Origin of the sequence: Streptomyces sp. NPDC090798 (genome assembly GCF_044768965.1) — a bacterium.
Classification (GTDB): Bacteria; Actinomycetota; Actinomycetes; order Streptomycetales; family Streptomycetaceae; genus Streptomyces.
Map to the genome: position 1 here is coordinate 1 of NZ_JBIVXA010000034.1, position 55,050 is coordinate 55,050.

58 protein-coding genes and 7 pseudogenes (1 of these 65 only partly in view) are annotated in these 55,050 nt (G+C 68.0%); 35 read left to right on the forward strand and 30 right to left on the reverse strand.

All coding sequences use genetic code 11. The features are described from left to right. A partial coding sequence (locus ACIQTP_RS43275; RefSeq protein ID WP_403410790.1) for an integrase core domain-containing protein occupies positions 1–595 on the forward strand: 595 nt, incomplete at its 5' end. A gap of 309 nt (positions 596–904) precedes the next feature. Here the strand turns inward: ACIQTP_RS43275 and ACIQTP_RS43280 are convergent. Next, positions 905–1,411: a DUF6584 family protein gene (locus tag ACIQTP_RS43280; protein ID WP_099945540.1), complete on the reverse strand. Its 507-nt coding sequence runs from the start codon at positions 1,409–1,411 to the stop codon at positions 905–907. A 179-nt stretch (positions 1,412–1,590) separates the two neighbouring features. Next, positions 1,591–2,205, reverse strand: a complete 615-nt coding sequence (locus ACIQTP_RS43285) for a hypothetical protein (RefSeq protein WP_403410794.1) — start codon at positions 2,203–2,205, stop codon at positions 1,591–1,593. 932 nt (positions 2,206–3,137) lie between these two features. On the opposite strand from ACIQTP_RS43285, the gene ACIQTP_RS43290 reads away from it, so the two are divergent. Beyond that, on the forward strand, positions 3,138–3,635 hold the full coding sequence (locus ACIQTP_RS43290; RefSeq protein ID WP_403410797.1) for a GNAT family N-acetyltransferase: 498 nt from the start codon (positions 3,138–3,140) through the stop codon (positions 3,633–3,635). A gap of 36 nt (positions 3,636–3,671) precedes the next feature. Here ACIQTP_RS43290 and ACIQTP_RS43295 read toward each other — a convergent pair. Next, positions 3,672–3,815, reverse strand: a pseudogene (locus ACIQTP_RS43295) (IS630 family transposase); the annotation flags it as partial. A gap of 110 nt (positions 3,816–3,925) precedes the next feature. Then, positions 3,926–4,102: pseudogene (locus ACIQTP_RS43300) on the reverse strand (IS5/IS1182 family transposase); the annotation flags it as partial. Between ACIQTP_RS43300 and ACIQTP_RS43305 the strand changes: the two are divergent. The 5 genes and pseudogenes from ACIQTP_RS43305 (at position 4,017) to ACIQTP_RS43325 (ending at position 7,717) form a co-directional block, all read left to right on the forward strand. Then, entirely contained in the window at positions 4,017–4,391 is a 375-nt protein-coding gene (locus tag ACIQTP_RS43305; protein ID WP_403411010.1) for a hypothetical protein, read from the forward strand. The pseudogene ACIQTP_RS43300 and the gene ACIQTP_RS43305 sit on opposite strands and share 86 nt — an antisense overlap. A 620-nt stretch (positions 4,392–5,011) precedes the next feature. Continuing rightward, positions 5,012–5,347, forward strand: coding sequence for a hypothetical protein (locus ACIQTP_RS43310; RefSeq protein ID WP_403410800.1), 336 nt, complete (start codon positions 5,012–5,014; stop codon positions 5,345–5,347). Positions 5,348–5,395: 48 nt separating this feature from the next. Then, positions 5,396–6,115, forward strand: a complete 720-nt coding sequence (locus ACIQTP_RS43315; protein WP_403410803.1) for an IS6 family transposase — start codon at positions 5,396–5,398, stop codon at positions 6,113–6,115. Positions 6,116–6,156: 41 nt separating this feature from the next. Further along, positions 6,157–6,436 (forward strand): annotated as a pseudogene (locus ACIQTP_RS43320) (transposase); the annotation flags it as partial. Positions 6,437–6,643: 207 nt separating this feature from the next. Next, on the forward strand, positions 6,644–7,717 hold the full coding sequence (locus ACIQTP_RS43325) for a YncE family protein (RefSeq protein ID WP_403410806.1): 1,074 nt from the start codon (positions 6,644–6,646) through the stop codon (positions 7,715–7,717). A 192-nt stretch (positions 7,718–7,909) separates the two neighbouring features. Here the strand turns inward: ACIQTP_RS43325 and ACIQTP_RS43330 are convergent, their stop codons facing one another. From ACIQTP_RS43330 to ACIQTP_RS43340, 3 genes are all read right to left on the reverse strand, one after another. Beyond that, a complete protein-coding gene (locus tag ACIQTP_RS43330) occupies positions 7,910–8,980 on the reverse strand; it encodes a replication-relaxation family protein (RefSeq protein WP_403410809.1) in 1,071 nt (356 codons plus the stop codon). Positions 8,981–9,392: 412 nt separating this feature from the next. Continuing rightward, positions 9,393–9,656 carry a hypothetical protein gene (locus tag ACIQTP_RS43335; RefSeq protein ID WP_403410812.1) on the reverse strand — a complete coding sequence of 88 codons (264 nt, stop codon included), beginning with the start codon at positions 9,654–9,656 and terminating at the stop codon, positions 9,393–9,395. Between the two features lie 584 nt (positions 9,657–10,240). Next, positions 10,241–10,624, reverse strand: coding sequence for a hypothetical protein (locus ACIQTP_RS43340; RefSeq protein WP_403410815.1), 384 nt, complete (start codon positions 10,622–10,624; stop codon positions 10,241–10,243). A gap of 1,190 nt (positions 10,625–11,814) precedes the next feature. Between ACIQTP_RS43340 and ACIQTP_RS43345 the strand changes: the two genes are divergently transcribed. Then, entirely contained in the window at positions 11,815–12,228 is a 414-nt protein-coding gene (locus ACIQTP_RS43345; protein ID WP_403410818.1) for a recombinase family protein, read from the forward strand. A gap of 130 nt (positions 12,229–12,358) precedes the next feature. Here ACIQTP_RS43345 and ACIQTP_RS43350 read toward each other — a convergent pair. Both ACIQTP_RS43350 and ACIQTP_RS43355 read right to left on the reverse strand, forming a co-directional pair. Beyond that, a pseudogene (locus ACIQTP_RS43350) lies at positions 12,359–12,610 on the reverse strand (amidohydrolase); the annotation flags it as partial. A 109-nt stretch (positions 12,611–12,719) separates the two neighbouring features. Next, positions 12,720–13,994: a multicopper oxidase family protein gene (locus ACIQTP_RS43355; protein ID WP_403410821.1), complete on the reverse strand. Its 1,275-nt coding sequence runs from the start codon at positions 13,992–13,994 to the stop codon at positions 12,720–12,722. Positions 13,995–14,723: 729 nt separating this feature from the next. Between ACIQTP_RS43355 and ACIQTP_RS43360 the strand changes: the two genes are divergently transcribed. The 4 genes from ACIQTP_RS43360 (at position 14,724) to ACIQTP_RS43375 (ending at position 18,810) form a co-directional block, all read left to right on the forward strand. Then, on the forward strand, positions 14,724–15,632 hold the full coding sequence (locus ACIQTP_RS43360; protein ID WP_403410824.1) for a hypothetical protein: 909 nt from the start codon (positions 14,724–14,726) through the stop codon (positions 15,630–15,632). A gap of 317 nt (positions 15,633–15,949) precedes the next feature. Then, complete coding sequence (locus tag ACIQTP_RS43365; protein ID WP_403410827.1) at positions 15,950–16,495, forward strand: hypothetical protein; 546 nt, start codon at positions 15,950–15,952, stop codon at positions 16,493–16,495. A gap of 2 nt (positions 16,496–16,497) precedes the next feature. Next, positions 16,498–17,565 carry a Wadjet anti-phage system protein JetD domain-containing protein gene (locus tag ACIQTP_RS43370; RefSeq protein WP_403410829.1) on the forward strand — a complete coding sequence of 356 codons (1,068 nt, stop codon included), beginning with the start codon at positions 16,498–16,500 and terminating at the stop codon, positions 17,563–17,565. 567 nt (positions 17,566–18,132) lie between these two features. Next, a complete protein-coding gene (locus tag ACIQTP_RS43375; RefSeq protein WP_403410832.1) occupies positions 18,133–18,810 on the forward strand; it encodes a hypothetical protein in 678 nt (225 codons plus the stop codon). A gap of 401 nt (positions 18,811–19,211) precedes the next feature. Here the strand turns inward: ACIQTP_RS43375 and ACIQTP_RS43380 are convergent, their stop codons facing one another. Both ACIQTP_RS43380 and ACIQTP_RS43385 read right to left on the reverse strand, forming a co-directional pair. Further along, positions 19,212–19,439: a hypothetical protein gene (locus ACIQTP_RS43380; RefSeq protein WP_403410835.1), complete on the reverse strand. Its 228-nt coding sequence runs from the start codon at positions 19,437–19,439 to the stop codon at positions 19,212–19,214. A 132-nt stretch (positions 19,440–19,571) separates the two neighbouring features. Further along, a complete protein-coding gene (locus tag ACIQTP_RS43385; RefSeq protein ID WP_403410838.1) occupies positions 19,572–20,570 on the reverse strand; it encodes a YdcF family protein in 999 nt (332 codons plus the stop codon). A 793-nt stretch (positions 20,571–21,363) separates the two neighbouring features. Between ACIQTP_RS43385 and ACIQTP_RS43390 the strand changes: the two genes are divergently transcribed. Further along, on the forward strand, positions 21,364–21,795 hold the full coding sequence (locus tag ACIQTP_RS43390; RefSeq protein WP_403410840.1) for an FAD-linked oxidase C-terminal domain-containing protein: 432 nt from the start codon (positions 21,364–21,366) through the stop codon (positions 21,793–21,795). A 36-nt stretch (positions 21,796–21,831) separates the two neighbouring features. Here ACIQTP_RS43390 and ACIQTP_RS43395 read toward each other — a convergent pair whose 3' ends face one another. Next, the gene (locus tag ACIQTP_RS43395) at positions 21,832–22,227 is read right to left on the reverse strand and encodes a hypothetical protein (protein WP_403410842.1); all 396 of its coding nucleotides are present in this window, start codon (positions 22,225–22,227) and stop codon (positions 21,832–21,834) included. Positions 22,228–22,417: 190 nt separating this feature from the next. Here ACIQTP_RS43395 and ACIQTP_RS43400 point away from each other — a divergent pair, with 190 nt between their 5' ends. Together ACIQTP_RS43400 and ACIQTP_RS43405 are read left to right on the forward strand one after the other, a co-directional pair. Next, on the forward strand, positions 22,418–22,780 hold the full coding sequence (locus ACIQTP_RS43400) for a helicase associated domain-containing protein (RefSeq protein WP_403410845.1): 363 nt from the start codon (positions 22,418–22,420) through the stop codon (positions 22,778–22,780). A gap of 142 nt (positions 22,781–22,922) precedes the next feature. Next, a complete protein-coding gene (locus ACIQTP_RS43405) occupies positions 22,923–23,198 on the forward strand; it encodes a hypothetical protein (protein ID WP_403410848.1) in 276 nt (91 codons plus the stop codon). Between the two features lie 134 nt (positions 23,199–23,332). On the opposite strand, the gene ACIQTP_RS43410 is transcribed toward ACIQTP_RS43405, so the two are convergent. Beyond that, positions 23,333–23,770 carry a TIGR03618 family F420-dependent PPOX class oxidoreductase gene (locus ACIQTP_RS43410; RefSeq protein WP_403410850.1) on the reverse strand — a complete coding sequence of 146 codons (438 nt, stop codon included), beginning with the start codon at positions 23,768–23,770 and terminating at the stop codon, positions 23,333–23,335. 431 nt (positions 23,771–24,201) lie between these two features. Further along, positions 24,202–25,341, reverse strand: a complete 1,140-nt coding sequence (locus ACIQTP_RS43415) for a PucR family transcriptional regulator (RefSeq protein ID WP_403410853.1) — start codon at positions 25,339–25,341, stop codon at positions 24,202–24,204. 87 nt (positions 25,342–25,428) lie between these two features. Here ACIQTP_RS43415 and ACIQTP_RS43420 point away from each other — a divergent pair, with 87 nt between their 5' ends. The 4 genes and pseudogenes from ACIQTP_RS43420 to ACIQTP_RS43435 form a co-directional block, all read left to right on the forward strand. Further along, positions 25,429–26,484 (forward strand): ferredoxin reductase, encoded by a 1,056-nt coding sequence (locus tag ACIQTP_RS43420; RefSeq protein WP_403410856.1) that lies wholly within the window; start codon positions 25,429–25,431, stop codon positions 26,482–26,484. A gap of 7 nt (positions 26,485–26,491) precedes the next feature. Next, complete coding sequence (locus ACIQTP_RS43425; protein ID WP_403410859.1) at positions 26,492–27,610, forward strand: fatty acid desaturase family protein; 1,119 nt, start codon at positions 26,492–26,494, stop codon at positions 27,608–27,610. Between the two features lie 392 nt (positions 27,611–28,002). Then, positions 28,003–28,338, forward strand: a complete 336-nt coding sequence (locus tag ACIQTP_RS43430) for a hypothetical protein (RefSeq protein WP_403410862.1) — start codon at positions 28,003–28,005, stop codon at positions 28,336–28,338. A gap of 481 nt (positions 28,339–28,819) precedes the next feature. Further along, positions 28,820–28,864: pseudogene (locus tag ACIQTP_RS43435) on the forward strand (hypothetical protein); the annotation flags it as partial. Between the two features lie 132 nt (positions 28,865–28,996). Here ACIQTP_RS43435 and ACIQTP_RS43440 read toward each other — a convergent pair. After that, positions 28,997–29,326, reverse strand: coding sequence for a deoxyxylulose-5-phosphate synthase (locus tag ACIQTP_RS43440; RefSeq protein WP_403410865.1), 330 nt, complete (start codon positions 29,324–29,326; stop codon positions 28,997–28,999). Between the two features lie 309 nt (positions 29,327–29,635). Between ACIQTP_RS43440 and ACIQTP_RS43445 the strand changes: the two genes are divergently transcribed. After that, complete coding sequence (locus ACIQTP_RS43445) at positions 29,636–29,911, forward strand: hypothetical protein (RefSeq protein ID WP_403410868.1); 276 nt, start codon at positions 29,636–29,638, stop codon at positions 29,909–29,911. A gap of 514 nt (positions 29,912–30,425) precedes the next feature. Next, positions 30,426–30,950, forward strand: coding sequence for an ATP-binding protein (locus ACIQTP_RS43450; protein WP_402052093.1), 525 nt, complete (start codon positions 30,426–30,428; stop codon positions 30,948–30,950). A gap of 100 nt (positions 30,951–31,050) precedes the next feature. Here ACIQTP_RS43450 and ACIQTP_RS43455 read toward each other — a convergent pair whose 3' ends face one another. The 6 genes from ACIQTP_RS43455 to ACIQTP_RS43480 form a co-directional block, all read right to left on the reverse strand. After that, complete coding sequence (locus ACIQTP_RS43455; RefSeq protein ID WP_403410871.1) at positions 31,051–31,233, reverse strand: hypothetical protein; 183 nt, start codon at positions 31,231–31,233, stop codon at positions 31,051–31,053. Then, entirely contained in the window at positions 31,226–31,510 is a 285-nt protein-coding gene (locus tag ACIQTP_RS43460) for a hypothetical protein (protein WP_403410874.1), read from the reverse strand. The genes ACIQTP_RS43455 and ACIQTP_RS43460 overlap by 8 nt, the downstream gene beginning before the upstream one ends. Continuing rightward, complete coding sequence (locus tag ACIQTP_RS43465; protein WP_403410877.1) at positions 31,507–33,141, reverse strand: glycosyltransferase; 1,635 nt, start codon at positions 33,139–33,141, stop codon at positions 31,507–31,509. The genes ACIQTP_RS43460 and ACIQTP_RS43465 overlap by 4 nt, the downstream gene beginning before the upstream one ends. Before the next feature lie 196 nt (positions 33,142–33,337). Beyond that, positions 33,338–33,694 carry a tail fiber domain-containing protein gene (locus tag ACIQTP_RS43470; protein WP_067385349.1) on the reverse strand — a complete coding sequence of 119 codons (357 nt, stop codon included), beginning with the start codon at positions 33,692–33,694 and terminating at the stop codon, positions 33,338–33,340. Then, entirely contained in the window at positions 33,695–34,216 is a 522-nt protein-coding gene (locus ACIQTP_RS43475) for a hypothetical protein (RefSeq protein WP_403410880.1), read from the reverse strand. 1,112 nt (positions 34,217–35,328) lie between these two features. Beyond that, positions 35,329–36,177 carry a hypothetical protein gene (locus tag ACIQTP_RS43480; RefSeq protein WP_403410883.1) on the reverse strand — a complete coding sequence of 283 codons (849 nt, stop codon included), beginning with the start codon at positions 36,175–36,177 and terminating at the stop codon, positions 35,329–35,331. Between the two features lie 850 nt (positions 36,178–37,027). On the opposite strand from ACIQTP_RS43480, the gene ACIQTP_RS43485 reads away from it, so the two are divergent. The 3 genes and pseudogenes from ACIQTP_RS43485 to ACIQTP_RS43495 all read left to right on the forward strand — a co-directional run bounded on the left by ACIQTP_RS43485 (position 37,028) and on the right by ACIQTP_RS43495 (position 38,867). Beyond that, on the forward strand, positions 37,028–38,305 hold the full coding sequence (locus ACIQTP_RS43485) for an FAD-dependent oxidoreductase (protein ID WP_403410886.1): 1,278 nt from the start codon (positions 37,028–37,030) through the stop codon (positions 38,303–38,305). A 174-nt stretch (positions 38,306–38,479) separates the two neighbouring features. After that, positions 38,480–38,581: pseudogene (locus tag ACIQTP_RS43490) on the forward strand (IS5/IS1182 family transposase); the annotation flags it as partial. Then, complete coding sequence (locus ACIQTP_RS43495; protein ID WP_403410889.1) at positions 38,568–38,867, forward strand: hypothetical protein; 300 nt, start codon at positions 38,568–38,570, stop codon at positions 38,865–38,867. The pseudogene ACIQTP_RS43490 and the gene ACIQTP_RS43495, both read left to right, overlap by 14 nt. Positions 38,868–38,882: 15 nt before the next feature. Here ACIQTP_RS43495 and ACIQTP_RS43500 read toward each other — a convergent pair whose 3' ends face one another. Continuing rightward, positions 38,883–39,062, reverse strand: coding sequence for a hypothetical protein (locus tag ACIQTP_RS43500; RefSeq protein ID WP_403410996.1), 180 nt, complete (start codon positions 39,060–39,062; stop codon positions 38,883–38,885). A gap of 159 nt (positions 39,063–39,221) precedes the next feature. On the opposite strand from ACIQTP_RS43500, the gene ACIQTP_RS43505 reads away from it, so the two are divergent. The 3 genes and pseudogenes from ACIQTP_RS43505 to ACIQTP_RS43515 all read left to right on the forward strand — a co-directional run. Next, a complete protein-coding gene (locus tag ACIQTP_RS43505; RefSeq protein ID WP_403410891.1) occupies positions 39,222–40,292 on the forward strand; it encodes an NADH:flavin oxidoreductase/NADH oxidase in 1,071 nt (356 codons plus the stop codon). A gap of 58 nt (positions 40,293–40,350) precedes the next feature. Beyond that, a complete protein-coding gene (locus ACIQTP_RS43510) occupies positions 40,351–40,737 on the forward strand; it encodes a TraR/DksA family transcriptional regulator (RefSeq protein ID WP_403410998.1) in 387 nt (128 codons plus the stop codon). Between the two features lie 125 nt (positions 40,738–40,862). Beyond that, positions 40,863–40,979 (forward strand): annotated as a pseudogene (locus ACIQTP_RS43515) (IS5/IS1182 family transposase); the annotation flags it as partial. Between the two features lie 9 nt (positions 40,980–40,988). On the opposite strand, the gene ACIQTP_RS43520 reads toward ACIQTP_RS43515, so the two are convergent. The 6 genes from ACIQTP_RS43520 to ACIQTP_RS43545 form a co-directional block, all read right to left on the reverse strand. Next, positions 40,989–41,978, reverse strand: coding sequence for an L-threonylcarbamoyladenylate synthase (locus tag ACIQTP_RS43520; RefSeq protein WP_403410894.1), 990 nt, complete (start codon positions 41,976–41,978; stop codon positions 40,989–40,991). Between the two features lie 160 nt (positions 41,979–42,138). Further along, positions 42,139–42,780 carry a carbonic anhydrase gene (locus ACIQTP_RS43525; protein ID WP_403410897.1) on the reverse strand — a complete coding sequence of 214 codons (642 nt, stop codon included), beginning with the start codon at positions 42,778–42,780 and terminating at the stop codon, positions 42,139–42,141. A gap of 155 nt (positions 42,781–42,935) precedes the next feature. After that, positions 42,936–44,156 carry a hypothetical protein gene (locus ACIQTP_RS43530; RefSeq protein WP_403410900.1) on the reverse strand — a complete coding sequence of 407 codons (1,221 nt, stop codon included), beginning with the start codon at positions 44,154–44,156 and terminating at the stop codon, positions 42,936–42,938. Next, on the reverse strand, positions 44,153–44,344 hold the full coding sequence (locus ACIQTP_RS43535; RefSeq protein WP_403410903.1) for a hypothetical protein: 192 nt from the start codon (positions 44,342–44,344) through the stop codon (positions 44,153–44,155). Before ACIQTP_RS43535 ends, ACIQTP_RS43530 begins: the two co-directional genes overlap by 4 nt. Before the next feature lie 167 nt (positions 44,345–44,511). Further along, positions 44,512–45,144 carry a helix-turn-helix domain-containing protein gene (locus ACIQTP_RS43540; RefSeq protein ID WP_403410906.1) on the reverse strand — a complete coding sequence of 211 codons (633 nt, stop codon included), beginning with the start codon at positions 45,142–45,144 and terminating at the stop codon, positions 44,512–44,514. A 12-nt stretch (positions 45,145–45,156) separates the two neighbouring features. Further along, on the reverse strand, positions 45,157–45,351 hold the full coding sequence (locus ACIQTP_RS43545; protein WP_328512942.1) for a hypothetical protein: 195 nt from the start codon (positions 45,349–45,351) through the stop codon (positions 45,157–45,159). 1,206 nt (positions 45,352–46,557) lie between these two features. Between ACIQTP_RS43545 and ACIQTP_RS43550 the strand changes: the two genes are divergently transcribed. From ACIQTP_RS43550 to ACIQTP_RS43560, 3 genes are read left to right on the forward strand one after another with little or no spacing between them, the layout of a single operon-like run. Continuing rightward, positions 46,558–46,716: a hypothetical protein gene (locus ACIQTP_RS43550; protein ID WP_403410909.1), complete on the forward strand. Its 159-nt coding sequence runs from the start codon at positions 46,558–46,560 to the stop codon at positions 46,714–46,716. Next, a complete protein-coding gene (locus ACIQTP_RS43555) occupies positions 46,713–47,255 on the forward strand; it encodes an RNA polymerase sigma factor (protein WP_403410912.1) in 543 nt (180 codons plus the stop codon). Before ACIQTP_RS43550 ends, ACIQTP_RS43555 begins: the two co-directional genes overlap by 4 nt. Positions 47,256–47,257: 2 nt before the next feature. Next, entirely contained in the window at positions 47,258–47,935 is a 678-nt protein-coding gene (locus tag ACIQTP_RS43560) for a hypothetical protein (protein WP_403410914.1), read from the forward strand. A 1,027-nt stretch (positions 47,936–48,962) separates the two neighbouring features. Here ACIQTP_RS43560 and ACIQTP_RS43565 read toward each other — a convergent pair. Further along, on the reverse strand, positions 48,963–49,211 hold the full coding sequence (locus ACIQTP_RS43565) for a hypothetical protein (protein WP_403410917.1): 249 nt from the start codon (positions 49,209–49,211) through the stop codon (positions 48,963–48,965). A 463-nt stretch (positions 49,212–49,674) separates the two neighbouring features. Here ACIQTP_RS43565 and ACIQTP_RS43570 point away from each other — a divergent pair, with 463 nt between their 5' ends. The 5 genes from ACIQTP_RS43570 (at position 49,675) to ACIQTP_RS43590 (ending at position 53,897) form a co-directional block, all read left to right on the forward strand. Beyond that, positions 49,675–50,013, forward strand: a complete 339-nt coding sequence (locus tag ACIQTP_RS43570) for a hypothetical protein (protein ID WP_403410919.1) — start codon at positions 49,675–49,677, stop codon at positions 50,011–50,013. Positions 50,014–50,285: 272 nt separating this feature from the next. Further along, a complete protein-coding gene (locus tag ACIQTP_RS43575; protein WP_403410922.1) occupies positions 50,286–50,525 on the forward strand; it encodes a hypothetical protein in 240 nt (79 codons plus the stop codon). A 274-nt stretch (positions 50,526–50,799) separates the two neighbouring features. After that, the gene (locus ACIQTP_RS43580; RefSeq protein ID WP_403410925.1) at positions 50,800–50,961 is read left to right on the forward strand and encodes a hypothetical protein; all 162 of its coding nucleotides are present in this window, start codon (positions 50,800–50,802) and stop codon (positions 50,959–50,961) included. Between the two features lie 179 nt (positions 50,962–51,140). After that, positions 51,141–51,911 (forward strand): hypothetical protein, encoded by a 771-nt coding sequence (locus tag ACIQTP_RS43585; protein ID WP_403410928.1) that lies wholly within the window; start codon positions 51,141–51,143, stop codon positions 51,909–51,911. A gap of 1,506 nt (positions 51,912–53,417) precedes the next feature. Then, positions 53,418–53,897, forward strand: coding sequence for a hypothetical protein (locus ACIQTP_RS43590; protein WP_403410931.1), 480 nt, complete (start codon positions 53,418–53,420; stop codon positions 53,895–53,897). A 126-nt stretch (positions 53,898–54,023) separates the two neighbouring features. Here the strand turns inward: ACIQTP_RS43590 and ACIQTP_RS43595 are convergent, their stop codons facing one another. After that, positions 54,024–55,050, reverse strand: the 3' portion of a protein-coding gene (locus tag ACIQTP_RS43595; protein ID WP_403410934.1) for a nitrate/nitrite transporter. It continues 680 nt past the right edge of the window; the window shows 1,027 of its 1,707 coding nt (coding positions 681–1,707); its start codon lies beyond the right edge, outside the window; its stop codon occupies positions 54,024–54,026.

Here is a 55,050-nt window from a genome sequence, read left to right on the forward strand (position 1 = left end):
CACCTGGGCCGCCTTCCTGCGCTCCCAGGCCGAGGCCATCCTGGCCGCAGACTTCTTCGAGACCAAGACCCTGTCCGGTGCGACCCTGACCGTGCTGGCGGTGATCGAGCACGCCACCCGCCGCGTGAGGATCCTCGGCGCCACGGCACATCCGACTGCGGACTGGGTCACCCAAGTCGCGAGGAACCTCGCCATGGACGTCCAGGACACCGGAGCGAAGATCAAGTACCTGATCCGGGACCGCGACGTCCGCTACCCAGCGGGCTTCGACGCTGTCCTGGCGGACGAAGGCATCGAGGTCGTGCGGACCGGGGTAAGGATGCCCCGCATGAACGCGACCATGGAGCGCTGGATCCGCTCGTGCAGAACCGAACTCCTCGACCGCACCCTGATCTGGAACCAGACCCAACTGCTGCACGCCCCGCACGAGTACGAGACGTTCTTCAACCAGCACCGCCCCCACCGGACCCTCGCAGCCGCCGCACCCCTGCGCCCGCTCCCGGAACCACTCGAATCCGACCGACTCGTCCATCTCGACGTCCGCAGACGCGACCGCCTCGGCGGCATCCTCCGCGAGTACCAACATGCCGCGTGACCAGCACGGACGTGGTTCTCGGCACCTACAAGGCTCTCGATGCGGCCTGACAACGGTGACGAGAGCCGGAGTTGCGTAGGTCGTTGAGCATTGGCCTTCGCCGGCTGCAGACGACGCCCTGGACGCGAACGACACTCTCGCCGGGGCACTGTCCGCGCTCGGGCCGGACGGCGCGGCGACCCTTGCGCCGGTGATAGCCGCCACCACCGACGCACGCCGGCGCCGTCGGACGCGCCGACCTCCCGCAGCTGGGAACGCTTGTTCTGCACGCGGCGCATCGCGGCGTGCCGGGTTCCCCTGCGACTCGAGTCAATCAAAGAGGGCGACGAGCCCGTTCACCCAGATCGCGAGGAATGCGAGGACCGCCACCAGGCATCCGGCCCCTGCCAGGAAGTCGGCGAAGGCGCTGCCCCTGCTGTCTGTCTTCCGGCTGGATGGCGGCGTGTCCCAGTCGACGGGGTGTCCCATGGCCTCGGAGCAGGCTGCTCGTACTGCTGCCAGTTGTTGTCTGGCAAAGGCCGACTGGGCAAGCGACTCAGGGCCTTGCCAGGCAAGTGCCCGCATCCGCTGGGGAGCGGTGCGGTATCTCGCCTCGAAGGCCGCGGTCTCGGATGCGTCCCGGTCCTGTTCGAGGTACATCCAGCGGCCCGCTTCCGCAGGCTCTCCGTACAGTCGGTACACCTCGGCCAGGCGGCGGCGAAGCATCAGGTCGTTCGGAAAGGACGACACCAGCCCGCGCAGGCGCTGGCGCGCGACGGGAACCCGTCCGGCGGCCAGATCTGCATCGACTCGGGCAACGGTGTCTCTCAGCGGCATAAGCGCATGATCGGGTACCGCAGTGACCGCCGTCGACCTGGTTTTTGCCACTCAGCACTCGCTCCCCCGTGGTCAGGACAGCGTCGTGTGCGGGTGTGGCGTACGGGGTTCTGGCGCAAAGGCGTGCACGAGCTGCGGTCAGGGAAGGTTTTGTGTTGACAGCCCGCAGCTTTTGGCGCCTACTGGCCGCTCAACTTCGCCCAGGTGCAGCTGTCCATACTGTCGTGAGGGCCGATCCTGGAGAGTTCCGAGCCGTCACGCCCCACGGCCACGATGAGCGGTCGTATCCCCCCGCGGCCCGTGGACGGGGACTTCCAGACGACGATGAGGCTGCTGTTCCCGGGCACCTCGATCCGTCGCTCGCCGAGGAGGAGATGATCCACCTCCGCGGCCACCTGGAGCTCGTTGGATCCGATCCAGGGGTCTGTCCCGATGGAGTGCGGATGCGGATGCCGCAGGCGGTCGGCACGGCTCAGAACGCCTGCGCCTCCGCCAAGCTCGATCATGCCGACTTGTCCGGGCTGGCCCGCCGCCGGCCTTCCCGTAGGCAGGTCACCATCTGAACTGCTGCCACCGCCCGTGTACTGCCACTCCTCACCGCAGAGCTCCATGAGCGCGGTGTGCGCATCGGCTTTCGCGGCCCTGGGGCGCCACACTAGCCAGACCGCGCCGATACCCGCGTCGAGGTCGACGTCACCCGACACCACGGTCAGCAGGCGGCGGGGCAGCCAACCGGGCTGCGGCGTACGGCCGTTAACCATGCGCCGAATCACCCCCGGCATGATGATCTCCATCCAGCGGTGAATCCGGCGCATCCGACTCAGCTCCGCGGAAGTAGGCATGTTCTCACGGTACCCAGGGTGGGCAAGGCTCATCGCGCCAGTGGAGCCGAAGCCGCGCCGATGACCGTGAGGAACGCCCTGCACGATCCGAGAGCGGGAGACAGCCGGGGCACTACACAAACGTGGGCGTGATCTTCTGGCCGTGATCTTCCGTCAGGTCACCTGCCCACGGTATCCACTACTGAAGGACTCGCGTTGGGGCGGGTTCAGGCCGTGGTGGGCATGCCCGTGGTGCCGGTGATCGCGTTCCAGGTCTCGAAGCACCCGGCGCTGCTTCTTCATGAGCTGGGCCATGAACCGCTTCGCGGCCTTCGTGTCCGACCTGGACCAGAATTTCCAGTAAGTACCCCGGTGTCCTCCCCCCGCGCAGGCGGGGGTGAGCCGGTCTTCGAGCACATCCCGTTCCTGAAGGTCTTGTCCTCCCCGCGCAGGCGGGGGTGAGCCGACGGGGTGGATCCACCGCCTGGAGAAGGGGGAGTCCTCCCCCGCAGGCGGGGGTGAGCCGGCATGCTCGATGAGCTCGAGGCCCGGCAGAACGTCCTCCCCGCGCAGGCGGGGGTGAGCCGCCGTACGAGCGCTCAAGTTCCGCACGGTCGTCGTCCTCCCCGCGCAGGCGGGGGTAGCGGCGTGGTGCACGACTGAGGTCGGGATGTGCTGGCCTGGCCGCTCGGCTGTTGGATGATCAGCGCATGGCTGTGCGGTCGGAGACCAGGCCAGCGATCGCTAGTGCCGTGACCGGATAGGTTCACCGAAGTCTCGTGGTCTGCGGGTGCGTGAGTCACCGCTGCTCCCCCGGTTTCGGCTGGTCGCAGGGCTGAGCGACCTCGTTTGCATGGTTGTAATCAACTTGCTGTCCGCCCCGGCGGGCGGGCAGGGTCTGGATCATGCTTGAACTACGCACTTTGGAATCAGACGACTGGCCCCTTTGGCGGGAGTTGCGACTGGCCGCGCTTGCTGAGGCGCCCTACGCGTTCGGATCGACGCTGGCCCAGTGGCAGGGCTCCGGCGACCGAGAGGAACGCTGGCGCGCCCGTCTGTCGATTCCTGGCGCGCACGATCTCGTCGCGCTCCTCGACGGCCTTCCGGTGGGCCTGGCCAGCGGAGTGCCGGGCGAGGGAGCAGAGAACGTGGAGTTGATCTCGATGTGGGTCAACCCAAAGGCTCGGGGCAAGGGCGTGGGCGACTACCTGATCCAGGCGGTCGAGCGGTGGGGGGCGGAGCGCGGGGCCACGACCCTGCGGTTGTCCGTCATGCCGGACAACCGCAAGGCGACTGCGCTCTATGAGCGGCACGGTTTCACGGACACGGGTGAGCCCGGTGATCTTCTGCCCGACGGCGTTGGCAGGGAGCGGGTCATGGCGAAGAGCCTGGCCGCTGTCTGATCTCCACATCCGGGCACGGCGGGATCCCTCACTTGGTCAGGCTGCGGCGGCGAGGGGGCGTCCGCCCCAGCGAATGCCCTTCTCGCTGCGGATGCGGGCGCGTTCGCGGCGCTGTGCCGCCAGGACGTCGGGGTGGCGGGGGTTCTGGTTGCGCCAGCGCAGATAGCGGTGCAACTGCCGGGCTTCTTGGGCGGTGCCTGGACCTGGTCGGGAAACCGCTTGGCCAGGCCCCGGTATCCGACGTCGACCTTGGCCTTGACCGTGGGATATCGCTCGAACAGATCACCGATCTCTTCAGTGTTCACTGCCGTCTGATCGTGCATACGGCCCGGCCGGATTGCGCCCGTCCACAGGGTGCGGCCCTGCCCGTCGGTGATAACGGTGACCTTCTTCGTGTTCTGCCGCATCTTGCCGGAGACGAAGGCCCGAAGGCCGGGCCTGCCGGCCTTCGGGCGCCGTACCCGCACCTCGGTTCCGTCGACCCGCAGCTCAACGCCCTGCGCGCTGGCGTACGCGAAGACATCAGCCATCGTGTGCATCGACGCCGTAGAAGACGGCCAGAGCCGCGTGCGGAAGCTGGAATCGCAGGACCACCAGGGTGGCGATCATCCGATCGGTGAAAACCAGTTGATGGCGCGGCCCGCCGCCTTCGGCCCGCAGCCGGTCGTGACCACGACGTTCACGCCGCCGAGAGTCCTGCCGCGCCATCCATGGGCCCGCCAACTCGGCGACGAGCGCGCCAAGTCGACGCCTTGAGATGCCAGTGCAGACAGGATGCGAGAGAGCAATACGGGTCAAGGAAGACGTCACAATCTCCCCAACCCGTACGGCTCTCTTCACGTCATGGCCCCGGCCGTTCCTGTCTCTCGCACACCACGCCGCTAGTCCCGCTGGGCGGCGAACAGTTCCAGGTGTGCGCAGGTGGGGCAACGATAGGCATCGATCTGCCAGTGCGGTCGACCCATCCTCTTGGCACCGCCGAGTGGGCCTCGCTGAAGGGGGCCCGCGATCCACCGCGCGAACCCGCGAGCGCCTTGTCCGGAGTCCTCGACGAAGCCCGGCTCTAGCCCCACCGCACCGCATTGGGTGCACCGTATGTTGTTCACCGTGGGAGTGTAGTGAGCAGCTGCGGGCGTTGGTCATTGGGACCAGTTCCCGTCGCCCTCATCCCGCGTGACGCGCAACAAACGGGCCGTGGCCTTTCGTGCACGGCCCCGTAAGCCCGCGCCGTGCCCATGCGGTCGCTGTACGCGGACGTCCTCCCCGCGCAGGCGGGGGTGAGCCGCGCTAGCAAGCGTCCAGCCGCAGTCAGGCTCTCGGCGGCCGTGCGAGGGCGCGGGAGGCCGGGGTCAGTTTCCGTCCTCGTCCTGGGCGCGTTGGTAGAGCTTGGCGATGTTGTTGTCGAAGTACGCGGCATAGGAGACGTCGTCCTCGTCGCCGCCGCCTTCATGGCCGCCCAGGACGCCGATGACGGTGCCGGTGTGGCTCTTGGGGTCGTAGTCGGCGAGCCAGGGGCTGCCGCTCGTTCCGCCCTCGAAGTCGGTGCACTGGATGCGCAGTTGGGTGTCGCTGAATTTCGTGGTGCGGTTCTGGCAGGAGATCGGGGTGTCACGGCTGGTGGGATAGCCGGTGATCTTGACTTCGTTGTTGAAGCCGGGGTCTATGCCGAGGCTGTTGCCGCCCAGGACGTCCTGGAGGCGCTGTCACGTTGACTGACTGGGTGGGATGATCTTGGTTGATCACGCTGGGAGGTGTCGTCCGTGGGGAGTACGGCGCCGTCGTACAAGGGGCACCGGTACCCGGTCGAGGTGATCTCCCACTGCGTGTGGCTGTACTTCCGCTTCCCGCTCAGCTTCCGTGAGGTGGAGGAGCTGATGCTCCAGCGAGGCGTCATCGTCTCCTACGAGACAGTGCGTCGCTGGTGCGCCAAGTTCGGCCAGGCCTACGCGAACGGACTGCGCCGCCACCGGCCCCGGCCCGGAGACAAGTGGCACCTGGACGAAGTCTTCATCAAGGTCAACGGGGAGCTGAAGTACCTGTGGCGTGCCGTCGACCAGGACGGCAACGTACTCGACATCCTCGTCCAGAACCGGCGGGACAAGGCCGCCGCCCGACGCTTCTTCCGCAGGCTGATGAAGAAGACCCGGTCGGTGCCAAGGGTGGTCGTCACGGACAAGCTCCGCTCCTACGGCGCGGCCCACCGTGAGGCCATGCCCTCCGTCGAGCACCGCTCCCACAAGGGACTGAACAACCGGGCCGAGAACAGCCACCAGCCCACGCGGCAGCGTGAACGCGCGATGAAGGGCTTCCGCAGTACCGGTGGAGTCCAGCGGTTCCTGTCCGCGTTCAGCGGCATCTCACCCCACTTCCGGCCCCACCGCCATCTGATGACAGCCTCCGACCACCGAGCCGAGATGACCATCCGCTTCGCCATCTGGGACCAGATCACCGGCGCTGCCAGCCGGCCCACCACGGCCTGAACACAGGCCCGGACCGCGGGCCCACCACGCCCCGACGCACCATCAGACAGTCACTCACCCAACAACGTGACAACGCCGAAGCTGTGCATGAGCGATTCGTGCACCGTTTCAGCAGGTCGGAGCCCCGGGAGTCCGCACTGGCTTATGTGCGGGCCTGATCGCACCCCTGCAGCGGAAGAACGGCTGGGCGCTGGCGGAGGAAGCCGGCCACGCAGGTCCGGACCGCATCCACCGGATGCTGAACGGATCGAGTGGGACGCCGATGAGGTGCTCGACGACGTGCGTCAGTACGTGGTCGAGCACCTCGGCGACCGGGACGCCGGGACAAAACGCTCTTTTATTCCTCGGGGTGCCGTATTCCCTTGAGTGCGATCAAGGTGATGGTCGAGGGACCGGTGCCATCCCTCGTCCGTGCTGCTCAGGCTGGCACTCTTGCGGGTGACTGACGTACAGATCCGCCGACGGCCGGTCGGTCGCGGCGGTACACCGGGTGGCACCAGAGACCATCACGTCGATCCGGAGGTCCACGTGCACTTTCAGCGATCCGCTTTACGGCGAACCATCGCCGCGCTGGCCGTTGCGTCAGGGGTGGCACTGCTGGCACCCGCGCCTGCCACAGCCGTCCCGCACCCGCCGAAGCCGCGCCAGCAGGTCTTCGCCTACGTCACCAGTAACGACGGCCACGTATACCCGATCGACACGAGGACCAACATCGTCGTGGGGTTCGGGGCCACTGAAGTCGGCGGTGGCCCCGACCAGGTGGCGGTTACCCCTGACGGGGCCAGTCTCTACGTGACCAACGCCTTCAGGTACGTGTCGGCGGTCAACATCGCCAAGAAGAGCGTCAAGGACATCCTCTACGACAAGGACGAACTCTCTCCCGACAGCCTCTACGGAGAAGCCATCGCCCCCGACGGCAAGCACGCCTACGTGGCCGTCCAGAATCCCTTCCACGGGGACAAAGTGTCGGTGATCGACACCACCACCAACAAGGCCTCCGCCGCCATCAACATCAGCAGGCCCGATCAGGTGGTGATCAATCCCAACGGCAAGCGCCTCTACGTGTCCAACAAGGGCGGCCTGTCCGTGATCAACACCACCGACAACCAGGTCATCGACACCATCCACCTCAACGAACCGGCCAAGGGCATGGCGATCACCCCCAACGGCAAGCGCCTCTACGTGACCGGGGACAGCGGCGCCGTCTCGGTGATCAACCTCGCGAAGCGGAAGATCGTCCACACCATCCCTGATGCCGGCACCGGCGGGCTGGCGATCAGCCCCAACGGCAAGCGAGCTTACGTGGTCGGCGTCGACACCAAGGTCACCCAGGGCAAGGTGTCCGTGATCAACCTGAACACCGACACGGTCACCAAGACCGTCCACATCGGCGACATCCCGCCGAGCACCGGGTCAGGCAGGTACTTCCGCCCCGCCGAGGTGGCCCTCACGCCCGACGGAAAGAGCGCCTATGTGGTCGGCTCCTACGGCAACGGGACGCCCCAGGGGACGGTTTTCGCGATCAACACCGCGACTGACGCGGTGACCCCCATCACCGTCGGCGCCGGCGACACCATGGGGGTAGCCGTCGGCCAGCTGTGACGGCGACACGAGCGCTCCGGCAGATCCAGGCGGCACGCGCTTCCTGCCGAAGTTCGAACATGAACGCCTCGCCTCCAAAGACGTCCACTGCCAAGGGAATTGATTGGTGAACTCCGCCAGGGCGCGGCGTGGTCAACGAGTGCGCTCCCGGCTGTTGCGTGGGGGAGCGTCGTCGTCTCCGACGGCTCTGCTTCAGCGGCCGGGCGGTTCGGGGTAGCGCCGACGGCGCCGGTCCGGGTCGTCGACGCCGATCTCGTACCAGGGCTCGCCGCGCTTCAGCCGGGGCAGGGTGTTCACCCACACCGCGATGGCGATGCCCTGGACGTCGGCGGTGAGCGCCTGGCGGCGGTTGTCGAGCAGATGCTCCGCCTTGCCCGCCAGGACGACGTGCAGCCGCGGGAAGCGTTCTGAGCGGGTGTAGCGGTGGCGCTGCCAGAACGGGAAGGTACGGCCGTTGGTGCCACGGGCTCCCTCCCAGACACGGTGCCCGGCGTAGCGCTCGTAGTCCCAGACCTCACGGGCGAGGCGTTCCTGGGTCATGGTCCCGTTGTCGAGTTCGAAGAGGCGGACCTCGCTGGTCGCGGTGGGCTGGGCGAGGACGGCGTCGGTGTTGAAGCTCAGGCCGATCTCCTTGATGGCGTGGTTCACCTCCACCTGCCAGTCGGTCAGCGAGCGCCGGCTGCCGTAGGCGAGGATCGCGTCCGTCACCGCGACGCCGTGCGGTCCGAACCCGGCCTTCACCGCCTTCGCGCCGGTGCCGGCCTTCGGTCGGGGAGGCAGCTCGTTGCCGTCGGCCAGCGCCTTCTGCCCCGCCGGGGTCAGGTTCCAGATCGGGTGTTTACCCGCCTTGCCGTTCGTCTCTGCCAGCCCCAGCTCCGCCAGCTCCTTCATCGCCCTGCGCACGTACGACCGGCCGTCCGACTCCTCCGCCGTGATCACCTGAGCCATCTGCCGGACCGTCGCTATCCGCACGCACCCCAGCATCCGCAGCGCATCGGCCCGTACCTTCCCGGCCGTGGGAGTGGACTTCTTCCCCTTCGCCGACGTCTCAGGGGAAGGGAGAGAGGTGTCAGCGTGCCGGGAGGCCCCCTGGCGGGCGGTGTGAGCTGCGGTGATGGGAACGACGTTGGAATCGTTCGCGGCACCGTTCACGGCACTGGATTCCGGGCCGCCCGGAGGGCGCTCAGCACCTCTTGACCAGGTCGGGCGCGGCTCCGGATCGGGCTGCCGGGCGCTGCTGGCGTACGTCATGACGAGGCTCATCTACGAGCGCGAGCAGTCGGCCGAACCCGGCACGTCGCCCGGACATCCGTCCCCGCCGCTGCCCGCTCCACCGGTGCGCCGGCCTCTGTCCGGCGCGAGCGCGGAGGGCCGCCCCCCGACGCGCAACAGACGACGAGTTCGCCCCGAACCCTCGCTCCCGATCCGCCGCTGTCTGCGTCCCCCACCCAACATCAGATACATCCAAAGAAGCAGGCGGGACAGAGGAGAGGGAAGAGGGTTGTCGCGGTGCGTGGTCGGGCCTGGTCAAGGGGTCTGACCTGCACAGACAGCGGGCAAGCCGCTGTGCTTGCCGGTAGGGGACTTGGTAGGGGGAACGGTAGGGGCGCCGGTAGGGAGATTGGCGGCTTGCCCGTGGAACTCGCGCTGTATCCACGCGTCGTGGTCTGGGCGGTCAGGCCTCGATGTCCGCGACGACCACGACGGTGCGCAGTGCGGTGACGAAGTACAGGACGCGGACTCGTTCGATCTCGTCTGCGTACTGGCGGAGTTCGGGGTGGGTGGTGTCGCCGGGGATCGGTTCGCCGATCTCGGGGTCGACGGAGATGCCGACCAGGGCGCGGTCCAGGGCGTGGATCTGGTGTTCGTCGGTGAGGTTCTCCATCTGCTTCGCGGCGGAGTCGCTGAGGGCGATCTGGGCACGGCGTCGTTCTGTCATCAGGCGACGGCCGGGCGCTGGGTGGCGAGTCGGGCGAGGTGGGCCTCGCGCAGTTCCTCCCACGGCATGCACTCCTCGACCGCCGGCAGTCCGTTGGGGATACAAGGTCACCCCGGCTCACCCCCAAGGGCGGTTTCAAAGTCTTTTCGATCAACGATCCGTGCTGGTCACGGCATCGTGACGATGGGGCGGCGGGCCCTCACGCACACAACGAAGCTCCGGTTGATGCCGGTGACCTACCAAGTCGCCTGCACCGACCGGAGCTTCGATGTGTCGTCAGTCTGCCACTGTGTGTCCGGTCAAGTCACCCTCGCGTCGGCATCGCGCGGTCGGCGACCTTGCCTGATCCACGTGACCGGCGCGGCAGGCGTCACCCGTTCGTGAGCGTGCTGCTGGTGGCCTGCTCCGCAGTCATGTGCGGGGCCCGGTCCTTCGCGGCGATCGGACAGCGGCCGCGAAACGCTCCGCAGGACACCCTGGCCCGGCCCGGCGCCCGGACCGTGTCCGCCTTCACCGTTCGCACCGCCCCGAGCACCGCGACGATGGGATGCACGCGTGGGGCTTCTACTCCCCCGGGCCTCCGGTCAGGAGTACACGGTCTTTCCCAGCGAATACGCGACCTCGCCGCCCTTCACGACGTACGCGCGCAGGGTCAGCGGGGTGTCTTCGGTGATGTTACCCGATGTGCAGTCGGTGTACGGAGAGGCGTGCCCGGCGGTCGTGGCTTGCCGGAAGGTGCCGTTCAGATGGGCCTCGATCCCGTAACCATCGCCCAGATAGTCCGACGCACAAACGGTGTCTCCGGTTCCGGGACCGATGACACCGTGGGGGTCCGCGTACCAATCCACCGACCCTGCGAGCACTCCGTCGTTGTAGACGTTGATCGTGTAGTCGCCGTCGGAGAAAGACTGGTAACCGAAGGTGAAAGAGGGAGCGGCGGAAGCGGGCCCGGCGTTCGTCAGTGTCATGCCGGCTGCGAGAGCGAGTGTTCCGGCGAGTGCGCCGAGCCTTGCTGTTGTGCGAGCCATTTCGAGTGTTCCCCTCCGAGATGCCCTGCGTGAAAGGCACAGTCTGCGGCCCTGTCGTGATCTTGTCAACGACGTTCATAGCTGCCATACAGGCTGCTCAGAGGCTCGTACTGCGGGCGGGAGTTGGGGCTGGGGTTGGGGGGCTCACCCCCGCCGGCGCGGACCTGACCGACGTACCGGGCCTTGAGTACCTGACCGGCTCTTACTTGCGCGGCGCGGACCTGGTGGACGCGACATGGTCGGAGCGGACGCGTTGGCCTGATGCCGTTGCCGCGGTGATGCGGGAGCGGTCCGTGCCGATCGGCGGCGGCAAGTATCGCGTGCAGGGTTCCGGGAACACCGGGGCGGATCTGTCAGTACCTCAGGTCCCCGTGCCCTGACTGGGCCCCATGCTCCTATCTCTGGCCCAGAGGCAAAGTAGGAGCGTTCGGCTGGTCAAAGTCCCGGGCCCCTTCCTGCAGTTCGAGGACCGGCCGGGTGGGGTAGAGGGGATGTCTACGGTCCGACCACGGGCCATCACGGTGCCTGACCGCGGATCTCGCGGTCGTCGGCGACCAGAAGGTGCAACCTCCAGCGCGCCGCCCAGCCGCAACCCTCCAACGCAACCCCGAGCCCCAACTGCCGACCGGCTACGGCCACAATCACGCTCATGGATGACTCGGGAACGCTCTGGACCGCCATCGGCTCGATAGGCACAGCCCTTGCCCTCATCGGGCGTGGTCTGGCAGGCCATGCTGACGCGGCAGGCCCTGGAGGTCAGCAGGCTCACAGCCATTGATGCGATCCGAACCCGGCTCGACTCAGAGGCGCCCCAGGTCACCCTCAGGTTGGAGACCCCCGTGTGGCCGCCGCTGGCTTGGACGCCGATGGGGATCGGCGTGTGGCGGGTCGCCCCGCACCATCTCACGGAAGGCTCAGGGCTTCGGACCCTGCAGTACGAGCTGGTGCCCGCGAGACAGCGCACCCACTGGCTTTCACGCGCGCAGAACCGGAAGCTGCCCGACCCCGGCCAGCTGTAGCCCGCGGCCGCCCTGCCCATCAACCGTTCGACTTCCAGTGTCCAACAAGGGTGTTCAACAACTAGGGGTGTCCAGGAACGCGCCCGAGCCCTTTTCTGTACGGTGCCGTGCATGACGACTACCGCTGAGTGGGGGGACGCTGACAGTCCGCTGGAAGCCTTCCCCCTGACCTCCTCCGGCGCCCGGGTCGGGTACGCACGCGTCTCCACGAAGGGGCAGTTGCTCGATCGGCAGCTCGCGGCGCTGGAGTCGGCCGGCTGCGTGCGGGTGTTCGCCGACAAGAAGTCGGGCAAGAACGCGGAGCGCGAGGAACTGTGGAAGTGCCTCGACTACCTCCGGCCCGGCGACACCCTGGTGGTGCCCTCCCGCGACCGATTGGGCCGTTCGATCCAAGACCTGATCTCAATCGTCGCAGGGCTGCGCCAGCGGGGCATCGGCTTCCAGTCGCTCCACGAGGCGCTGGACACCACGACTCCGGGTGGCCGTCTCGTCTTCCATGTGTTCGCGACCCCGACCGGGGCCTGACGCACCTCGAACGCATCACGCAGAACACCCCGCCGCCCGCCCCAGCTTCAGCCACCGACTCACCCTCGTCTGACTCGAGCGACAGACCTCAGCCCGGATCGCCCCCGTAACGAAACGTGCGGGGCCTGCGTCACGCGCCGAGCCAGGCGAGGGCTGCGACGGTCAGGGTGCTGACGCCGGTGTCCAGGGTTGGCTGGGTGACGGGGGCGAAGGCGGGGCTGTGGTTGACCGGGATGTCCTGGGCGATGGTGCCGTTCTTGGCGGCCTCGGCGTACAAATCGGGGTCGATGCCACCGATGCCCCAGTAGGTGAACGGTGCGCCGAACGCCTTGGGGATCTCGCTCATGTCTTCGCTGGCGGTCTGCAGGTCGATGGTGTGTGACCCGGATGTCCTGGTCATCGCCGCGTCGCGCCCTCGGTGCGAATGGACGACGCTGGGTGATCCGCATGGTGAGTGGGCCACGGCCCGGTGAGGGCTTGAAGTCGACGCGTCACTTGACGATCTCCAGCACTGCCATCATGCCCGCGTCCTCGTGGTTGAGGATGTGGCAGTGCAGGACGGTCTTGCCTGTGTAGTTCTTGAATTTCATCCGGATGACGAACTGGCCGTTGGCGGGGACGCTCGCAACGTCCTGCAAGCCGTGACCGTGGTGGGGACGGCCGTTGATGCTCATCAGCTGGAAGTGGTTGGTGTGCACGTGGAAGGAGTGCTCCTCATCGCTGACGTTGCGCACGGTCCACTCCTCAACCGTGTTCAGCTTGGCCCGGATGTCCACCCGGTTCGGATCGAACTGCTTGCCGTTGATGTAGTACTTGGTGCCGTCCTTGTTCTCGGAGAACACGACGCTGCGCCGCACGGCGATCGGAGCGTGGCTCAGGTCCACGTCGGGCGCGAAGGATGAGGTGGGCAGCGGCGCCGGGCTCGCAGAACCTCCTTCGGAGACCAGGGTGGCCAGGGTCGCCTGCGGGAAGGAGTTGCCGCCCGGTCCGGTCGTGTACGGGAGCGTCTGCAGCTGGGTACGGCCGGCCGGACCGCCTTGTACGAGCACATCGAAGCGGGCGCCGGCCGCGAGGAGGAGCGAGTCGCCTGCCCAGATGCGGTCGACGGGGGTGCCGTCGTGAGCGATCACATGGAATCGCTGTCCTTGCAGGTGGACCTTGTAGTAGATGTTGGCGCTGACGTTGGCCAGCCGCCACAGCTGGGTCTCACCCGGCCGAATGCGGATGGTCGGGTTCAGCTGACCGTTGACCGTGCGGTTGGTGGGGGCGCCGATGTGCAGGTCCTTGGTTCTGACCTCGTCGCCCTGCACCTGGAAGTCCTTGAGGGCGATGACGTGCTCAGTGATGTTACGCAGGTTCGCCGGTAGATATTGCTGCAGCCCGTCGACGATGAGGATGCCCGACATGCCCCCTGCGACCTGCGGTGCGGAGGTGAGGTGCGGGTGTGGGTGGTACCAGTAGGTGCCGGCCCGCAGCGTCTTCGGGAACTGGTAGGAATAGTGGAACGTCTCGCCGGGATGGATGTGGATGAAGATGTTGTCGGCGTTGCCGCTCGGTGACACATGGAGTCCATGCAGATGTAGGTTCGTGTCCTCGTTCAGCGTGTTCTTCATGGCCAGGTCGAGCTTGTCCCCTGGCCGGATCCGCAGCGTGGGCGGCATGTAGCTGCCGTTGTAGGTGAGGGCCCACATCTTGCGGCCTCCCAGGTCCACCTGCCGCCTCTCCACGACGAGTTGCACCCGCAGGAGCCCGTCGTGACTCACCATCTGAGCCGGTTCCTTGAGCGAAGCACCTTCCGCAAACGACGGCGTCCGAGTCGGCGAGGACGACAGGGGCGGTTCGGCGGCACAGCCGCTCATCAGGGTGGCGATGGCAAGGAACAAGCCAATGGCGATACAGGGCAGCGTGGATTGGGATCGCATGACACCTCCGCTGACGGGCACCCAGGTCTCGCCTATACGAGCAGCATCGGGCACTCGGCCGAAGCCACACGCACCCCTGCTGGACCGTTCGAGCGACCAGGAACACCCCGATGCCGCCCTGGGGCGGCAGAAACCGGGCGCGCTGCCGCCTCAGTCGAGCTCGAGGTCTGTCTGCAACGGCTGAATCGTGACCCTTAGCCGTGGAAGCCCTCACCCACCGCGCTGCTGCCGGTGACCTGGCTGCACCCCCTGCCCCTGGGCACCAAGAGAGAGGAACAGGAGCTGTTCCGGCGCGTCCTCGCGAGCTTCGAGGCCGACCTGAAGCAAACACGCTGCCACACTGCACCAACGCACCGGCGGCTACTTCAAAGCCCTCGCCTACGTCATCTCCACCGCCGCCGTCATCGCGATCCGCAGCGGCAGCGAGAACATCACCATGACAGAGATCGACGCCGCGACAGCCCAGATCCGCTGATGAACGTACCGAGTTCGTGACCGCTGGTCTCTGCCGGGACCTTCATAGAAGTGAAGGATCAGCGCCGCGAGACAGGCCTGATCGACATGATGACCGCCATGAACGATTTCTTGGACAAGCTGTGGTCGATGGAGTTCGGAGCTGCCCTGCTGGGTGCCCTGGCAGGTGGGGCCTTCACGATCCTCGGGTCGTGGCTTCAGGCCCGAAGTGCCAACCGGGCCACCGCTTTGGCACAGGCCCAGGCGAATGCTCAGCGGGCCTTCGACACGCTCACCGAACTCAAGGTGTACATGGAGGCCCAGACCTTCGTGGGCAGGGGCACGCATGGGACCAGGACGGAGTGGAACCGGCAGCGCAAAACGCTGATCACTACGGCCAACAGTTCGATCATGCTGCTGCCGGATGCGTACAAGGAGACGCGTGGCCCAGCTCTCATGCTGCTCCAGATGATCAAGGAGTGGTACGGGGATCCCGAGTGGCGCGAGTACGAAGCGGAGACGAACCTCCTCCTGTCCGAGGCGTTGAATTTCCTTGGGCTGTTCGTCCGCGGGTCTGCGGTTCCGGAGAAGCGCGAGATGACCGAGATCATCGCGGAGACGCTCGGACAGTACCGGCGCCAGTGGATGACCACCGAATTGGAAGACCTCGCCCGCGAAGCCGAGAACAGCGGCTTGGACGAGGAGGACCAGGAGCGGGCCAACCACTTCGGCACGCCCTGGGGCTCCTCCCCCAGCAGGGGCCCGACCCCGACGCTGCGACCAGTCCGGCCCAGGCTCCCGGCACGCAGTGACGTAAGAATCGCGCAGATGTTGGGGGCCTTCTCCCGCGTGAGGGGTGGCGCGGTGCGGGGCAGCGGCCTCTCCGGTCAAGCGACGACGAACCAGGCGGAGGAGGCGTTCTGTTCGAGGAGGAAGTTCTCCCGGATGCGACGCGAAGAGCCGGTCGAGGGCGCTCCGGACTGCTTCGTCGTCGGATCAGTCGAACATCAGCGCGGTTCTGGCAGCTAGCCGGGCCTGGCTCCGAGCCCTCCCAGATACAAAATCTGCCCAGGGCCGGAATCAGTCGGACGGCATGAGGACGGCGTCTGGCCCGTGACAGGGACAGCGTCGATTCTCCTCGCGGGCCGTCTGTGGAGCCAGAGCTAATAGCAGGTGACGGTACGTCACTGTGCCTGCTTTGGATCAGTGTTGGATTGAACTCACTTTGTCTGTTTGTGGGGCGCAAGCAAGGGGCCTTGTATATGCCTTCCTGACAGAGTGGAACTGCCTGGGTTCAAGGTCCGATGTGTCTCTGGGGAGGGCATGTGAGTGCCGGGGCGGGCGCTATGGCTCTGTTGTTCAGTGAAGCGGAAGGCCGCATCCGGGTATCGGTGACTGAAGCCCCGGAGGGCATACACGCTTTGTCCGTACCGGTGCGTCGTGAGGGGATGAACCGCGCACCGCGTAATCGCCGGGGTTTGCTGCGCATTCGGGAGGTCGACCTGGTGACTGCGCGCGAGCAGCCGGCCTATGAACCCCCGGAGACTTTGGATAGCCGGCATCTGGTGTGGGTGCTCTCGGCGCAGCGGCGCTCTTGGGCCACGGTGGAGTCCCGTTTCGGAGACAGGGCGTGGGATGTAGCTCTGGCGCTGGTGCGGTGCGGAGGTGTGGTTCTGCGTTGCGCGGTTGATGACGATCTCGAGCTCGCCGGTCCGTTGGCATGGCGCCTGTCTCATTCCTGGGCATTGCAGGCGGATGAGTTGCTGCAGGAGCTGCGCGGATGGCGGGATCCCGATGAGGTACGCAAGGAACTGCTTGCGTTGATGGCGCCTGTACCGGAGTTGGAGCGGGAGCAGGTGCTGCTGGATACCTGTCCGGCGGTTCGCCGCTGAGGGTGCCGCAGGACAGTGCGGTCGCGACCGAGGCGTGGACTGCCTATGAGGCGGCGGTGCGCGCGGCGTCGGTGTGGTGGCCGGCGTACCGGGACGGGGAGCGTTTGTCCGCCAAGGAGTTGGCTGGCCTTGCGTTGAGCGGGTCGAAGAAGTGGACCCCTCCGCGGCAGGCGGCTTTCGAGAACCTGGTCGGGATGAGCTTTGACCTGGCGCTCGATGAGGCTGATGTCGATATTCGGGTGCGGGGGCCTTTGCGGTGGCGGGTGGGGTCGGTGGCTGCCGACGCTGCGGTGGCCAAGCCGTGGATCGCTCTGCCTGCTGGCGCTCTGCGGCTGGTGGGGGAAGTCGAGCACGGCGGGCGGGGCGTCTTCTTGGTTGAGAACTCCGACACGTTTGAACGCGTGTGCGCGATCCCGGAGGTCACGTCGCAGTGGCTGTGCATCTGGGGCAAGGGGTACGTCACCAACAAGCTGGTTGCCCTGCTGGAGTGGATGCGTCCGGAGCGGATGGCCATCTGGGGAGACCTGGATGCCGATGGGATTGCCATCATCGATGATCTGTCCCGGCGCTTGGACCGCAAGGTGCATCCGGTGGGGATGGAGTGGAGATGTGGCGTGCCGGCCCCTACCGGGATCAGGAGCCGGAGCAGTATCCGAAAGCGCGCGCGCTGGCGGAGAGGATGGCGGCGGAGGGGCCGGTGGAGCTGCGGGCCCTGGCGGCGGAGATCGCGGTCTCGGGCGAATCGTGTGAGCAGGAGCCGTTGCACCGGAAGGTGCTGCCTCGCTTGGTTGGGCTGTTGGAGGCGGTGCCGGCCGGTGGGTGAACAGCTCGCGTTCGGGGACGGCGATCGGGAGGATCTTGGTTGCAGCGCCTACAGCTACACCGCGCACGGTGACTGGGACCGGCGCCTGACCAAGTCGGAGAAGGCGGCGCCGCGTACGCGCGGACAGCGCATGGGGCGTGAGGAGTTCCCCGCCTGGCCGGGGCTGCAGCAGCAGCGGCGCGAGGCCGAGCGCAAGGAACCCCACGATGCCTCCATTAGCTGCGCGGCTCTCCCCAAAGCCGTGTGAACTGCTCCATCCTGCCAGTCCCGAACATGCAGGAGCGCCGAAGACCGCCACGGCGGGGGGCAATAGCGTGGGCTCAGGGGGCAGGGCAAGCAGTTGCAGGGACAAACTCGTCCACAGTCCGCATCCCTGGAGGCGGGCAGTGCCGCATACGGTGATCTGGCAGCCGACTTGCCCGGACGCGGTCTCGACCTGCCTCGAAGTCCTATGTGCGTCAGGGTCCGGCACAGAAGAGCGACTCGGGGAGCGCAGCTGGGCCAGCGGCACCAGCCGGCCATGGGACTGGCCCTTCTGCGCCCCTTCAACACCAGCCCCTCGACCACCACTACCCGCGGCTCCTCACTCCTGAGCAGTCAACGCTCACGTTCAGCAGATCACGACCACATCACAAAAACCGCAGGTGAAGCCAACCCTCAGAGGCGCACGCTCAACCCAGCTCCAGCCCTACCTGTCAGTACCTTCTATCGAACTCCGCTCACTAAAACTGAACAACTTCCTGCTTAGCCCGTAACGACTGCTCATCTCCAAGCGAGCCGCAACAGCCGCATGAGATGGCCATGGCAGCACCCGGTGCGCACCACCGCTTGCAGCAGGCCACGCCTGCTGCCCAGTGCCACGGACGGCATCAGCTTCCAAGCCCTCTACACCATCCACTGGCGTCCCCACCGGCGCAGCCAACCGTGCGTCGAAGAAGCCGTCCGCGCCCACGTCCACGCCTCAGCACTGGGCACAGCAGCCTGCCTGCCGGCCACCGACCTCCTCGCAGCCCAGGACGCCGTCAACGCCGCCCTGCCTCACGGATGCCGCACTGCGCACTACCGCCTGATCTCCGCCCGAACAGTCCTGCAACTACCCCCCGACGCAGCAGACTTCCTGCAACAGCAACAGGCAGACGACCACCGCATCCGCCGGCTGCGCTTCCTCAAAACCCACCTCTACGACCATCCGAGCCTCGTCGTCCTGGACCGGCTCGAGCACCACTCCCCCGGAACACTCAGCGACGACCACGTCGCCGAACTCCAGCGCCTCGCCCGGCTGATCACCTCCTGCGACCGATGGTGGTCCCCACTGATGCAGCAATGGGAGCAACTCGGCAACGGCTTCCACGACACCGGGAAGCAGCAACAAGCCATGCTCGCCCTTCTCGACTCACTCAAAACCCTCAACGGCGGCAGCCTGCCCACCGGCGCCATCACTCCAGGACCCGACGCCTTCGCCCCTGCGACGCAGTGGAAAGCCCACCCATGAAACTCGCTCTGTGGCGGGCCGTCCTCGACCCCGTCACCAGCCTCCGGGCTCTCTTAGTCCAGCGACGCAGCACCACCCCCCTGTCCTACGACACCGCCTGGCGCCAAGCCCGCATGCACCGTCACCCCGACGACATGCCCTACCGCCTCCACGGCCACCAACCACAACCCGCCACCGACACCACAGACCACCAACCCGCCAACCCCCCATCTACAGAGGTCACTTAAACGACACCCGGCACAGTGGGCGGCCGCGGGGCTACCCCCAGCGGCCCCTGCTCCCGGCCGTCCTCGAGGCTCCCTTGAACGGCCTGCAGAGCCAGTGAAGCGCTCAAAAGCGGTCCCTCGGTCTGAGCGCCTTGATTTCAGCTGCCCGATCAGGAGGGGGCGCGTGCAAGACCTCTACGCGCCGGCTGCGGTCGGGGGGTGGGTATCCGTCTCCGAGACAGCGAGCGCGGCAGGTACGGGGGTCGCCGCGGTGGGGTTGAGACGCCAGGCTGTGGTGAAGGGGAATTCGTTGTTCACCCACAGCACGCCGGCCAGCTCGGGAGGCATGGTCCAGCGCGGCGGATTGGACGGGTCGATCTCGACCGGGTGGTGGATGAACGAGTCGCCGAAGTTGAACTGCATGCTGAGCGTGGGTGCGCCACACAGCAGGTCGTCGAGGTGCTGGAGTCCTAGGCCGGTGAACTTGTCCGCGCCTGCCGCGACGATCAGCGGGAGACGACCCTGCTGCCCGGGGCGGCACGCGCGACGGGTGCCTCAGCGCTGGAAGACCGCTGTCGCCACGGGCACCGCCAGCAGCAGGCTGAGCCCGATCAGGGGCAGCCGGTCCAACCACAGGACGGCGGCGAACTCACGCAGGGTGGCGGAGAGCCAGTACGCGGGAGAGGTCGGCGCCCCCACGACGTGGACGAGGACGCCGGCGCGACGGGCCAGCAGGGCCGTGCGGTAGACGTGGAAGCCGCTGGTGACCACCGTGGCACGGTGCCCGGAAGCGGTGCGGTCCATGAGAGCCGCGCTGAAGCGGAGGTTCTGCCCGGTGTTCACGGAGCGGTCCTCCCGCACGATCCGGTCGGCAGCCACCCCGCGGGCGCGTAGGTAGTCGGCCATGGCGTCCGCCTCGGAGCGCACCTCGTCGCCGCCCTGGCCGCCCGAGACGACGAACACCACACCGTCTGCGTCCGGTGCGCCGGCGGCGTCGACCGCGAGGGCCCGCTCCAGCCTGCGGCGCAGCAGCGGACCGGGCCGGTCGCCATTGAGCCCGGCGCCCAGGACGACGACATGGGTGGTCCCCGGCGGCGGGGTGCTGCGGCCCCGGACGAACACGTAGACGGTGAAGGCGAGGAAGAGCAGGCTGAGGTATCCGGCGGCCGCGTTCACCGCCACCATGAGGGCACCCGCCACCTCGCCCCCGACTGTCTGGACGACCGCGTCGAGGCCGAGCACCGCCAGCAGGGCGCAGCCGGCGGCGCCGGTGGCCAGCAGGGACGCCTGCGGTCCGTAGCGCCGGACCAGGACGATGCCGTCGAGCAGCAGGAGCAGGCCCAGCGCGAGGGTCATGAGCAGGGCGGCGACGGCGAGCACGGTCACGAGGGTGGGGTGAGTCTCCGCACTGCGGGCGGCCTCGCCGAGCCCGGCCGATGTCACCGCGAGGCAGAACAGGACAGCGGTGGAGAACCGGTGCGGCGCCAGCACGGCATGGACGACGCCGCCCACGGCGAACACCGCCGCAGCAAGGTACTCCGGGTGCTCCGGCACGTCCCCCACCACTCCGCTCTCCCGCCCGCCGGGCCTCACCCCGTCCACCCGTCGCCGCCTGCGCATTTCCGGACCCGCGCAGCGCTGCGGGGCCCGGTGCGGACGCCGCCGGATATCCTCGCAGACCCGTCGGGGGGCGCCGTACGCGGGCGGGTGCCGACGCGATGGGCCGGGACCGGCGTACGCCCGTCGCCCGGGTCAGATGTACCAGGAGTGCAGGACCTCGGCGACGGCGTAGATGCTCAGCCGGGTGTGTATTGACCCGCAGGGTTGTTGACGCCGCTGGACCACTCGCCCTACTACGGGCCGAGCGCCACTCCAGCGGACGCTGCCCCCCAGTACCCGGAGGCGCCCGGGATCGTTGGCCGTGCACGGGCAGTGGGCTGCAGGGCGCTCAGTGCTGTTGTGCAGCCGCCGCCGGGAACCGGATCGCATACGGGAGGCGCCGGGGTGGCCGCCGTGCTGCGGGTGGTGCCCGTCATAGGCGAGACGACGTGGTCGTTCTTTAACTGGGTCGCGGCCGCGTACCGGCTGGAGGCCGGTGATCCCACCCGACCCCGCCAGCCCCTCACATAGGAACAGCGAAAGCCATGACAGCCAGCAACCAACCTGCTAGCCACACCACAACATCTGCTTGGTCACCCCAGACAGCGACCACAACCCCGTCATGGACCCGCTACCAGGACATACACTCCGCGATTCCACTGACGCCCACCCTCTGCCACCCCACCGCCCACTCACAGACGCGGAAGCCGACGCGGCCGTCAGCGCATGGCGCTCGGCGTTCCTTCGCATGCCCTACCTGCGTGACGGTCTGGCCCGCATGGGGCGCGGTCGTCGGCACCCGCCACCTGGGACCTTCCCCGCACTCATCGACGCCGTACGCACCAAGGTCGGCGCTGCCCTGAAAGCCACCGGTCACCGGGCAACCGTCACCTGCCGCGTGCGGCCTGCCCCACGTCTACCCCGGCGGCGCCCCCACTTCACCGTGGCTGTGGCCGGCCGGCCCGGCGAGGCGGTCCAGGTCCGGGACGACAGCAAGGCCGCCGCGACCGATGTCCTGCACCGCCACCGCGCCACGATCACACACCATCACGCCGTGGGCCGCGACCACCGCCCTGCCTGCGACCTCCAGCGCCCCGAACCCTTCGCACTGGCGCTGCGAGCCGCCAGGAACAGCCTCGACCCGCACCACATCCTCAACCCAGGTGTCCTGCTCGACTGACAGGCCGCCACGCGGAAAGCGAGCGCCCGAGCCTGATCAGGCGGAGGCGAAAGCGTCCTCGGGGGCGTCGTCGAGGACGAATCCGTTGTCGAGCCGGACGCGGACCGTGACGCGGTGCATCCGTCGATGGTAGGCGACCCACTGCTCTTCCAAGGCCCCCACCTGCTCCTCCAGTTGTTTTCTGCTCGCCAGCGGCATCTGGTCGCCGAAGTCGTCGAGGAGCGACTTGAGGCGCAGGTACTCACGGACCTCGTGGCTCTGCTGCCGGTGATGCTCGTCCACACGCTCGACGGTGCCCTCGATGCCTGCTGCCAGGGCCAGAGAGGCGGCGAAGGCACCCGTCTCCTCCGGGGGCTCCCCGGCGGGGGTCACCTGCCCGGCCAACCGGAGATCAGCCGCCAGCCGCACCCGTTGGCCCACATTCAGCGTCATCGATCCTTCGTCTTCCTCGTCGGTCACCGGCGATCCGGTACACGTGGCGTCGCCAGGCATGCCGGAGAGGACAGGATCATCCCACCCTCACCTCCGGTCCCGACACGATCGAAGCCTTCGCCTGCCCAACAGCCGCACGGCGGGCGAACAGGAGCCCGAAGACGGTCTGCTGGACGGTGGCGAGAACGGCTTGGAGAACGTCGAAGGGGAAGTGGGGCGGGTGTCGACGCGGGCGGCGGGGGTGCTGCGGTTCAGCGAGGAGCCTGACCCGGCCGTGCTGATGCAACTCGTGCAGCTGCGCGCCATCGACCCCGAAGCCGCGTACTGGCGGCGCGGTGTCGAAGCCGCTACACGCTGGCTACATGAGACGGACAGCAGTGAGCTGCGGGTGCCGTTCACTTACGTCACGCCGGAGGACTGGTCCTCCTCGCTGAGGGTGTGGGTAGCGGATCAGCGCCGCTACTATGCGGCCGGAACGCTGGAAGCGTCGCGGGGCGAAGAGCTGGAGCGGCTGGATGGTGTGGTCGGTGCACGCGTCCGCGTAGGACGCTAGGACGCCGGCCTCGTCGTCGCCCGCTCGCCGGCCACAGCCGTCTGGGAGGGAGCAGCGGTGGGAGTGTTCGCCAAGAACCCTCGCGCGGCAGCCCGGAAGGCGGCGAAGAAGGCTGCACGCCGTGCACGCGGGGAAACAAGATGTGCTGTACAGCGGGGAGCTGTCAGAGAGCCGTACGGAGGCACTGGCAGAGATCGATCCTGGGTGGTGCCCGGCGTGGGAGATCGGGTGGCAGCGCTGCTACCAGGCCTGCCGCCGAACGGTCGCCGCCCTGACCGGACTGCCGGACGACTGCCGCACCGGCCTGATCCGCCGCCGCGCCCTGGACCTGTACGAGGCGATCCCCACCGCGCACCACCACGAGCGCGCCGTACGGGAGCTCCGGGACATCCGCCGCCTGAATCAGGCGGTCCCCTGAGGGCCCGCCCGGGGCCGCCGGTCAGGGAGACCCGGTCACCACCAGAGCCCCGTCGCTCGCCCTTCTGGTCTCGCTGAGTCTCAGCTGCGGAGATGAGCACAGCCGCGCACCGCTGCTGTACTGCTCGTACCGGATCAAGAAGGGATAACTCCTGGCCGGAACGGTTCGACCCCGACGATGTGGCGCACTCGCTCCGGCTCGACCAGGACGTGTACCCGCTGCTCGCCTTCGATCAGCCAGGGGTACCCGTTCAGACCCAGGTACTTGCGGGCCAGCCGGTCCATGCCGCGCTCGGCCTCCTCGCCCTGGACGAAGTGCACCACGCGGCCGGAGATCTGCATCCGGTCATAGGGATTCTCGGCATCGGCGTGCGAGAGGTAGACCCGGGCGTCGTTGCGGAGGTTCTCCTCCTTGATCCGGCCGACCGAAGTATTGAAGACGATCAGCCCGTCCTCCAGCCCCACCCACATCGGCGTGACATGCGGCGCCCCGTCCGGCGTCACCGTGGCCACGTACCAGAAGTTCGGCTCCTCCAGCCGCTTCCGCACCCGCTCGTTCAACTCCGCCGCCATGGCCGCTCCTCCCCCTTGATCATCTCTCGAAGAGCCACTTTGCCACAGCCGGTCAACGTCACCCTGGCGAGAACCACCATGCTCCAGTGGGTTCTCACGAGAACACCGTCCAGATCCCTCGAACCCGCTGGTTTCCCGTAACGCTGGGCGGAACTGGCGGCCTGGGAAGGCTTCCAAGACGACGCGGCGGAAGCGCCGGCGCTGGGCTTTCGAATTCCTGCATGAACGGGCAGGTTCCTGGTTCCACTCGCAGAATCTGCCCGTAAGTGCCAGACCCCGTGCACTCGTTGGATCGGTCTTCACATCAACCCCCGGTCTCAGCTGGCTAATACCGCTCTTCCCCGGGCCGCATGAGCCAGCTGATGGCGCCGAGAACGAGGCACGATTCCCGGACCGCTCGCGGACGCGGGCGTGGACGGTCGAAGTACGCGTCAGCTGACCCCAAGACCGACCGCCAGCGTCAGTTCAAGGACCCGGTGTGGCGATACGAGATCCGGAAACAGCTCCCGCAGCTGCGACATCCGGTACCGGACTGTCTGGGGATGGACGAACAACGCCGCCGCCACCTCGTCCCGCCTGCCCTGGTGCAGCAGCCACGCCCGCAACGTCTCCTCCAGCCGCCGGGCGGTCGCGACAGGCAAGGTCCGCAACGGTGCGAGGGCTCGGGCACGCAGGTCTGCGAACGCGTCCACGTCGGCGCTCAGCACCAGCTCGGGCAGGTGGTCCTCGGTGTCGCGAATATCGGAGGAGAGGGAGCGGGCGCGTACGGCTCGTGCGTACGAGGCGGACGCACGAGTCCATGGCCGGGCCGGGCCGACCACGGCGGTGCGGTCGGTCAGCTGCCGCAAGAGATGTGATCGGTCGGCATCGGGGACAAACAGCACACCGGTGGCGTCCGGCAGATCGTCGAGGACGAGGGTGCTCGGGTCGAGCGCGCGGTAGGCAGGCCGGGCCTGGGCGGCGGGCAGCAGAACCGCGGTCAGCGAAACCGGAGGCTGCCACCCGGCCCGTTGAACAGAGGCCAGCAGCACGTCCGGGCTCGCGCCGGCGAGGAGGTCGCGGGCCAGGTGTTCCAGGTGGCGCTCGTGGGCCCTGCCCCGGGCGGCCAGTTCGTCGGCGTGGCCCGCGGCGCTCGCGGCGGAGAGCTCGTCGATGTAGGCGAAGGTCAGCTCGGCGAACTTGGCGACCTCGGCGGCGGGCAGACCTGCGGGTACGGCACCCGCTGCCAGGCATCGCCAGGCCACGCGGGCGCCGACGCGGTAGGCGCTGAGTAGGGCGTCCATCGAACGGCCGTCGCGCACCTCGCCGCGGCCCAGCTCGTAGGCTGCGTCACCGGCGTCGCCGCCTGTGGCGTTCCCGCTCGCGAGGTCCAGGTAGTGCCCCAGGGCGGTGCGGACGGCTCGGCGGATGGTGCCGCCCATGCTGCCCGAAAGGGCGTTGGCGTAGGAAGGGACCTCGTCGATGATCGCCTGGACGACCTCGTCGGCGGTGGTCTTCAGCGCGGCCCGAAGTGCGGTGACCGTCGTCTCATCCAGGGCCAGTTCGCTGGCCCTCCGGATTGCATGGCTCACGTTTTTGTTCCCTGCGAACAATTCAGCCGACCAGATTTACGTCCTGCGGTCAGGACTTTACGCCTTGAGGCGCAGCAAGCTGGAGTCATGACGAGTGCAGCCCTCCGCAGCAGGGCGTGGAAACTGCTGGAGATGGTCACGACGCCGCTGTTGCCGTCGGACTACCTCGACCTGGTCAGCCCGCTGCGTGCGGGCGCTGACCTGCGTGGGCGCATCGAGGCCGTGCACCCCGAGACGGGTGACGCCGTGACCATCGTGATCAGGCCGGGACGGGGCTGGCGCGGCCACACAGCCGGTCAGTACGTGCGGATCGGGGTCGACGTCGACGGGGTGCGCCTGTGGCGTGCCTACTCCATCACCTCGCCGACAAACCGCCAGGACGGCCGCGTCACGATCACCGTGAAGGCGATCCCGGACGGCAAGGTCAGCAACCACCTGGTCCGCAGGGCGAAACCGGGCACGCTGATCCAGCTCGACCAGCCGACCGGTGACTTCGTGCTGCCGCAGGCCAAGCCCGCCAAGGTGCTCTACCTGACGGCCGGCAGCGGCATCACGCCCGTGATGGGCATGCTGCGCGACATCGAGTTCGACGACGTCGTCATGGTCCACTGCGCGCCACAGCCGCAAGACGTGATCTTCCGCAACGAACTGCACGACCTGGTCGCGGACAAGAAGCTGCGGCTCACCGAGGTGCACACCGACACGGACGGCCAGCTCGACATCGCCCGTCTCGACGAACTCGTGCCCGACTGGGCCGAGCGCGAGACCTGGGCTTGTGGGCCCGCGGGCCTGCTCGACGCCGCCGAAGAGCACTGGACCGAGCACGGCGTACAAGAGCGCCTGCACACCGAACGCTTCCGCCCCGGCATCGTCGTCGCCGGCGACGGCGGCGAGGTCACGTTCAGCGCCACCGGCAAGACCGTCGACGCGGACGGCGCCACGCCGTTGCTGGACATCGGCGAGGAGGCCGGCGTGCTCATGCCCTCCGGGTGCCGCATGGGCATCTGCTTCGGCTGCATCACCCCGCTCAAGGCGGGCGCCGTCCGCGACCTGCGCACCGGCGAGATCACCGAGGCCGAGCCGGGCGTCCTCATCCAGACCTGCGTGTCCGCCGCGGCGGGCCCCTGCGACATCGAACGGTAGGAGCACCTTGACCGCCATCGACCCCACCGCCCACCTGACCGCGGAGCAGATCGAGGAGCTCGGCCGCGAGCTGGACGCGATCCGCGACGAGGTGATCGCCGGCCGCGGCGAGAAGGACGCCGCCTACATCCGCAAGGTCATCTCGGCGCAGCGCAAGCTCGAACTGGCCAGCAGGGGCGTGCTGTTGTTCTCGCTCTTCCCGCCCGCGTGGCTGCTCGGCACCGCCGGTCTGTCCGTGGCGAAGATCATGGACAACATGGAGATCGGCCACAACATCCTGCACGGCCAGTGGGACTGGATGCGGGACCCGAAGATCCACTCCACCACCTGGGAGTGGGATCACGTCTCGCCGTCCGAGCAGTGGAAGCACTCGCACAACGAGCTGCACCACACGTACACCAACGTGATCGGCAAGGACAACGACCTCGGCTACGGCATCATGCGCGTCGACGAGGACCAGAGGTGGCACCCGTTCCACCTCGGCCAGCCGCTGTGGAACTTCATCAACGCCTGCTTCTTCGAGTACGGCATCGCGGCGTACGACCTGGAGCTCGGCAAGAACCTGCACAAGCGCCGCCGCAACAACCCGGAGTTCCGCGCGGGGGCCAGGGCCGTGGGCCGCAAGATCCGCAAGCAGGTGCTCAAGGACTACGTGATCCACCCGCTGCTGTCGGGCCCGTCCTTCCTCCCCACGCTCGCCGCCACGTTCACCGCGAACCTGGTCCGCAACATCTGGACCCACTCGGTGATCATGTGCGGGCATTTCCCCGAGGGTGTGCAGGTCTTCGAGCGCCGGTCGATCAAGGGCGAGAGCCGCGGCCAGTGGTACCTGCGCCAGATGATGGGCTCGGCGAACATCAGCGGCAGCAAGGCCATGCACTTCATGACCGGCAACCTGTCGCACCAGATCGAGCACCACCTCTTCCCGGACCTGCCGAGCAACCGGTACGCCGAGGTCGCGGTGAAGGTGCGCGCGCTGTTCGAGAAGTACGAGCTGGAGTACGTCACCGGGCCGCTGCCCAAGCAGGTGTTCTCCGCGTGGCGCAAGGTCTTCCGGCTCTCGCTGCCGAACAGGAAGCCCAAGGTCAAGACACCGGACCGCGAGCAGGAGCTCGTCGCGGCCTGATTCCCGGTATTGGTTCAGAATCTTCCGGCCGTACCGGCGGCACCGCCGGGTTCGGTGAGATCCGTTGCGGACGGTGGGCGGCCGCGACATCAGACCGTACGACACGGGATCCGGGCAGCCCGGTGTCCGGCTGCGCTGCCTGGACGTGCGCCAGGAGCTCAGCACACAGCCCCCGGCGAGGTGTTGGAGGACCTCACACCAGGAGATGCCCAGTGACGTATACAGACCCCGAGAGTCGAGCCAATGCTGAGGCGCACGGTCACCCGTATGCTTCGGAGGAAATCATCGCCGCTGGGTACGACCTGGCAGGCCGGGTCTGCCGAGAACTCCACCGCGCCGGTCTTCCCGCTCATGTCGAGCGTCCGGGAGTACCGAAACAGCCCGGCGTCTGGGTGGAAGCCGACAGCCAGGGTGAGTACGCCGGAGGCCTCTACGTCCGCTGGAACGCCCCAGAACTGGGAGAGGCCGGTATGCGGGCAGTGGCGGAACGGCAGGACCCGGCGGCGCCGGAGTGGAAGCGCCACGCCGAGGTCGTTCTACTCATGCAGACGGCATTGATCGGGATCCTGCGGCTGGCCGGCTTCTCCGTCGTGCGACCCGAGCTGGTGGTGGAAGTCGGCGTCGACGTCACCCGCGACGCTTCCGGCCGATGGCGCAACCCCGCACGCTGGCACCGCGCCCGCCCCGACCTCTCTCCCGCCGATGTCCCCCACCTGACGCCGCTCTGACTGCGGCGCAGCGCGACGGCCCCGGCCGACGCGCGAGGAGCACCGGCGGCGCCCGATCCCCTCGCCCTCCGCCCGGAGCCTGTCCCACCCACCCACTTCCTTGTTCTTCCTGCTGGGGGGCGTGGTCCGGGGGCGCGGAGGGGATGTCGGCCTCCCCAGCACGGCCCAACCAGCGTGGTGGCCTGCGCGTTCGCGGGCAGGCGCGGCAGAGTGCGCGGACGGTTGTCGGCCGGGTTGCCGGAGGGGATGTGGGCCTGGTCCACGGAGGCGTTGTCGCGTCGTGGCCGTGGTCGGGCCTTCGTGGTCGGGGTTCTGGTCGGAGCCGGACTGCTGCTGTGACCGGTACGCGCGGCGCCGGGCAGGACGGTGCCGCACCGGACGGGAAGCGAGCAGATCCGTGATGATCGGCGTGGACGCGGGCAGCGGAGACCGGCTGGCGCTGGGCGTGCTGGTGCAGTACCGGCGGGCCACCACCGAGCAGATGCACCGGGTGATCGCTCCCTCGGTGCGTATCGAGCAGACCCGGCGGCGGCTGGCCAGGTTGCGCACCGAGGGGCTGGTCGAGCGCATCACCCCGTCCACGCCCGTACGCCCTGGTCACGCAACTATGACTGAGCGCTCCGTTGGCCAGTTGAGCGTTCGGTCCCCAGCCTGTCCATCACCCCACCTCCCGCCGGGTGAGCGCGTGTGCGATCGGCTCGCCACTGCGCTGCGCGTACGTCATCCGTTCGCGTACCTCACGCAGGGTCCGGGGACGATATCCAGGCCCGCCACAGCAGCTTTTGTGGAATCTCACACCGGCGTTCAGCAGCACCGACAGTGTTCGCCACGCCGCGACATCCCGCCGCCGAGGCACGGCGAACGCCGAACCTGCATGGATCAGCGGCTCCGCACAGCGGGGACAGGTCCGTTGTCTCGTTCTGTCGTAGGGCTGCTTGTAGGAGGCCCGGCAAGAGAGGCAGACGTACGAGGTCTTGGCATGAGCCATGCGCTCAACCCTAGAGATCATCCTGGGCGTCGACCAGTGAATTGAAGGAGATCGAGAGTCCAGGCAGGAGCGTCGGCGTCCCGGAAGCCGAGATGCTGGATGTTGATCCTTATACCCGCGTGCTCACGCTAGCCAGGGCGATCATCGCAGTCACCAATGACAACTCCACACACCCCAGCGGCCCGTGCTCTCTTCGGCGACGGCTGTGTCCCGCTCGCGCTTCTGGCTAGTCTGCGGGCATGACGGAGCACCCCGGGTCCGGCGCGATGCTGGCGTTTGCTGGAGCACAGAGAGCTCGGCGGGCAGGAATTGGCCGACCTCGCTGGGCTGAACGAGGACGAGGTCCGCGCAGCGCTCGCAGGGGACAGCCCCGGCGAGGAAATGCTCCGGCGGCTTGCGCCCGCACTGGGTTTCCATGCCGTCGATCTGTTCATCCTCGCGAGGCTGGTGGTCCCTGACGACATGGCGCCGTTGGACGCCGCGGCCGCGATGTGGGTGAAGAGCACGGTGACGGATGCGGTGCGTCTCCCCGCAGCGGGACGCCGTGAACTCCTGCAGCTGATCCGCTCACTGTCGCAGGAGTAACGGCGTTCCAGCTTCGCCCCGAAGCCGCTCATGCCCCTCGCCGGCGGTCCCGGCGCTTCGGTGCCCTGCTGGGGATCGACGCCCGCGACCTGGCCGCGCTGACGGGCGTCATTCTGTGTGAGGTGCCGCCGTCTCCGCCCCTGGAGGCCGTGGATGCCGCAGCACTGCTGTGGGAGGGGCGGCGTCTGTCCGCCGCCCAGGCACGACACGTCTCCGAGATTGCACGCTCCAAGCGTGGAGACTCCCGCGACGCGCACCTCATGGAACTGCCCCGATTCTGACACCTGCTGGCAGTCCTGGCGGACCAGATCATCTGAGACGCCAGGCGAATCGGACCAGACCATTTGAGGCTGGGACCACATCGACGGAGACGGGACATCACTAGCGGGGGTCGAGCGAGCCGGCAAAAGGGATCGGTCGAAGCATCCTGGTTGTCACAGGCGAAGCATCCGACTTGTCACAGACGCTCATTTCCGTCTGTCCCCGCGGCCCGCACGACGCTAGCGTCAAGTCCATGATCGTATGGCTCAATGGCACCCATGGCGCAGGCAAGACGACGACCAGTGCGCTCGTGCAGCAACTGATCCCGGATTCACGGGTGTTCGACGCCGAGAAGGTCGGCGAAACACTCATGGACATCACGCCAGGGCTGCCCGCGACAGACAACTTCCAGCACTGGCCACCGTGGCGGCCGCTCGTGGTCGAGACCGCCCGACGCGTCCTCGACTACACCGGCGGCACCCTGGTGATGCCCATGACCGTCCTGGTCGAGCAGTACTGGCGCGAGATCAGCTCGGGCCTTGCCCAGCACGCCATTCCAGTCCGGCACTTCGTCCTCCATGCCGACCAGGACACCCTCCGCGGGCGCATCGCGGGCGACACCGTTCTTGGCCCCAACTCCCCGTTCCGTCTCCAATACCTTGAGCCCTACGCCGAGGCGGCCCGCACGTGGCTGCACGCCGAGGCCGAGGTCGTCGACACCACGCACCTCACACCCGCCCAGGCCGCCCAGCAGATCGCAAAGGCCGTCAAGAGTTGAGAAAAACGACCTGTCGGCGTCAAGCCTCGCTGGTGACCAACAAGCCTGCCTCGGTGCCAACTATCGTGCTTCGGCTCACACATCCGTGTGACTGAGCACTTCAGTTGGCGAGTTTCGCCACGTACTGTGCTCGGGCTGCAACGCCCTGCCCGAACCGTTGTGTCGTGTGGGATGGGCCGTCCTTGCCGTTGGTCTCCGCCAGCCCGAGCTCCGCCAGTTTCTTCATCGCCCTGCGCACGTACGACCGGCCGTTCGACTCCTCTTTCGTGATCACCTCAGCCATCTGCCGGGGGCTCTTGGGCGGGGGTGTCCAGCAGGTGGGCGGTGTTGAGTTCGGTGAGGGCGAGTCGGATGAGGGTGGTGTCGGCTGTCGGGTGGGTGTGGGTGGCGGCCTCGGTGAGGTCGGTCAGGGTGCGGGTGCCGTCGGCGAGGTGGAAGACGGTGGCGCTCAGCGGGCTGAGGAGGTGTCCTTGTTCGGTGTGTTCGTCGTAGACGGCCAGGCGGCCGTCGGTGGTTTTCTTGGCGCGCAGTCCCTCACGGCGGGCCCGGGGGTTGTTCATCGGGGGGCTCCTCCGAGCGCGGGTACGTCGATTCCGGTGAAGGTGTGGGAGGCGAACTGGTCACGCAGGTCTTCCGCCACCAGCTCGATCTGGTTGGTCTGGGCGGCGATGACCGGGACGGTGCGGTAGAGGTCGGGCCGGTCCCAGCGGGCGAGGTACTGGTCGATGGCGGTGTGGCGGTGGATCCAGGCGGTCATGCCCTCGATGGTGTCGGGCAGTTCGTCGAGGAGGTGGGTGAAGGCGCTGCGGTGGTAGGCGATGGCGTGGGTGGTGGTGATGCCGGTGACGTTTTCGAGGTGGCGGCAGCCCTCGGTCTGGGGGAAGGTCCGGCCCCAGTCGGCCCCGCCGAGGTAGAGCAGTGACCAGGTTCGGCCGGTGAGTTCGGTCATGGCGCGGCGCAGTACCCAGGTGGTGCCGGGGAGGAAGAGGACGTCGTCTTCCAGGACGAGCAGGGAGTCGAGGTTGTCGGTGTGGGCCTGCTGGAGGGCCTGGCGGTGCGAGAGTGCGCAGCCGATGTGGTGGTTGGCCGGTGTGGCGACGGCGGGCAGGCGGTGGATGCGTTCGGGCCGCAGGCCCAGCGCGCTCAGGCGTCCTTGCATGGCCTTCCAGCGGTCGGGGCGTTCGTCGAGGTTGATGCAGGTGATGCCGTCGAAAGCGGTGAAGGGGTTGCGTTTTTCGGCCTCGTAGTCGGCGACGGCCTGGCGGACGGCTTTTTCCCCGATGAGGGTGGAGAAGTGGGCGATGGCCTCGTGGGGGCTTTGGCCGAGTTCGTCGTATCCGATGAGGTAGTTGAACAGGCTCTGGTACCAGGTCGAGGCGGCGGCCCTTTTCGTGCGGGGGACGTTGAAGCGGTGCATCCAGCGCAGGGCGGGCAGGCAGAGGGTGGTGTGGCCGGCGCGGCGGAACTTCTCGTGCAGGTGGCCTTCCTCGCCTCCGTGGCCGGCGAGGGCAGGGTTGAGTCCGGGCCATGCTTTGGTGCGGCAGGCGAACAGGCCCAGGCCCTGCATGCCGATCTCGAAGGGCGGCGCGCCGGGGTGGGTGCCGCGTGGGTCGGTGCCCCACACGCCGTACATCCCGCGGTGCCAGCGGGGCTCCCAGTGGGTGGAGACCGTGCGTTGGTCGGTGGACACCAGCGGTCCCTGGATCAGGTCGCCGCTGTCGGGGTGGGTGTCGATGTAGTCCAGCAGAGCGGCGAGTGCCCCCGGGGCCAGCTGGACGTGGGAGTCCACACACATAACCCAGTCCGAGGTGGCCTCGCGGAAGATCCGGTCGCGGGCGGCGGTGCCGGCTCGGCGGTCGTAGGGGACGTAGCGCAGCTGTGGGACTTCCTGCTCCAGCCGCTTGAGCGCCCAGGCGTGTGGGCCGGCGGGGTGGTTGTCGACCACCAGGATGCTGACCCGGTCCATCACCTCGGCGTGGTGGAGCAGCAGACTGGTGACGGTGAAGTACACGCCGTCGTAGTCGTCATACGTTGCCATCCCCACCGTGAGGGTGCGGGGCTCCTGGACGGGTCCCGGTTGCGGGCGTAACCGGAAGCGGTCACCGGTGGCGGCCACCAGCTCCCGCAAAGCCGCCAGACCCGCCTCGTCCGGCGCGCCGGGCCCCGCGCCGGGGGTTTCCTTCGGGGTCATGACTACCTCTCTCAGTCAGTGCCCGTTCGGCAGCCGGGCGGTTTTCCGCGGGGAGTGCCTCTGGGCCGGCGAAGGGATGCGACTGCGTTCCGGCACGGGTACGCCATACGGCTGCCGCGGCCGGTCGACCATTCGGTGGCCGACCGGTCCGCAACCCGATGACGTGCCGATCAGTGCCACGCCGCGAATAGGCGGATCACTGGGAGCGCTCTGTCAGTTTCCGCAGGCGCTCGACCTCGGCGGTGAGCTCATCGACACGCCGGCTCAGAGCCTGGATACAGACCAGGGCCACGCCGTTGGCGTCGACGAGGTTGATGGTCGTATCGTCGGGGTTGAAGCCAAAGGCGTCGTGCCAGTCCTGGGCCATCGGCCCGAGGTGGCGCACCTGGTCCGGCTCCCACAGGTACCGCCAGGTGCTGATCGGCAGCGCCTCCACCGTCTTGAGCACCTGGTAGCCGTTGACCGCGTCGCCTGGGGCCACCTCGGCGCCCTCGTCGGCGGTGTGCTCCAGGACAGCCGGGGCGGCTGTCCTGGACCGCCGGGACAGCCGCACTCACCGGCTCCAGTCGACCGGGACGACAGCGCACTTGAGCCGGCGGTCACTGGGCGGCATGGTGCCGCAGTCCGTGCCGACCGTGATCGCCGCGTGCGCCGTGGCCGTGGTGTGGACGCCGTCACCGACCAGGACGGCGTCGTAGCCGCTCAGCAGTTCCTGGATGGTGCCGGGGCCGAAGTTCTCCGAAGAGACGATGCCGGCGATGCCGTTGTTGTTCGTGTACGCCTGGCCCAGCAGACGGCCACCAGAGGTGTAGAACCGGACCAGCGCACCGACCAGCGGCCGCCCCGACACGACATCGGTGGCGCTCGCGGTGATGTTCTCCAACTGCAACGAGGTCAGGTTCAGCGTGCCCTGACTCGCGTTCAAGGCCGCGGGCGCCAGGCTGGGGCAGTCGTGGTCGCCGCAGATAGGCGGCTGCGCCATCGCGGGCGTGGCCGACGCGACGATGGTTCCCAGCGACAGCGTGCTCACCGCGACGGCCGCGAGTTGAGCGACCCTGTTGTTTGCGAGCTTCATGTTTCCCTTCCAGGGCAACGAGTGGCGGCATATTCGCGGGCGCCATCTCACCCGAACAGCCCACCACCCGAATCCGTCAAACAAGGCAAACCGGTGCACTGATCGCATCTTCCACTCCAATGAGTGAACGCCACACCCGCAGCTGCTTTCGACTCCCGACGATCCGTCGCACAACCGGGCATCCCTGGCAGTGGGCGCGCCCCGCACCTCGCCACATGTGAGTGCCGCCGCTGGTGACGGCACCGAGCCACTCCCCCGGCCACCGGCCCAGACAACACGGCCTGTTTCGCGCTCCCCGGAGTTGGCATTCACACACCGTGACCCGCCCGGGATGCAGACCCGCAAGGTAAAACCCTCAAGATCCGCAAACTGTGAATCGAGGTCACACCGTGCTGGGGGGAACTCTCCCGGCCAGTCAGCGAACTCTATCCACAGGGGAGCCGATCGAAGGCTCTCTCGGTGCGGCACCGGCCTGTCCGGCACCGCGTACCGATCACGGCAGCAGCCAGCCCCGACCAGAGCCCCAGACCACGGTCACGAAGCGACAACACCTCCGTGGACCAGGCCCAAATCCCCTCCGACAACCGTCCGCACCCTCTACCGCGCCTGCCCACGAATCCGCAGGTCACCACGCTGACCCTGCCGTGGTCGGGAGGCCGACATCCCCTCTACGCCCCCGGACCACGCCCCCCAGCAGGAAGAACAGAGAAATGGGTGGGTGGGACATGTCCCGGGCGGCGGGCGACGGGATCGAGCGCCGCTGGGCTTCCTCACGCGACGGCGGGGCCGCACGCGACGCCGGCGACGGAGCGGCGGCGGATTGTGGGGGAAGCCGTTGCGGGCCGTCGGCATGCCAGCCGCCAGTGCGCTTCCCAGCGTCGCCGGTAGCTGGACGCGGCCTTACTCGGTTGTGGCGCGCTTCTTCCGCGAGGAGTCCGGGGCGCCTGACGAGTGCGCGCCACATCGGCGGAATCACGGTCGCCCACTGTGCCGAGGAGTTGGCCACGATCCGGTGATCCGGAGGATTCGCGGGGAAATGGTGTGGTGCCGGAGCGCTGTCATGCACGGCGGCCCGGCACCGGAGTGGTGACGCGCGGCGTTTACCGGACTGCTTACCTGACGTCGACGAAGTCGCCGGGGGCTGTCGAGGCGGCGGTGGTGGCGGTGCCCGCGAAGACGTAGCGGTAGTAACCGTCGACCGTGGCCTTGGTGGTGGTCTTCAGGACGCCGGTGCTGTTGGTTTTGACCGTCTTGAGGGTGGTGTAGGTGCTGCTGCCCTTCTTGCGGAACTGCAGTTTCACGGGCTGGGACACGTAGCCCGCGAACTTGCCGGTCGACCAGTTGGCGCGGGCGAGCTTGCCCGTGACCGTGATGGTCTTGCCCTTCTTGACCGGCTCGGGCATGGCATCCGCGGTCAGCGTGGAGGACTTCTTGATCGCGACGGTGGCGACGTCGTCGTTGTAGCTGGCGTTCGCGTACAGGTCCCAGGCACCCAGGAACAGCTTCCAGGTCCCGGCCACGCCGTTGTTTTTCATGTCGGTGGCGGGGTGGATGTTGAAGACGGCCTTGCAGTGGTAGACGCCCTGGGTCGCGGTCTCCGTGCAGCTGGGGTCGTCGTCCGTCCCCAGGCCGCCGGTGATGCCGTCCGTGGTCGAGCTGTCGGTGCCCTGCCACAGGAAGGCCTCGGTGAGGGCGACGCCGTTCTGGTCGGTGGCGGTGTACGTGACGGTGACGGACTTCGTGCCGGTGGTGCCGAGGACGATGTCCTTGCCACCGTTGATGACCGCGTGCGAGAACTTGGTGTTGCCCAACGAGTCGTTCGGACGAACGGTCTTCGAGGCGAAGGAGCTGAGCTTCGCCGACGCACCCGCACGCTCCGACGCCTGAGCGGCAACCGGAAGAACGAGCGCGGACAGAACGACAGCACCGGAAACAACGGCGACCGCAACGCGTATACGCATGAATCCCCCACGGGAACCTGAGAGGCCGGCCGAAGTCTCCCTCGTGCCGGGCCTGTTGATCTCCGCATCATATGAACTCGGTGCGGAAATAGTGAAGATCCTCTGTGTCCGCTCCCGTCGGCTGACGCACACACGCCGATTCCGGCTCCGCTCTGCCTACCAACGGCTGCCGCCCGGCCGGACACCTTCCGGACCGCTCGGGCGGGCGAACGCCTGTCCATCCGTGCGACACCTTGCCGATGCACGCGACACCTTGCCGACGGCCGCCTTCGATTTCTGCCGCCATTTCGTCCATCACCGTGGCGCTCCGCCTCACCGAGATCAGCGCACGGGCTGTCCCGCCGCCCTGGACGTGACCGCGCCGGCCGTGAGGGGCCGTACCCGTCCACGCTGAACCGTGGTGCCCTTTGAGATCCGACCGGGCCACGGGATCCCATGGTGCGGGAAAGCCCGTTTCGCAACGCCCCCTCGGCCGACGTTCGAGTGACCCATCATCGTGGAATGGCGAGGTGTGCCTGGGATGGGGGACCGCCATCACCGACGGCTGGCGTCATGAGCTGTGTCCGACCTGCCAGACCACGGAGCGGCCCGCCGAGCCGGCAGCACGACAACAAACGGGAGCAGCGAGTCCTCACGCGGCTTCATCTCTCGCGGGCCTGGTCAGGACGCGATGTCCCGGCCTTGTCCGATAGGTAAGTTTTTGGGCAACGTGTGCTCATACCGCACGCGAATGGCGCGGAGGCGGGCACACTGACGCCGGAGGGGGGCGGCATACCAGGCCGGGGGCCGGTGAGCCGCCGCTGGCCGCGTGCGCCTTGGGGGGCGCCGCCGTGGCGGTGGGGGGGATGAGTTGACGCACTCGATTTCCGGGCAGCGCGGTGCCGAAAACGGGCCGTACTCCGGCCTGAGGGGCGGGCCGGTGGTGGTGGTCGGCGCCGGTCCGTACGGCCTGTCGGTGGCCGCGCATCTGCGGGCGGCCGGGGTGCCGGTGCGGGTCTTCGGCGAGGTCATGGGCAGTTGGCGGCATGCGATGGCGACCGGGATGTTCCTGAAGTCGACGCCTGCGGCGACGGATCTGTCCGCCCCGGTTCCGGGGGGCCGGTTGGCGGACTTCTGCCGGGAGACGGGTGAGCCGGAGCTCACGGAGTTGACGCCGATCCCGTGCGAGACCTTCGTGCGCTACGGGATGTGGTTCACCCAGCGATACGTAGGCACGGTTGAGTCGGCCCGGATCACGGCGGTGGAGCGGGACGGGGCGGGCTTCTGCGTCCGTCTGGAGGGCGGCGAGGAGATCGAGACCGCGGCCGTGGTGGTGGCCACCGGCCTGGCCACGCTCGCGCACCTCCCGGGCATACTGCTGTCGCTGGCGCCGGGCGGGCCGGGGCCCAAGGCGGCGCTGTCCCACACAAGCCAGCACACCAACCTGTCCCGGTACTCCGGGCGGCGCGTCGCGGTGGTCGGGGGCGGCCAGTCGGCGCTGGAGAGTGCCGCGCTGCTTCACGAGGCCGGCGCCGACGTCGAGGTGTTGGTGCGTGCCTCCCGGGTGCGTTGGGGCGAGCGCCCTCAGCTGCGGCGGCCGTGGACGCGGCGGCTGACCCAACCGGCTTCCCCGCTGGGCACCGGCTGGATCCTGGCCGCAGTCTGCCGCGCTCCTGGCACCGTTCGGCCTCTGCCGGCCGCCGCACGGATGCAGTTGTTCCGGCGCGCCCTCGGCCCCTCGGGCGGCTGGTGGCTACGTGAGCGCGTCGAAGGCGTCGTTCCCGTCCGCACCGCCTGCCGCGTCGAGCAGGCGCGGCCGGCCGGGGACGAGGTGCAGCTGCGCCTCGGCGGCGGGGGCAATGGGCTGGCCGAACTGGTCGTCGACCACGTGCTGGCCGCCACCGGCTACCGACTCGACGTGGACGCCGTGCCCTTCCTTACGCCGCCGGTGCGCCAGGCGGTGGCCCGCGTGCCCGGGGTGCAAGCACCGCGCCTGTCAGGCGCGTTCGAGTCCAGCGTGCCGGGGCTGTACTTCACCGGCTCCCTGGCCGCGCCCACGTTCGGGCCCATGCTGCGCTTCGTGGCCGGCACCGAGTTCGCCGCCCGGCGGATCACCGAGCGGCTGGTGCGTCAGGATCTGCGCCGTTGACCGCCCGCACCACGGTCCCCGCACGCGTGTCCGATGGGCCTGTTGTACGCGGCGAGCGGCCGCACTTGGGGCCGCAGGCGCATCCGGTGCCCCCTTGCGGGAACATCCAACGGCGTCGGTGCTGGTCACTTAGAGATCGTCTCAACTGGTCTGATCTTTAAGCTGGCGGCCGTGATGGCGATGGTGGGGCGTCCGGTGCCGGACGGATTGTGGGAGTTGTTCCAGCGGGTGGTCCCGGCTGCGCCGGTGCGTCCGCAGGGCGGTGGCCGACGGCGGCTTTGGCACCCGCAACGGGCTGTGGCCGATCGCGAGCACCGACCGAGGGGAGACCATCTTCCTGCTCGCTACACCGGATGCTCCGAAGCTTCTGGTGAACTATGACGAAACCTGGGCAGAGCACCGCATGAGCTTCGCGGAATGGCTCTACCGCTACCTCATCGGCGAAGACATGAGCGGGCCCAACAGCGCGGCCTTTTACCCTGGCCCGGTGCAGTTGCAGCGTCTTCCGATGTCCGCTGACGAACGCCCCGAGCCTTGGTACGGCCCAGACCGCGGCATGTGAGAGGCCGCCGCCGCTCTAGTCACAGCGGCAGCCTATTGAGATCACTTCTCTTACGAGGTTCACTCCGGAGCGCGTGCCGGACTCGATGGCGGGGGCCAGGAAGGTGTGCGAGAGCCAGAAGCCAAGGAGGGCGATCAGGACGACGCCCCAGGTGCGCACGTGACCACGGCCCGGGACCGCCACGTGCCCGGACATCCGCGCGGGTGAGCACGCCTGGCCGGTGGTGTGTGCCACGAGCGGCCCGGGGGTACTCGGGTGGCAGCCACCGTGCGGGGCGCCCCGCAGGAACCCAGGCCGTCACGGCGCGACGGCTGCGGGGCACCCGGCGTCCCACTCCCTCCTGCGAGGCCTCCGATGAGCCGTCTCTTCTCGCCGCTGACCCTCCGCGGCACGACCTTCCCAAACCGGGCCTGGGTGGCCCCCATGTGCCAGTACAGCTCGGTCGACGGCTATCCGCAGGACTGGCATCTGGTCCATCTCGGCTCCCTGGCACGCGGCGGGTCCGGCCTGGTCATGCAGGAGGCCACGGCGGTGGAACCTGAGGGCCGGATCACCCCTTCCGACGCCGGCATCTGGGATGACGGGCAGGCCGCCGCGTACAAGCGGATTACCGACTTCGTCCACGAGCAGGGAGCCATTGCCGGCATCCAGATCTCCCATGCTGGCCGCAAGGCGTCGACGGCACCGCCGTGGGAGGGTGACGTGTACGTCGAACCGGAGGCCGGAGGATGGCAGACGGTCGCACCGTCACCGCTGCCATTCGGCGACTGGCCGGCCCCGCGGGAGCTCGGCGCGGACGACATCCGGGCTTTGGTCCGGGCCTTCGGCGAGGCCGCCGGGCGGGCGCTGTCCGCCGGCTTCGAGGTCCTGGAGATCCACGCCGCGCACGGCTATCTGCTGCACCAGTTCCTGTCACCGCTGTCCAACCACCGCAGCGACGAGTACGGAGGCGATCTCGACGGGCGCAGCCGTTTCCTGGTCCAGGTCACCGACGCCGTACGGGCGCAGTGGCCGGAGGACCGCCCGCTGTTCGTACGCTTCTCGGCCACGGACTGGGCCGACGGCGGCTGGACCCCGGAGGAGACGGTCGAGCTGTCGCGGCACCTGGTGGCCCACGGCGTCGATCTGGTGGACATCACCAGCGGCGGGCTCGTCCACAACGCCCGTATCGAAGTGGAGCCCGGCTACCAGGTGCCCTTCGCCCGAACCGTCCGCGAGGGCGCGGCCCTGCCCGTCTCCGCGGTCGGCCTGATCACCGCACCGGAGCAGGCCGACCAGATCCTCGTGGACCGCTCGGCCGACGCGATCATGCTCGCGCGCGAACTGCTGCGCAACCCGACCTGGCCGCTCCGCGCGGCCCACGTGCTCGGTGACGACGTCCCGTGGCCGAAGCAGTACCAGCGTGGCCGCCTACGTCATCGCTGAGGCCGTCGTCGCCCGAGCAGCCGGGAATTCGGCACAAGACAATGAGGTTTCCTCCGATATGAGCGATCAATGCACCAATGCCGCTCTTCCGGTGCCCCAGGGCGAGTCGATGCGGGCGCTGCTCGCGGCCGACCGTGTCGCCACGCTGCAGCAGATATCCGCCCTTAGCCGTGAGTTCGAAGGGATCGTCGAGGCGAACGCACTGGTGGCCATTGACGACGAGCACGACCCGGAGGGGGCGAGCACGGCTTTCGAGCGGGCGCACGTCGCCTCTCTGCTGTCCCAGTCGCGCGAGCATCTGAACGATCTCGATCGCGCCCTGGAACGGTTGGAGAGAGGCGACTACGGGCGCTGCGAGCAATGCGGTGAGCCGATCCCGACGGAGCGCCTCGAAGTTCGCCCGGCGGCGAAAACCTGCGTGCGCTGCGCGTCCGTAGCTCGTTGAAGGGTCACAGTTGAGGGCGCGACATGTCGTCCTGCCCCAACTCGGCGTACGGGTAGATGCCGAGTTCCTCCGCCGGCGGCCGTTCACCATCTGACCTTCACCCGGCTCGATCAGGAGAAGACACGGCCTGGCTCATCGGATACCGCCGACCACACCGCCGCTACGAACGCAAGGCCGACCACTTCCTCGCTTACACGAGCATCGCCTGCACCCTCATCTGCTACCGCAAACTCACCAAATGAGATGTCTTCTTAGGAGGGCCGGGGCCCCGCGGCGCGGCGGAGCCGGTTGGCGATCGCCAGTCCCAGCCCCTCCTCCACGGGCAAGGACGCCACGATGAGGTCGCACCCCCGCTGGTCGAGCTCGCGCAGGAACGCATACAGCCCGCGTGCGTAGGTGGCCATCGAGGCGGGGAGGGCCACCCCGGCGTGCACTTTCACCGCAGTGTCGGCGAAAGAGGGGGGAAGCAAAACGCCCACCTGGTGCCCCAGTTCCTGCGCGAGCTCCGCTTCGGCGACAACCTTCTCCGGCTCGACGAGGACGACCCGCGCCCGCGGCGCGTAGTGCGACGGATGCTGGCCCGGCACCCGAACACGGCTCGTCGGGGGAACCGCAAGCGCGCACCCCAGCACCTCTTCGAGGTCCTCGCGCGTCACCCCGCCGGGCCGAAGGACGCTCGGGGCATCGCCCGTGGCGTCGACGATGGTCGACTCGACGCCGATCTCGCATGGGCCGCCGTCCAGCACGAAGTCGACGGCATCACCGAGCTCAGCACGGACGTGGTTCGCCGTGGTGGGGCTGACTGAACCGAAGCGGTTGGCGGACGGGGCCGCCACACCACCGCCGAAGGCCGACAGCAGCGCAAGTGCGACGGGGTGGTCGGGCACGCGCACGGCCACCGTCTGAAGGCCACCGGTCGCTTCGAGCGGCACCCGGCGACCGCGCCGCAGGACCAGCGTGAGTGGCCCCGGCCAGAAGCGTTCGGCCAACAGGCGCGCCGTCGCGGGCACGTCCTCGACCCAGTCGTCGAGATGCTCCGCGCCGCGGATGTGGACGATCAGCGGGTGGGAGGGCGGACGCCCCTTGACCTCGAAGACTCGCGCGACGGCGGCGGAGTCCTCGGCATTGGCGCCCAGACCGTAGACGGTTTCGGTCGGGAAGGCCACCAGGCCCCCGGCACGCAGCACACCGGCCGCCTTCTCGATGCCACTGGTTGTTGCCGTCACCCTCGTACCTCTCATCTCACTGCTCCGCTCTCCACATCCCATGGTCTCGTCGGCTCAACGACGAACCAAGGCCGATGGCACCGCGTGAGCCCGTTCCGGTCCCGCGCACCGCGGTCTGCTCGTCCATCAGCGCGCGGGCCTGCCCGTACGACAGATGGACAGCCGGCAGCGGGTTTCACCGTGCGAAGGCAGCAGCCCTGCTCAGGCCATGGGAGGCGACCAGCTGCGCACTGCCATCGGCCAGCCGGTAGGACAGACCCGCCACGGCGAGGCGGCCGGCGGCCACCCGCTCGGCCACGACGCGGGAGCGGTCCAGCAGCAGGTCGACGGTGTGCCGAATGTGCTCGTGGAGAATCTCCTCGGCCTGGTCGCGTCCGGCGGCGCGAGCCGCCAGGACGCTCGGGGTCACCCGCTCGACGACGTCACGGACGAAACCGGCGGGCGCCCTACCACCATCGGCAGCGGCGCAGGCAGCCGCGATGGCCCCGCACGAATCATGCCCCAAGACCACAACCAGCGAGCAGTCCAGCACGCTCACCCCATACTCCACGCTGCCCAGCACCTCCGAACCGACCACATGCCCTGCCGTGCGGACCACGAACAGATCACCCAGCCCCCGGTCAAAGATGATCTCGGCTGCCAGCCGGGAATCGGAGCACCCGAACAGCACCGCAAAGGGACTTTGAGCCGGCGCGGTCTCGGTGCGCCGTGCAGCATCCTGGTTGGGGTGCTCCGGCAAGCCGGTGACGAACCGATGGTTGCCGCCAAGCAGCATCTCGAAGGCATCATCGGGAGTCGGCGTCAGCATCTCAGTCATGGCCGCAGGCTACGGCCGACCCAATCGAAACGCGCGGCCAGACCCCACGACCCACGGTGGCATACGGCCAGTGCGGCATGGTGTGGGGCAACAGGCCTGGAAGTCCTGGCGGTTGGAGCAGCACTAGTCTCGCCTCCACAGCGGGGTCGGGCAGGTCAGGAGACACGCAGGAGCGTGGTGGCGGGGCGGATCGCGCCGGGCCCGAACTTGGCGCGGATGCGGTCGCTGACCTCTTCGGCGACCAGCCGGGACTCTCGCGCACCGTCGAACCTGACCTGCTCGACGACCTGGCCGGCGGCGATCAGGTCCTCACCTTTCAGCGTGATCCCGGTGAGGAGGCCTCGCTGCAGTCCTGCCGCATCGATCAGCCGGTAGGCCAGCGTGCGCAGGTCGTCATCGTGTGCGGAGGCCTCCGGGAGCCGGCGCGTCTTCTCCCACGTGATGCCTCCGGCGAAGCGCAGCGCCAAGCTCAGGCCACGGGCCGCCTGGCCACGACCACGGAGCTGGAGGGCGACGGTGACGACCAGGTCGAGCAGGGCCGCGCGGACGGCGGCGCCGTCCAGGGTGTGCCGGGGGAAGGTGCGGCTCACGCTCGCGGAGGCGGGCAGGGCGTGTGGGATGACGGGGCGGGGGTCGATGCCGCGGGCCCGGTCGGCCGCCTGGCGTCCGGCCCGGCCGCCCAGGAGACGCTGCACCGTCGCCAGCGGAACGGCGGCGAGCAGGCCGACGCAGTGGACACCGAAGTTCCGCAGGTCCTGGGCCTGGCGGGGGCCGATGCCGTGGAGGGCACTCGAGGAACTTCGACCTGTTCTTGGTCTTCTTGATGTGCCCGTAGAGCTGGTCCTTGGTGAGGTCGTAGGCGGCGAACAGGTGCCGGACCCCGTGCGGGCGGGTGTAGGTCGCCCGGCGGCGGGGCCGGGGCTCGCGATCGGGATCCTTGTGCCGACCGCCACGTTCGGCCCATTGACGGCCGGAGTGGGGCTGGAGGTTGAGCGGCCCGAATTCGTCCATGCAGAAGACGACTTCGGGCTCGCCTTCTCGGCTATGACCTCGCCGTCGGCGATCGCGTAGAGATGCTCGACCCGGGCCTTCTTGGCCGCGTAGTCCGGGTCGCGTGAGGTCTTCCAGGTCTTCACGCGTTGAAAGGAGACGTCCTCCTCGCGGAGCAGGATGCGCAGGCCCTCGTGGCTGATGTCGTCGACACCCCCTCGGCGACCAGGAAGTCGGCCAGCTTGGCCAGGCTCCTGCTCGGCCGGCTTGGACTTGGCGATCTTCTTGATCTCCCGGCGCTCGGGGAGGGTAAAGGTTCTCGGGCGGCCGCCCTTGTACTTCGGGTAGAGCGCCTCGAAGCCGTCGGTGTTGAAGTTGTGGATCACGTCCCGGACCGGTCCGCACTGGTGAATGTCACCTCGGCGATCTTCGCCACCGGCATGGCTTGCGCGGATAACAGCACCATCTGGGCCCGCCGCCAGGTCACCACCGATCCGGTGCCTCTGCGGATGATCTGCAGCAGCCGCCTGCCCTCATCGTCATCAATCTCCCGGACCCGCACACGTTCAGCCACTCCGTCATTCTGGCTGTCTGATGCCGCCCGGCGCAGCAACCCAGCGATGCGTCATGACAGGGCGAACGTTGCCTGATGCGGCACTAGGAAGGCCGCGTAGAGGTGACGGCTGCCTCCTCGGCAAGGGAGCAGCCGCCAGCTTCATCGGTTCAACTGCGTCTCGGGCTCTACACCGCGGCAGAAGCCGCTTCGTCAGCGAGCGCCTTCAGGATGGCGGTGCTGACGGGAAACGCCTTCCCCCACGCCGCGAGCCACTTCGGGCGCTCCTCACTGGGCACGCCACAGCCCGCGAGAAACGCCACGTACTGCTTCTCGTCGGCGGGGAGCGTCTGCCGGTTGACGATCCTGGCCAGCGTGCTCAGCGGCAGATGGAGCGGCTCTCCACCTTGATGCTGGAGTTGGCGCAGCGGAGGGGCTCCGGCACGCTCGTACAGGGCGTACAGGGCGTGACTGAGGTCGGCCTGGTCCGCGATGTACTCAGGGCGGGGGCTCTTGAGGTGCAGAGTGCCGCGTTCTTCCATGCGGGCCCTGCGCCATAGCCGTTCAAGTTCGGGGACTTTCGGGACGGGGCGTGCGTGAGGTGCGGCAGCGGAGAAGCAGGCGATGCAGAACTGCATCACGGTGAGCCATTTTGGGAGAACGGCGCCTGAAGCGGCGCGCTTGAGGGTGGCTGGTGATACGCCGATGACGGCCGCCATCTCGTCGTACGTCGCGCCGGATGCGGCGCGCAGGTCGCGGAGATAGCGGGCAAGCTGCTTGCGGTGCGGAGGGCCGGTCAGCGGGCCTTCGGGACGTCCCATACCGGTGCCCCTCTACTTGCCGCTCGCGGCGGCGAGGATGCCGTGCGCGAGGGCCGTGGCGAGGCGGCGGCCGCCGGTGACGGCGATCGTCACCGCTGCTCCGATACCTCCGCAGCCGGCCAGGAACGTGAAGACGTCGGCGGGCGGCATGCCGCCCGCGATGTACAGCAGGCTGCCGATCATCGGGAACACGGTCGTCGGCAGCACCTGGGCCACGGTCAGGCGACCCGCTGAGTCGCCCTGCGGTGGAGAAGCCTCATCCCCGGGTGCGGTAGGGCCGGAGGCCTTCGAGGAAGCGGGGCAGGCGTCGTTCTGGGGCACGAGAATCCCTTGGTCGATCGAATACCGAGGGGTGCAACCCGCTTGAGTGGTAACGCAGTTGGCGCTGCGTCACCTACGGGGCACCCCGAGTGTCCCAGGGGGCCGGTGCTGTCCCACAATCAGCACCGCGACCGAGAGTCCCATTGGTCCGTTTTTCCGGTTTATTCGTTCAGCGGTGTCTCAGCCCTCGTACGAGGCGCACGGCCTACGGTCAGTGACCAGACGCTGCCCGAGTCCCCTGGTGGGGGAGCTGGAAGCGTTACAACCGGCGCCCCGGCCGTCAGGGCAACCCCGACAACGCCGAGCGTTGGCTCACTGGTGTACAGGTATCTTTTGCGATGTGCTTCATTAGCAGAGCACACTGACAAATACTTCGACGTACCTACGACGAAGAACGAGTCCTGGTCAACTGGGTGCAACCAATAACCAAGGGCATTAGCGGCGAGATTAGTGTTGGCGCACAATCTCACCAGCAAAGGGGAGGCCGGCCACCGGCCTCCCCGACGCATTTCTAAGCATCCGAGCACCGAACGGTGCCGCACCCGCCGTCGCCCTGGCCCGTCCCGCTCGCCGGCACTCTTGCCGCTCCCCCGCCTCGCGAGCCCGTCCCGGACACCTGCCCATCGGCGTCCCCCGAAGGATTAGGCCATGCCAACGTGACTGCCGCGCAGCACACCCTTCAGGAAAATGTTGTACGACGGCAGGCTGCAGGTGGCTGGAGGCGGAGTAGTGCCGGTAGAGCCAGGGCCGGCTGACGGGCCCAGTGGTCAGGGCGCTGCGGTGGGTGAGGAGGAAGTACGGGTTGGCGGTGTACGGCCAACGGTGATTGCGGTGGGTGAGGTAGGCCGCCAGGCGTACACGTACCGGTTCGGCAACGGGGATGGTGCGGCTCACAAAAGAATCTTGCCTCCCGGCCCAACCTCTTTCGGTGAACATCCCTTATAGCTTGCGTCAGTTCGGGGCGAGTGAGATGAGAACGGGATGATCGAGCAATTCGTGGCAGGAGCGAAGGGCGTGGGACGGACCGTGCGGGGGTGCGGAGGCCTCCTGCGGTATCTGACAGAACGACTCCATGCGCGCACAGCTGTGCAGATGGAACGCGAGCGCAACGCGCACACCGTCACGGTCCTGCCGTTGATGAAGCCCGGCATGGACTTCTTCGAGTCCGAACCGGGCGGCCGCACCCGGGTGATCCGCACGGCTGCCCAGGAACTGTCCGAGACACCGGCGAAGGAGATCGCTTCGTCGTGACGGACGACGTGAACAACGGAGAGCGGCGGTCTGCTCACGAGGAGATCGCCGCCCTCTACGAGATGCACCGCAAACGCATGGTGGGATGGCTCATCCGCCAGGGCGTTCCCGAGGATGTGGCGGAAGAGATCGCCATGGACGCCTTCCTTGCCGTCGGTCGCCGGTGGGAACAGCTGCGTGATCAGGCGCCGGTGCCCTACGCCTATGCCGTGGGGGGCAGGCTGTGCGGCGCCTACTGGCGGACCCGGGCCAGGCACCGCAGAGCCGAGCAGGCGTTGCAGCACAAGCGCTCCGTGCCGCCGAAGGACGCCTACGCGGCATTGATCGACAACATGGTTCTCACGGACGCGGTCGCCCAGCTGCCGCCGCGGCAGAGGGAAGCGGTGGTGCTCAGGCACCTGCAGCAACTCAGTGTGGAGGAGACGGCCGACATCATGAGCGTGACGAGTGCGACGGTGAAGACCAATACCCGTGACGGGCTGCGGGCATTGAAGCAGATGCTGGAGAAGGACTTCACCGACGGGAACGAGGAGGAGTGACCATGAACGGTGAACACGTGCACAAGATCACCGGTGGCTCGCCCGACAGCCCCCAGCGGGTGACGGCGTTCATGCAGGCACTGGATCGGATGGAGTCCGACCCCGACGAGGGCGCCAGGATCGACGCGATCATCGCCGCAGTCGAAACCGAAGACACCTCCCTCCAGGCCCCATCGGGGCGCGACGGTCTGAACCTGACGATCGAACGCCTCACCGTCGAAACGACGGCACCCGCCCAGGCAGCCGGAGCACCTTCGCACCCGGAGCCCCACCCAGACACTGCCTACGTCGTGCGGGATATCGCCGAGAGGGCCCTGCAGACCGGTGCCAGCGCCGACCTCCATCTGACACCGCAAGGCGAACTCCAGGTCAGCATCGCCTCTCAGCCGCGCAGCCGATGGGCCCGGCATCACGCCGGCACCTCCAGCATCGTCGCGGCGGTCATGACCGGCCTTGTCGGCGCTCTGACCCTGGCCAGCATGCTGCTCAGTTTCACGGTGCTCACCGTCGGGCTGGCGGCAGTATTCAGCACGGGCAGCCTGCTGCTGGTCGGCCAGTCGTGGCGAGCCCAGGCCATCGAGACCCGGCACCGCACACAACACGCGGTCGCTCCGGCCTCCCACCCGCCGCAGGCCCTTGCCACAGAGGAAGCAAACAGTGCAGGAATCGACGTCATCTGACACCGGATCGACGCGTGAGTGACGTGCGGTAAGCCCACCGGGCGCACCCAACGACCAAGGGAACGACGGCCGGACCCGACCGGCACACGATGCCACCACCGCCGAAGAGACCTGGCTACCGGCCACCCCGGCGCCTTTGTGAGCGCTTTGGGGCGATGAACGGTGCCGCGGCTGCCTCGTCCTGCCCGGTCTCAGCCGTCGGCGCTGCTCGCCGTTCCCCGCCTCGCACCGAGCACCGTAAAACGACTCGCGGACCGGCCACCTAGCCGTCTTCGTCCGGGACGGCACAGCCCCGGCACCTCAGGGCAAGCAGCTGCGGAGTCGGCGGCGAGAGCCGGCGGAGCAGCAGACAGACAGGAGTTCGAGGAGCTGGACCGGCGCAGGTGACGGCGTGCAGCTGCAAGGCCGGCCCGGCGCGGTGTACCTGGTCCGACGTGCCGAACGCCGGAAGGCCCCGTCCCGGACTGATCCAGGACGGGCCCGAAAGAAAAGACGTGGCCGTGAAGGAGCGGTCGCCTACGCGGCGAAAGGCTCCATGAGGCTTCAGCCGAACGATCTTCCTCATGGGCTAGAGGTGAGGCCCGGGGACACTGTCCCCTTCACAACCACGCCCACCACAACACAGACCACCCCGCAGCCATTCCCGCACCCGGGCAGGACCCCGCACTCGCCTCCGCGGCAGACGGCGCCCCCGCCCGGGGGCGTGGGACGGCGCGTGCCGGACCTCGAGGAACCGCATCGGCCAATGACTACCGGCGGGCTGCTCAGGACCCCGCTGCGGTGCGGGGTCCGCACCCGGATCCGGGCCCGACGGCCGGCAGTGCTCGATTCTTCCGGGTACACGGGGCGGATCGCGGCGTGGAATGAGTGGCTGCCGGCTGGCATGCGATGCGAGCTGCCTTGAACCGCAGGTACTCACGGGCAGCAGGCAACGCAACGGCCCCTGATCGATTTACCTGGTCAGGGGCCGTTCACCTGCCGTAGGTGTGGGATTGAACCCACGGTGACATCGCTGCCACGACGGTTTTCAAGATTGTGTGCGGGGCGCGGTCTGCCGACGCAGTCCCCACGCCCTGAACCGGCTGCTCGCGAAGATGCCGACGCCGATGGACAGTGCGATCAGCAAAATCGAAGCCCCGCCGTCCAGGGTCACGTGGCGGCCCTGGGCTGCCGTGGTCCCGAGAAAGGCGACGAGCGCAGTGAAGGTCGCGGCTGCCACGGCAAGGGCGATTGCCATTTCAGCCCACCACATCGCCTGAGTCGGTCGAGTCGTCATGGCGTTGTTGTACATCGCGCAGGTCGCTGCTGTACAGCTGCGAAGTACAGCAGCCACCGAGACCGGAGTCGACCGCCAGCACTCTCCCATAACCGTCTGACCAGGCGAACCTCAGGGACTGTCACACCCATCGTTCGCATCGCGGGGCGGCTCCGTATGTGATCGAGGTGTGGCAGGGTGCGCACATGTCCGTCGACGTTGCCTATCCCATCTTCCGCACCGACGATCCCGCATCGGCGCTCCGAGTGGCGCGTCAGCTAGTCAAAGTGGGTGATCAGCAGGACGCGTGTGTTGACGTTGACGTCGAACTCCGCACGGTCGAGGACGTACTGCACGCCTGGAGAGCGCTGCCCGATGCCTGGTTCAGGAAAGAGGACACCGAGGACTGGGTCCGTGATCCGAGCGACCCGACTGGATTGCACGTCGGAGTCCACGCGCCCAGCTCTCCACCGATCCCGCCTTCTTGTCGGCGCATCTTCCGCTCTGGGCATCGATGGTGGATCAGCCGGTAGGAAGCATTGAGGACACGTTCACGACCGTGGCCAGCAGGCATGTGGCAGGGATCCGCTGGTCCTTTCTGGGATGGCCGGAGGTTCCGGAACGTGGCCTGTACGCGGAGTTCAATCACGCCGAGGTTTCTGTGCTGTTCAACGCCGCCACCCGTGAAATGGACGAGCGCATCGACGGGCACACTGTCTTCGTGCACGTCCGCCGCGGAAACGGCGACGGACACGAGGAACGCCAAGCGTCCTGGCTGGCCGAACAGATCGGCCAGACCGTTATCGGTCCGCCGCAGCTGTGATAGGGCCCAGACACGAAGGTTCCTCGGTCGTCCGAAGCCAACAAGACATCAAGGACACCGCCCCAGGCCGTGCCACTCTCGTGCCAGAACGGACGGGGAATCACGGGGAATCAAAGCACGGAGCGGGCAGTAGGGCCGCACTGCGCCATGCCATGGAACCCGCAGCTCGGGCCCGGGATAGCCCCACCTCGCTCCTAGGACGTCGTCTCACACCGTACGGCGCCAGACTTCCCGCTCCCCTTCGGCCAAGAGCCGCCCTTACGATGATCACCGTGACCGCCCGCCGCACTCTTGGCTCCGGCCCCGAGGCTCCCGCGCAGAGCATCCGCGCTGTCCAGGCCGACCTTCTCGACGCACTGCCCGGCGTCCGTCTGCCAGACCTCGGCGAGTTGCGCGCCCGCGGAGTCCTCGGAACCCACCCCGCGGCGCTGCCGAGCCCGCGACGAGCCCTCGGCGCCGGCCGCACGGACGACGCGGTCCCAGACCCCTCCGACCCGCTCCGGGCGGAGTAGACGACGGCAGACCGCCTTCCCCCACCGTGATCGAGCTGCGCCATCTCATGAGCTGACAGCCCGACTACCTCCAGCCCGGCGACACCCTGGTGGTGCCGTCAGTGCCGACGTTGTGGCAGCACCTGCGCGAGCAGGCCGACGCCGGACAGGGGTCACCCGAACGGCCTACATGCCCTCGCCTCGGGCATGCGGCCCTCACCCGTTCAGCCCACACTGAGCTTGGACCTTCTGCCGTCGCGCCGTTCCCGTGGTCACCGCTTCGTCGGGAGGCATCGTGGTCGTGCTGGCTCTGCTCGTACCGGAAATGCTCCTGCTCCTGATGCTGGCGCTGGACCTCTTCGAAGACCTCCTGTTCCCCTCACCATCACCGCCCCCTCCGGATGACAAGCCCACGGAGCAGGTCGACAGCCACGATCACGGACAGCGAGACACCTAGCGGTCAACGCTCCCGGAATTCTGAACCTCGAATGCGCAGGTCACCGTGCGGATCGTCGACACCGCCGCACTCGCGGTCGCCGGCGACCAGAAAGTGCAACCTCCAGCGCGCCGACCAGCCGCAACCTCCAACGCAACCCCGAGCCCAACTGCCGACCGGCTACGGCCACAATCACGCTCATGGATGACTCGGGAACGCTCTGGACCGCCATCGGCTCGATCGGCACAGCCCTTGCCCTCATCGGCGTGGTCTGGCAGGCCATGCTGACGCGGCAGGCCCTGGAGGTCAGCAGGCTCACAGCCATTGATGCGATCCGAACCCGGCTCGACTCAGAGGCGCCCAAGGTCACCCTCAGGTTGGAGACCCCCGTGTGGCCGCCGCTGGCTTGGACCCCGATGGGTATGCCGGTCGCCCCATGGCCGAACGGTCAGGAATGGAGCTTCCCCCGCGACCGGGACCACCACAGGATCGTGTTTCAGCAGGTCCTCGAACTGAAGAACCTCAGCGACCAGCGCGTGCAGGTGCGGTGCGTCGGAGACCTCGTCGTCGCGGACGACGACCGGAGGCCCCGAGCCGCTGGCGTCATCGTCTTGGAGCCGGGCGAGAACAGCGAGAAGGTCTACCTGCAGCGCGACTTCACCATCGGCGAGCTGGCGGAGAACTGCACAGCCGAGCAGGCCGGCCACGAACTGCCCCACCGTGTGAGCGGCACGGTGACGGTCGAGGACGACCGGGACAACGGGAACACTGACCGCTGGGACCTGCTGCTCACCGGGTGCCCAGTCCACTCCGACCCCGAGCGGGACGGCGTGTGGCGGGTCGCCCCGCACCATCTCACGGAAGGCTCAGGGCTTCGGACCCTGCAGTACGAGCTGGTGCCCGCGAGGCAGCGCACCCACTGGCTTTCGCGCGCGCAGAACCGCAAGCTGCCCGAACCCGGCCAGCCGTAGCCCGCGGCCGCCCTGCCCATCAACCGATCGGCTGCTGGACAACGGTGCCCGGACGTCGCCACGCCCAACCGGAGACAGCTTCCGGTGTCCAACAAGAGTGTTCAACAACAGAGGGCGTCCAGGATGGCTGTGACGTTGTTCAGCGGCTCCGGCATGTTGGCTTCGAGCGGCCCCAGTTGGTGGTGACGTCGAGGCTTCCGGACGCCTTGAAGTGGCCCCGGCAAACGGCTTGTGATGGGACCACCTGAGGCGTCTTGTCGCTGTGGCGCCAGCGCAATCTCTAGGTGTCTGTGATCTTGGGGTGGCAGGATCGGCTGATGGTTACGACGTGGTGCGCGATTGAGGGCTGGGGGTTCCGGCCTGGCGGTTCGGCTGATGGGTGATCACCTCTCGGCGGCGCGGTCGGAGACCAGGCCGCCCACTCCCGAAGAACACCGAAGGCATCCGGTGCAAGCTGAAACGCCTGGTCACACGGGGCATCCTCACCGAACCCGAACCCGGCCTGTTCACTCAGCCCCGCACCTGACCACCAACCCACCCCGCCGACCAGGGCCCCTTACCCAACCCCAAGACCGAAGCGGGCATTACATCACGTACCGCACTCTCAGAGGCGACCGAACTGGATCAACGCTGTTGCCGCATTGCTTCCTCGACCCTTGCCCTGGTCCGCCTTATCGCCCATGGGCCGGCTATCAGGGCCGCAAGAGCAACCACACCCGAACTGACCAAGGTTTCGGTCCACGGTGTTCCGCTCTGCCTCCACACCACGATCGCCGACGCAGTAGCCACAGCGTCGACCCCGAGCAGGACTGCCCATAGGCGGCCCGTAGACATCGATCTATCAGACATAGGCCGTACCTTACGACGTGGTGCGTGATAACGATCGAGGCACTGCCGAGGCATGAAGTAGGCCGTGCGGCTTGGGTGTTGTTGTGACGCAACACCTGGGACGCACGGCCTTGTCCAAGCGAATCTTCACCGGCCTCCAGCCGCGGCGACTCGGCAAACTCGTCGTCGAGCTCGCCAGCGCCTGGATGGCAGCTGAGGATTCCCGGCTGCGAGAACGTCGAGGTCACGAGCATATGCGCGCGCCCGGGGCGGGCCCGACCACGAGCTTCGGAGGGTGCGCGTCTGCAGCATCCGCCCCGGTCTTTTCAACTGATGGTTATACATGCCTGTTTCAGTGGCAATCGTCGGAATATGACGTGGTGGCAGGCGGCGCTGTGGGGGCTTGGCCGGCGGTGGATCGGCTCGGTGCTGTCCCTGTCTGCGGCTGTCACTTCAGGGGGTTGCACGTGGCCGTGGCAGTTGAGCGCGCTCGGAGCGGTCGAGCCGGTCAGCTCTTCTTCGCTGCCAGGGGGGTGGCCGCCCCGCGCACTCGCCGCGTCCAGGGCCTCAGCACCATACGCCCAGGTGGTTTGATCGGCGCACCCCGTCGACCGGCCCTACGTCCACCCTATCTTCAGAGCGTAGCCAAACGGCTACGTTGAGTGAAAGGAGACAGGGATGCGTCCGATGTCCATGGGCCGACTGGCGGCCCTCGCCTCGACGGCCCTGCTGGTAGCCGGCGCGGTGAGTGCCGGATCGGCCCAGGCGCAGTCCGCTGCCCAGGCACGGTATCCCGGTGGGCTCGTCACCTACTCGATCGAGTTCTCCAACCCCCAGGAGAAGGACGACAACGACCTGCCCGAGCCCTACGGCAAGGTCTTCGTGACGGATCGCGGCCTCCGGCAGACCACCCTGTGGGAGCACCCGGACCTGGACATCAACACCCCCACTGTGCCGCGCTACCCCGAGGCCGGCTTCACACACCGGTACGCCGACCACCTCATCACTGAGGTCTGCGCGTTCGTGGGTGAGGACGACACCGGCATCAACGCAGACGACGTCCTCGCCGAGGGCTGCGAGCCCTTCCACGGCCCCGGTGCGTACACGATCCCCGGCCCAGACGGAGAGGTAACCATCACCGTCTACCACATCGGCTGATCCGCTCGCCCCTTGGTGCCCTGCCCCCCCTTCCAGGGGCAGGGCACCCGCATTGGCACTGAGCGCCAAAGCGTCCGCATCACTGAACGTCCAGAGCGCCGGCGTGCCGGCCGGCTCCGCGTCCGGTCACTCCTCGGCGGCGGCGAGGGCGGCCAGTTCGCGGTCGACCGCCACCTGGTGCGCCTCGGCGTCCTCACGCGCTTTCTTCGGGCTCCAGCGACCTGCCATCACGAAGACGAAGGGCAGGAAAAGCACCTGGCCGCCGACGCAGATCCACCACCAGTCGCGCCACTCGCCGGGCCCGTCCTTCGACGCCTTCTGGACCTCGGGGCCGTACTCCTGCAGCAGCTTCAGCTGCGGCGCCGCCTTCTGCACGACACCCAGGTTCTCCGCACCGACCTCCTTGACGGCGCGGGCGCCGAGCGCGGGGGGCACCGTGGCCGGGGTGTACTTGTTCAGCTCGGCGAAGAGCTGAGGGTGCGCGTTGACGATGGCCAGCGCGGGCGCAGCCTGCACCGAGGCGGCCTTGACCTCGGTGCCGTGCTCCACGAGCGGGGTCACGGACGTCACCAGCACCGGGATGAAGGCCGCGGAGACGGCGACCACGATGCGTACCGTCCAGCCCCACACCGCCAGGCCCGCCGCGGTTGCCGCCGGGTTGTGCTTCTCCACGGTCTCGGTGAAGCTCGCCATCCAGGGCGCGTAGGCGATGCCGCTGAAGACGCCGATGCCGATGAACAGCCAGGCGAAGGTGTAGTAGTCGGTTGTCAGGTGGGTGGCGCGGGTGGCGAAGATCGCGGTCACCACGATGGAGCCGACCGCACCGACGATCATGAAGGGCTTGCGCACCTTCAGCCGGTCCGAGAGCAGGCCGACCAGGACCAGGGCGATGGCGTTCGCCCCCCAGTACCAGTTGGCCAGCGCGTTGGTGCGCTGCTCGCTGTAGCCGAAGGTAGTCGCGAAGTAGACGACGAAGTTGCCGACCGCCGCGTAGTACAGCAGAAGGAACACGGCGATGGCGAAGGCCGAGCCCAGCACGTCCAGGCGCATCATCTGCCGCCACTCGCCGCGGCGTACCGCCTCGGTGTCCAGTCCCTTGGCGCGCGCCTCGACCAGTGCCCGGTCCCGCAGCGACACCATGGTCTGGTCGCGC

Bases quoted from the DNA above. Each gene is read 5' to 3' on its own strand.
- ACIQTP_RS43520 (WP_403410894.1), bottom strand. From the start codon at position 41,978: ATGAGAGGTACGAGGGTGACGGCAACAACCAGTGGCATCGAGAAGGCG.
- ACIQTP_RS43565 (WP_403410917.1), bottom strand. From the start codon at position 49,211: ATGACGACTCGACCGACTCAGGCGATGTGGTGGGCTGAAATGGCAATC.
- ACIQTP_RS43285 (WP_403410794.1), bottom strand. From the start codon at position 2,205: ATGGAGATCATCATGCCGGGGGTGATTCGGCGCATGGTTAACGGCCGT.
- ACIQTP_RS43480 (WP_403410883.1), bottom strand. From the start codon at position 36,177: ATGCGTATACGCGTTGCGGTCGCCGTTGTTTCCGGTGCTGTCGTTCTG.
- ACIQTP_RS43475 (WP_403410880.1), bottom strand. From the start codon at position 34,216: ATGAAGCTCGCAAACAACAGGGTCGCTCAACTCGCGGCCGTCGCGGTG.
- ACIQTP_RS43560 (WP_403410914.1), top strand. From the start codon at position 47,258: ATGAACGGTGAACACGTGCACAAGATCACCGGTGGCTCGCCCGACAGC.
- ACIQTP_RS43505 (WP_403410891.1), top strand. From the start codon at position 39,222: ATGAGCCGTCTCTTCTCGCCGCTGACCCTCCGCGGCACGACCTTCCCA.
- ACIQTP_RS43395 (WP_403410842.1), bottom strand. From the start codon at position 22,227: ATGACGCTGAATGTGGGCCAACGGGTGCGGCTGGCGGCTGATCTCCGG.
- ACIQTP_RS43455 (WP_403410871.1), bottom strand. From the start codon at position 31,233: ATGGCTGAGGTGATCACGAAAGAGGAGTCGAACGGCCGGTCGTACGTG.
- ACIQTP_RS43380 (WP_403410835.1), bottom strand. From the start codon at position 19,439: ATGCAGTTCAACTTCGGCGACTCGTTCATCCACCACCCGGTCGAGATC.
- ACIQTP_RS43590 (WP_403410931.1), top strand. From the start codon at position 53,418: ATGCGTCCGATGTCCATGGGCCGACTGGCGGCCCTCGCCTCGACGGCC.
- ACIQTP_RS43345 (WP_403410818.1), top strand. From the start codon at position 11,815: ATGACGACTACCGCTGAGTGGGGGGACGCTGACAGTCCGCTGGAAGCC.
- ACIQTP_RS43330 (WP_403410809.1), bottom strand. From the start codon at position 8,980: ATGAGCCTCGTCATGACGTACGCCAGCAGCGCCCGGCAGCCCGATCCG.
- ACIQTP_RS43460 (WP_403410874.1), bottom strand. From the start codon at position 31,510: ATGAACAACCCCCGGGCCCGCCGTGAGGGACTGCGCGCCAAGAAAACC.
- ACIQTP_RS43390 (WP_403410840.1), top strand. From the start codon at position 21,364: ATGCCCTACCTGCGTGACGGTCTGGCCCGCATGGGGCGCGGTCGTCGG.
- ACIQTP_RS43335 (WP_403410812.1), bottom strand. From the start codon at position 9,656: ATGACAGAACGACGCCGTGCCCAGATCGCCCTCAGCGACTCCGCCGCG.
- ACIQTP_RS43585 (WP_403410928.1), top strand. From the start codon at position 51,141: ATGGATGACTCGGGAACGCTCTGGACCGCCATCGGCTCGATCGGCACA.
- ACIQTP_RS43440 (WP_403410865.1), bottom strand. From the start codon at position 29,326: ATGGCTCATGCCAAGACCTCGTACGTCTGCCTCTCTTGCCGGGCCTCC.
- ACIQTP_RS43540 (WP_403410906.1), bottom strand. From the start codon at position 45,144: ATGGGACGTCCCGAAGGCCCGCTGACCGGCCCTCCGCACCGCAAGCAG.
- ACIQTP_RS43510 (WP_403410998.1), top strand. From the start codon at position 40,351: ATGAGCGATCAATGCACCAATGCCGCTCTTCCGGTGCCCCAGGGCGAG.
- ACIQTP_RS43290 (WP_403410797.1), top strand. From the start codon at position 3,138: ATGCTTGAACTACGCACTTTGGAATCAGACGACTGGCCCCTTTGGCGG.
- ACIQTP_RS43340 (WP_403410815.1), bottom strand. From the start codon at position 10,624: ATGACACTGACGAACGCCGGGCCCGCTTCCGCCGCTCCCTCTTTCACC.
- ACIQTP_RS43465 (WP_403410877.1), bottom strand. From the start codon at position 33,141: ATGACCCCGAAGGAAACCCCCGGCGCGGGGCCCGGCGCGCCGGACGAG.
- ACIQTP_RS43450 (WP_402052093.1), top strand. From the start codon at position 30,426: ATGATCGTATGGCTCAATGGCACCCATGGCGCAGGCAAGACGACGACC.
- ACIQTP_RS43410 (WP_403410850.1), bottom strand. From the start codon at position 23,770: ATGGCGGCGGAGTTGAACGAGCGGGTGCGGAAGCGGCTGGAGGAGCCG.
- ACIQTP_RS43500 (WP_403410996.1), bottom strand. From the start codon at position 39,062: ATGTCCGGGCACGTGGCGGTCCCGGGCCGTGGTCACGTGCGCACCTGG.
- ACIQTP_RS43525 (WP_403410897.1), bottom strand. From the start codon at position 42,780: ATGACTGAGATGCTGACGCCGACTCCCGATGATGCCTTCGAGATGCTG.
- ACIQTP_RS43550 (WP_403410909.1), top strand. From the start codon at position 46,558: ATGGAACGCGAGCGCAACGCGCACACCGTCACGGTCCTGCCGTTGATG.
- ACIQTP_RS43365 (WP_403410827.1), top strand. From the start codon at position 15,950: ATGGCTCTGTTGTTCAGTGAAGCGGAAGGCCGCATCCGGGTATCGGTG.
- ACIQTP_RS43355 (WP_403410821.1), bottom strand. From the start codon at position 13,994: ATGGTGAGTCACGACGGGCTCCTGCGGGTGCAACTCGTCGTGGAGAGG.
- ACIQTP_RS43280 (WP_099945540.1), bottom strand. From the start codon at position 1,411: ATGCCGCTGAGAGACACCGTTGCCCGAGTCGATGCAGATCTGGCCGCC.
- ACIQTP_RS43360 (WP_403410824.1), top strand. From the start codon at position 14,724: ATGAACGATTTCTTGGACAAGCTGTGGTCGATGGAGTTCGGAGCTGCC.
- ACIQTP_RS43420 (WP_403410856.1), top strand. From the start codon at position 25,429: ATGACGAGTGCAGCCCTCCGCAGCAGGGCGTGGAAACTGCTGGAGATG.